Consider the following 57671-nt stretch of genomic DNA (forward strand, 5'->3'; position numbering starts at 1 on the left):
AGGTGCCCGAGGGCAGATGAAAAGTGTGCAGAATGTATGCCACAGTTGACGGAAGCAGTACCGGGACATTATGTGGCATGCCATCATGTATAAGGTGAGAGGAGAGAAGAAATGCAGACTTGGAGATATATGCTTAAACGAATTCTTCTGGCTGTTATCAGCATATTTGCAATTATAACCATTACATATTTTCTGATGAATCTGATGCCGGGAGATCCATTTATGTCAGAAAAAGCATCAGAAGAGAATCGTGCGATCCTGATTGCCAAATATGGACTGGATCAGCCGGTGTATGTACAGTATGGAAGATATCTGGAGAATCTGTTTCATGGGGATATGGGAACCAGTTATGTATTACAGAAAGGAAGGGCAGTAAAGGATATCATTGCAGAATCCTTTAAAGTATCCATGGGACTTGGTGTAAGAGCACTGATCCTTGCTGTGATCTGCGGTATTATTTTGGGATGTATTGCAGGACTTTGCAAAGACAAATTGCCGGATGCCATTATCCGTGTATTATCATCTGTCGGTATATCCATGCCGGGATATGTCATCGCATCCGCACTGATGATGCTGTTGGCAGTCAATCTGAAAATTTTACCGGTAAATTATAACAAACCTGGAGGATGGATTATGCCAATGATTACGCTGGCAATCTATCCGACATCTTATCTGACCAGGCTGACAAGGGCCAGCATTCTGGAAGTTATGAATCAGGATTACTTAAGAACAGAGCGGGCAAAGGGAATGTCTGAATTTGTGGTGGTATTTATTCATGCATTAAAGAATTCTCTGATTCCGGTTATTACTTATCTGGGACCACTGACTGCATCTATTCTGACTGGAGGATTTGTAGCAGAGAGTGTATTCAGTGTACCTGGACTGGGACGTTATTTTGTAAGTTCCATCAGCAGCCGGGATTACACTATGATTATGGGCGTCACCATTTTCTATTCGTCGCTGATTGTTATAATGAATCTGGTATGCGATATTCTGTATAAAATCGTAGACCCGAGAATACAGTTGGATTAAAGGAAGAAGTCATGAAGAATATATTAACCTTACAAAATAAAATTTTACCGGAAGATTTTGCACCGCTGGATGCAGATTATTTCAAGGAAGAAAGTCTGGATACTGAAGAAATCGGATACTGGAAGGCAAGCTGGATCCGTCTGAAATCCAATAAGATTGCCATGGCAGCACTGGTGGTCATTGTACTTATGTTTGTCTTTGCTTTTATCGGACCGATGTTGTCTCCTTATTCCTATGACCAGCAGGTTAGAGGAGACGAAGCACTCTGGCCGTGTATGTCACATCCTTTTGGTACAGACCGTCTGGGAAGGGATATTCTGGTTCGGTGTATGATTGGAACCCGTATTTCCATGATAGTAGGTTTGGTATCTGCAGTCATTGTTATGATAGTAGGAAGCATTTACGGAGCAATATCTGGTCTGGTCGGTGGAAAAACAGATATTATTATGATGCGTGTGGTCGATATTATCTATTCCGTACCGGAGATTTTGTTGATCGTAGTAATTAAGATGGTCATAAGTGAACCATTGCAGACATTGATTGACACTGTACCGATGTTTCATGGGCTGCAGAAGATTGGATCGGGTCTGATTGCGATCTTTATTGTATACGGATGTCTTTACTGGGTCGGCATGGCGCGTATAGTCCGTGGCCAGATCCTGCAGTTGAAGACACTGGATTTTGTAACAGCGGCAGAAGCACTTGGATGTGGAAAGGCAACCATGATCCGGGAACACCTCCTGCCAAACTGTATCGGGCAGCTGATTGCGACAGTGATGCTTCAGATTCCGTCAGCGATTTTTACCGAAGCATTTTTAAGCTATCTGGGAATCGGTGTTTCTGCTCCGATGGCAAGTCTTGGATCATTAACATCCGAGGCTTTGAACGGAATCACGACTTATCCGTACCGTGTCATTTTTCCGGCAGTACTGATCAGCCTGATCATTTTATCATTTAATCTGTTCGGAGACGGTCTGAGAGATGCACTGGATCCGAAGATGAAAAAGTAGATATATATCCGGAAACGGATTTATATAGTTTTGCAGAATTCTGCATGAAAAAAGGAGGAAGAATTGTGAGAAGAAGAAACAAAATGGCTCTGGCCGCAGCAGTAATTGGACTTACAACGATGGCATTTTCATCAGGAGTGTTTGCTGAAGATGCGGAAAAACTGGAGATTTCCGTAACCGGCGGCGGTGAGGATTCCATGCAGTTAAATACAGCAACCAGTGGCTTTTTAAATGGTCTGTCAGCACTGCGCCATTTGTATGAGGGCCTTTATAAACTGGATGCTAACGGAGAAGTTGTACTTGGCCAGGCTGCTTCTGTAGAGGAAAGTGATGATAAGCTGACTTGGACCTTTACGTTAAGAGATGATATTACCTGGTCAGACGGACAGGCAGTAACAGCAGGAGATTTCGTTTTTGCTTTTGACAATCTGGCAGCACAGGGTGGTGATTACTGTTCTCTGCTTTCCGATGTTGCAGAAAGCTATGAAGCACCGGATGATAAGACTCTGATTATTCATCTGAAGCAGCCATGTGGATACCTTCCATCGATTCTGGCATTCCCGTCTACCTATCCGGCAAGACAGGATTATGTGGAAGAATACGGTGATGCCTATGCAACCGATCCGGATAAGGCTGTTTATAATGGTCCTTATGAGATGACAGACTGGGCTCATGAGTCTGAAGTGGTCATGAAACTGAGAGATGACTATTATGATGCAGATAATATTGATGTGGGAACTATTAACTGGGAACTGATTACAGAAGAAAGTTCTGCACTGGCTTCTTTTGAAAGCGGTGAATATGTATATTCAGATCTTTGCCCAGATGAAGAAAAACCTCGTATGGAAGGAAATGGACTGACCTATACAGCAGGCAATAACAATTACTGCGTTATGTTTAATCTGGGTGATAAAGGCAATGATGTTCTGAAAGATGAAAAAGTCAGAGAGGCACTGTCCCTGACCATTGACCGTGAACGAATCATCAATATTCGTGGTTTAAATGATGAAGTTGGTGTGACACTGATTGGCCGTGGCTATACCAATGAAGAAGGTACAGATTTTGTAGATTACTGTGATCCATGGGAAGATGTAGATGCATATGAAGACAACTGTGAGACAGCAAAACAGCTTCTGGCAGAAGCCGGATATGAAAACGGAGAAGGATTCCCGGCGCTGACTTATATTGTCAACAACGACAGCCGTAAAGAGATTGCAGAATCCATCGTTAATGACTGGAAAGAAATCCTTGGTATTGATTCCATTACAGTGGAAAAAGTAGAGAACTTCTCTGCTGCAAGAAGATCCGGTGATTATGATATTGCATATTATGGATGGTTTATGGATTACACTGATCTGTCCAATATGTATGGAACCTTTATCAATACCGGTGATGCCAACTCTTTCTATCAGAGTGATGAATATGATGCAGCATACCAGAAAGCCATCAGCACAGATACACAGGATGCACAGTGGGAAGCATACAAAGAATGTGATGCCATTCTTGCAAAAGATCTGCCGGTATCTGTAATTCTCCATTCAATGAGTTCTTATCTGTTTGATGATAACAATTATGACGGACTGGTATATTCCTGCGGAAACTTTGTGTTCACTTATCTGAAAGCATTATAACAGAGACATCTCCCACCTCTAAACAAAGTGCAGGTGGTGGGTCAGAAGTGAGTCTTGAAAAAGACAGTTAATTGCCCCTGTGTGGGACATCGAAATAATAAATATGTGCAGCAAGCCATGACTGCGGGATCACCGTGGCCATGGCTTCACTGCATTCCTGAACTAATAGAAAAGAGGAATAAATTCATGAGAATACAGAAAATAGCCGTCGGATACATCAGTATCCCTCTGGTAACCCCATTTAAGACAGCGCTGCGTACTGTGGACAATGTCAATGACCTGATTGTGAGAATTACTGCAGATGACGGAACAGAAGGATTTGGCGAGGCACCGCCTACAGCTGTAATCACCGGGGATACCAAAGAGTCCATTGAAGCGGCAATCCGCTATTATATAGCACCGGCCATTCGGAACATGGATCTGGAAGATCTGCCGTCTATTATGGAAAAACTGGAACATTGCCTTGCAAAGAATACCAGTGCCAAAGCAGCAGTAGATATTGCATTGTATGATTTATATGCAAAAATGCAGAAAAAACCATTATTTCGCTTGCTGGGAGAGAAAAAATCAGATAAAGTAAAGACAGAACTGGAGACGGATCTGACCATCAGTGTGAATGATACGGAAGAAATGGTGCGGGACAGCCTGGCAGCTGTGGAGCAGGGATTCCGTATTCTGAAGATAAAGGTAGGAAAAGGTGGCAGCAAGGATGTAGAACGTATCCGTGAGATCCGGAATGCAGTTGGAAAAGATGTGGTAATCCGAGTAGATGCCAATCAGGGATGGACAAGAGAAGAAGCTGTATCTACTATCCGTGCTATGGAAAGGGAAGATCTGGGAATTGAACTGGTGGAACAACCGGTATCCTATCATGATTTCAAAGGTATGCAGTATGTAACTGCTAATGTAGAGACAAAGATACTGGCAGATGAGAGTGTTTTCTCTTATGAAGATGCAGTGCGTATTATGGAAGAGCGGGGAGCAGACCTGATCAATATTAAGCTGATGAAGACAGGTGGTATCCATGAAGCGGTCCGCATCTGTGATGCAGCAGAAGAACATGGTGTAAAATGTATGATCGGATGTATGCTGGAGAGCAAAGTATCTGTCAGTGCCGGAGTACACCTGGCAGCAGCCCGTTCCTGTGTTACCATGGCAGATCTGGACGGTCCTTCTCTTTGCAAGACAGATCCGTATGAGGGGGGACCCCAATTCATGGGTCCGAAGATTTATCTGCCGGAAGATCCGGGCATTGGCATTACAAAGGTTCCGGTAAGATTTGAGACAATTAAGTGACAGATAACCGGGGATAGCAGATAAGGCAGAAGCCTGAACAGGAGATCAGATATGGAAAAACAGTTTGGAATAATAACTGCGGAACATGCATGGATCCGGGGAGCGGCAGAAGGAGAAGATGGAAGAAACACCAGTGGTATTGAAGATGAAATCTTTTCCGGATGGGCAGTGAGGATGCTGGAAGAAGAAAATACAAAACAGTATGTCAAAGTGGAGACTCACTATGGATATACCGGCTATGTGAACCGCAGAGAACTGAAGAATATAACCAGAAAGGAACTGGTACAGTATCAGGATACAGAACGCTTCTGGCGTATTGGCATCAGTGAAGCAGATCTGTTGGATCAGCCCAGGGTGCAGGGGCTTCCGCTGGAACTGCTTCTGAAAAACAGTATCGTGGAACTTATGGACAGGGATGTAACGGAAGGATGGAGCCGTGTGCGAAGTGCGTCAGGCAAGACAGGCTATATTCATACAGAGAACCTGAAAAAAAGAAGGGACAGCGATGAATATCTGTTTCAGGAAGAGACAGAAAAAACAAATTATTTTCAGAAGTGGAAGAATTTATATGGAGAAGAAGAGGTATTACGCGAAAAACTGACAGACAGTGCCAGAGAGTTCCTCGGAACCCAGTATCGCTGGGGTGGAAAGTCTTCCCAGGGAATCGACTGTTCCGGCCTTGTTTTTATGAGTTACCTCGATCACGGTATTTTACTTTACCGGGACGCACAGATTCTGACAGAATATCCGGTAAAAGAAATTAGCAGAGAGCGACTGAAAAAAGGGGATCTGCTTTTTTTCCCGGGGCATGTGGCCATGTATCTTGGTGCAGAAAAATATATCCATGCAACCGGATATGTAAAAACACCTTATGTAACGATCAACAGCCTGCAAGAGACAGACCCGGATTACCGGCCAGATCTGGCAGAGAAAATAACAGGATATGGGAGTATATTTGCATGAGACAGTTTGAAACAAAAGAATTAGAATCTCTGGCAATGGAATTGCCGGAAGAGATACAGCAGTATAAGCTGGCAGGAGAATTTACAAAAGCACAGAAAGCCATCAAGAGATGGATGGAAAAACCGATAGCAGAAAGTTTAAAAGTCCGGCTCAGATATGAGCAGTATATTCTGGAGGAACTGCCGAAGGAATTTCCTTACACAAAAGAAGAGATCATAGAACTGTTTCAGGAAAAGATCCCTAATTTCTCAGACAAAGATTTGAAACGTATCGAGGAAGAGAACCTCGCCGAATGGATTTATCTAAATGGAGAGAAACACTATATACACAACCTTCTGCGCAATATCTGTGACAAAGACGAAGAAATACAGGAACGTCTGGGAATTTATGGAAAACTGACAGAAGATAAGAGACTGCTTCTGGCAAAAGTAAGAGAATTGCAGGAGAAAAAGACAGTGACAGAGAAGATTCATCTGCGCACTTCCATCCGGTTAAAGGATGAAGTTTTTCAGCCTGGTATGAAGATAAAAGTGCATTTGCCCCTTCCTGCACAGTGGTATCAGACATCGGAGATCGAGATTCTGGATCATGCAGCCGGAAAGGTTACCATAGATGATGAGAGATCCAGATACCGTTCCATCTGCTTTGAGGATACCCTGAAAGAAAACCGGACTTTTTATGTGGAATATCAGTATAAAGTACAGGCAGATTATATCGATCTGTGGGAGAAAAACAGTGAAATTCCGAAAAGAAAAGGCGAAGACTGGAAGCTGACAACAGAGGAACAGCAGGAGTACCTGTGTGAGCAGTATCCACATATCCGTTTTACCCCTTATCTGAAAGTGCTGGCAGAAGAGATTGTTGGCGATGAAAAACGGCCACTGGAGATTGCACGGAAGATTTATAATTATATTACTGAAAAGGTACAGTACTCCTATATGAAAGCATATTCCCTGATTCTGGATATTCCACAGTATTGTGCCAGAAATTTACGGGGAGACTGTGGGGTGCAGGCATTATTGTTCATTACCCTGTGCCGTATTTGCGGTGTTCCGGCAGGCTGGCAGTCAGGACTGTATGCCAATTCTGGATATGTAGGTCCTCATGACTGGGCCATGTTCTATGTGGAACCCTACGGATGGCTGTATGCAGACCCGTCGTTTGGTGGATCGGCATATGCGGTCGGGGACGAGAACCGGCGAAGATTCTATTTCGGTAATCTGGATCCATACCGCATGACAGCCAACCATGCATTCCAGCAGGAATTTGCAGTGAAAAAGCAATTTATGCCAATAGATCCATATGATAACCAGTCAGGGGAAATCGAGTCAGAGACAAGGGGATTTGCTTCTTACGAGATGGAAACGGAAAAAATATTTTTGAACTAAAAAGCAATCGTTACCAAAGACAGTGACTTCATGTAATTATGAAATCACTGTCTTTTTGACTGCACGAAAGTCTTTGGTCAGGGATGCTGATATATTTCAGGAAAATGACCGGAGGTATGATATCCCAGAACATAGCGGTCTCTGCCGCCATATTTGGTCATACGTTTCAGAATCTGGAAGCCTTCGCTTTGTACATTGCGAAGACTATATGTATTTGCAGGAGAAACTGTGGTGAGTACGAAACAGTCTGGATCCGGGGCTTTTGCATAAGACAGGCAGTGGGAGATCAGGGTGCGCTGTAGCCCATAACCACGGTAAGCGGAATCTACCACAATGGTGTCCAGTTTGGCACATCTTCGTACCGTATCTTCGTCCCAGCCAAGATCCCAGCCAAGATTATCGGAAGCTTTTTCAGGAAAGGCAAGGGATGCATAGGCAATGAGTCTGTCATGGTCATATGTACCGAAGATGACATTAGGTTCAGCCAGATAGGAAGCGTTTTCCTCACGGCAGGTGGCAACGAACAAGTCAGGACGCGGCATGGAGGCGCAGATCCGTTCCTGAAGATCCATGATATCGTCCAGATCTTCAGGGGTACACAGACGGATATGCGGTGTAAAATCAGATTTTTTCATAAACAAAAGCTCCTTTCAGTCAGTAATCTGTAACCAGTATAAAAAGAGAACGTAAAAAATGCAAATGATTATTTAAAATGAGTTTAATGAAAGAAATCGCGTGTTTGCATGACTTTTGGGCATCGAGAAATGTGTTGCCAGTCACGGAGTGAACAGTAACTCTTGAATTTTGATCTATAAGATAGTAATATAAAAAATAAAAACGATACGAGGTATTTACCATGAAAAAGAAGGTTGTCATCGCACTGGGACACAGCGCACTGGGAACAACATTCCCGGAACAGCAGGTGGCTGTTAAAGCTTCTGCAAAGGTACTTGCCGATCTGGTAGAAGAGGGCTGTCAGCTTATTATCACACACAGTAATGCCCCACAGGTTGGAATGATTCACACAGCTATGAATGAATTTGCACATTTTCACAGTGATTTTACCGGTGCACCGATGTCTGTCTGCTCTGCCATGAGTCAGGGATATATCGGATACGATCTGCAGAATGCACTTCGCAGTGAACTGGTAAAGAGAGGTATTTACAAGACAGTCAGCACCATTCTGACACAGGTCCTGGTAGATCCTTATGATGAAGCATTCTATCATCCGGTGAAAGTGATTGGACGTTATATGACAAAGGAAGAAGCCCAGAAGGAAGAAGCAAAGGGCAATTATGTAGTAGAAGAAAGCGGTGGACGTTACCGCCGTATTGTATCTGCACCACGTCCGAAGGATATTATAGAGATTGATGCCATTAATGCACTGGTAGATGCGGGACAGCTCGTGATCGCCTGCGGTGGCGGCGGTATTCCTGTTATGGCACAGGGTAATACCTTAAAAGGAGCCAGTGCGATCATTGAAAAAGATTATGCGGCAGGAAAGCTGGCAGAACTGACAGATGCAGATGTGCTGATGTTCATTACAGCGGACAAGCAGGTGGATATTGATATTGATACCGATCACCCAACCCTTCTTGGTTCCATTTCTGTAGCAGAAGCACAGAAGCATGTGGCACAGAACCAGTTTGGAGAAGTTGCCATGCTTCCGAAGATTCAGGCATCTATTGATTTCCTGACTCAGAAAGAAGGAAGAGAAGCCATTATTACCAACCTGGAACATGCGGCTGCAGCAGTAGCAGGAAAAGGCGGTACACATATCTCATAAAAATGTCCTATATGACACATAAAAGCCCGTTCAGAGGATAAGCTGAACGGGCTTTTTGCATAGTTTTGAAACGAATTACTCATTATAAATCAGTGCGATGAATACCAGATTTTCGTCAGTAGGATTCTCAAGAGAATGGGACTGTCCTACTTCGATATAACATACATCACCAGGTCCGACTTCGGTTCTGCTTCCGTCGTTATCTACGAAGATACCTTTTCCTTCCAGAATATAGTAAGGTTCTGTATTACCAACATGCTGGTGCCATCCGATGGTGCTGTGCGGATGAAGCACGATCTTGGCGAACATCTTTCCGTGACCGTTTAATTCTTCAGTGGATACAATATGATATTTTTCCAGACTGCCAGTTCCACCGGCAGGATTTTCAGCATATTCTACTGTTGTTTTTCTTACCATGATAGATCTCCTTTTCTGTTAATTAGTAATTCAAAATAGCCGTTCAGTACCTTTATACATACAGCTTTGAAGTGTAATTATCATATACTTTTTTCGAAAAAATAGCAAGTAACTTCAAAGGGGTTTTCAGTCATAAATCCTGACAGACCTCATATATTAACATAAGAGGTGGTGAGGATGGGAAACAGACAGGCACTGTTACATATTTTCCCGGGAAGTATCAGGGAAGTACTGGGAAGACTGAATCTGAATTATGAAAAATTACAGGAGATCCGGCTGAGATCGGAGAGGCCGATTGCCGTGCTGTGGGACGGAAAAGAATATTTTGTGAAGAAAAGCGGGGAAGCCACTGTGTACAGCGAGGATGGGTATTGCCCCGGCAGTCAGGAGATGGTACAGATCATGGAATATGTATCTGGCTATTCCATGTATGCTTTTGAAGAAGAACTGAGACAGGGATTTCTGACTATTCAGGGAGGACACCGGGTAGGAATTGCCGGAAAAGTCCTGCTGGAGAATGGAAAGGTAAAAAATATTCGCCATATCGCATTTATCCATATCCGTCTGTGTCACCAGATACCGGGCTGTGCAGATGCGCTGATGCCTTATCTGACGGAAAAAGAAAATGTATATCATACACTGATTATTTCGCCACCGGGTGCAGGAAAAACGACGCTGCTCCGTGATGTGATCCGCCAGATATCCAATGGAATACAGGGATGTGCAGGAAAGAACGTGGCTGTGGTGGATGAACGCAGTGAGCTGGCGGGCAGCTATTACGGAGTTCCCCAGAATGACCTGGGAATACGCTCCGATATTCTGGACGGATGTCCCAAGGCAGAAGGCATGATGATGATGATTCGTTCTATGGCACCGGAAGTGATTGCTGTGGATGAAATCGGGACAGAGGAAGACAGAAGTGCCATAGAGACAGCCAGCTGCTGTGGATGTAAGGTTCTTGCAACAGTACATGGCAGTTCGGTGGAAGATATTCAGAGGAATCCATGTATACAGAGACTATGCGAGGAAAAAACTTTTGAACGGTACGTGGTTCTGAACAGGGAGTATGGCAAAGGACACATTCAGGCTATATATGACGGTACATTCCGTAGACTCCTGTGAAGATTCTGGGTATGCTGCTGATTATTACAGCAGGGACTGCGCTGGGAAACAGTGCCGGAAATGATCTGAGAAAAAGATACCGGTCTTTGATGGAACTGAATCTGCTGATGGGATTTTTAAAAGGAGAACTCTGTTACGGAGCAGATCCGCTGGAAAAGGTATTTGAGCGGCTGTCCCAAAGAAGTGAAAGCTGTCTTGGTGTTTTTTTCAGAAGAGTATCGGAAAACATGAAGAGGCAGGAGAATATATCATTAAAGGAGATTCTTCAAGAAGAACAGGAATGGTGCCTGAGGGAGTCAGGCCTGACAGAGAGAGAACAGGAACAGCTGGTAAAGATCTGCTGTATTCTGGGACAGGCAGACCGGACGACTCAGAACGTGACACTGGAAGAATATCAGTACGAACTGCATCAGGAAGGGAACGATGCAGGAGAACAGATGAAACAGAAAGAGCATATGTACCGATGTCTTGGATTCATGGGCGGACTGTTTTTTGCGGTACTGTTGTATTAACGCCACTTTAGATGGAGGAACCGATGAGCGTTAATCTGATATTTAAAATAGCTTCGGTGGGAATTCTGGTATCTGTGATCTGCCAGGTTTTAAAACACGGCGGAAGAGAGGACCTGGCATCCCTGACATCCCTGACCGGGCTCATACTGGTACTGCTTTGGATTCTGCCTTATATCAATGAACTGTTTGATACCATAAAAAATCTTTTTGCACTGTAGCGGACAAAAACGTATCTGGAAAGGAGCGGTCATGAACATCATAAAAACGGGAATTCTGGGTCTGGCAGCAGTGATCTGTGCCATGACAGTAAAAGAACAGAAACCACAGTTTGCTGCGTTGGTCAGTCTGGCGGCGGGAATTCTGATCAGTTATAATGCTGTTTTCCGGCTGAAGACGATTTCTCAGCTTTTTGAGAACCTGACAGAATATACGGCAATCCGCAGTTCCTGGTTTCTGATTTTGATGAAGATTGTGGGCATCTCTTATGTGTCAGAGTTTTCATCCGGAATCTGCAAGGATGCAGGATATCATGCAATTGCAGGGCAGATAGAGGTCTTTGGGAAAGTTGCAATCCTGACAGTCAGTACACCGGTGATTCTGGCTCTGTTTCAGACAGTATCAGAATTCCTTGCCTGATATGAGAAGATATAGAATGAGGATGGGGCTGTTGTGCATCATTTTGTATGTCATGGCTGGCAGAGTGTATGCCCAGGATACACAGATGGAAACGTACATGGAAGAACTGAATATTCAGTCTGTGCAGCAAAGTGTGGATGAGATGCTGCCACAGGATCATCTGGATATTCGGAATATGATCTTGCAGCTTTGTCAGGGAAAGCTGCCGTTTTCGCTGGATAATATATGGAAAATAATGGAAAATACACTGTTTTCGGAAATGAAGAAACAGAGGACAAGAATTGTGCAGATTCTGATTCTGGCAATTACGGCCTCTGTTTTTTCAAGTCTTATGGGAGCATTTTCTGAGAGCAAAATACAGGAAATTGCCTTTTATATGGTGTATCTGCTGCTTTTGACGCTTTTACTGGAAAGCTTTGGGGAACTGAGCCGGGTATCGGAAAAGACTATGGGGAATATTCTGGAATTTATGCGGCTTCTTCTGCCTGTGTATCTGCTGGCAGCGTCACTGGCAGCCAGGCAGCTTACGGCAGTGGGATTCTATGAGGTAACGTTATTTTTGATTACCATGGTACAGAGTCTGATCCGGTATGTACTGCTTCCGGGCATCAACTGCTATGTAATGTTTGCCATGTTAAACAATGTGACCAGGGAATCTTATCTGTCCAGAATGACAGATTTGTTGAAGGATGTGGTAAGCTGGACGTTAAGATCTCTGTTTGCCTTGGTAATCGGTGTACAGACCATACAGAAACTGATTTTCCCGGCACTGGATACCATGAAAAATTCTATCTGGATCAAGGCAGGAGGTGCCATCCCGGTAGTGGGAAATACCTTAAGCGGTGTAACAGAAACGATTTTAAGTACGGCAGCGGTATTGAAAAATGCAGTGGGAGCAGGAGGTATGCTGGTGCTGTTGTATATCTGTATCCGTCCGGTGCTGCGGCTTACGATCTGCCTGCTTCTGTATAAACTGGTCAGTGCGGTGATACAGCCGTTGGCAGATCCCAGATTTGCAGAGTGTATTGACAAAATGGCAGATGCAGTAGCACTTTTGCTGATGGCAGTGGCAGTGACCGGAGTCATGTTTTTCCTCACCATTGCCATTGTGACAACTGCGGGAGGCGTAGTATGAGTGACTGGCGAGAATGGCTGAAACAGATGGTATTCTGTATCTGTTTTCTGGAACTTCTGTATCAGATTCTTCCTGGAAAAAACTGGCAGAAATATCTGAAATTTACCGGTGGGCTGGTCTTTGTACTGGTACTGTTTCAGCCGGTGTTACAGATCTTTTCTTTTGAAGGCAAGCTGGAACAGGCAGTCTGGAAGTGGCAGATCAAAGAAGAGAGTATGCAGCTTCAGGAAGCCCGGAAAGAACTGGAGGAACTTCAGAATGAGCAGATCCGTCAAAGCTATTGCAGAGAACTGGAGAGACAGATACAGGAAAGAACGGAATACTATGGAGGAAAAGTGCAGAGGGTACAGGTTACTCTCAGCCAGGGGGAGAACATGCAGATGGAAAAGATGGAAGTATATCTGCTGGAGAATCCAAAAGGGAAAAACAGACTGAGAGAAAATCTTGCGGCGTCCTATGACTTGCGTCTTTCACAGGTACAGATTAGTGTGGCAGGGAATAAATAACAGAATAGAACAATCGTGAAAAAGGAGGAAGGAGGCAGAAAATCAAGTGATACCGGTAAACTGGAGGGAAATCAGGAAAGAACACTGGATCGTTTTGCTTCTGGCGGGCATACTGATTATGACCGTAGTTTTTCCATCGAAGAAAGACACTGACATACCGATAATGACAGAGTCGGATACGACGGATTCAGAAAGCCCGGCGCAGGAAATACAGCGGTATGAAGAAAAACTGGAGACATTACTGGGACAGATGGAAGGTGCAGGGCAGGTAAAAGTGATGATCACCGAATCGGTCAGCCGGGAAAATGTGGTGGAAAAGGACACACCTTATACGATTCAGATGAGCCAGAACGGCAGCGATGATGAGAATGGAACAAAAAGCCAACAGGAAAACAGGGAAGAAACTACGGTATATGAAAGAGATGACCAGGGGAATGAATCTCCCTATGTGAAGAAGTCACTGGCACCTCAAATCGAAGGGGTACTGGTTCTGGCCCAGGGCGGTGACAATGCGGTAGTAGCCGCGAATATAACCGAGGCAGTTATGGCATTATTTGGTATTGAAGCGCATAAAATCAAAGTAATGAAGATGATGTATTAAAGGAGGAAAAAAGGTGAAACATATGGTAAAGAAGAACCAGATGATTATCACCGCTCTGGCAGTGATGATTGCGGTGGCGGGGTACTTGAACTATTCGGGAACACAACTGGAAGAGGCTGTATCCAGACAGACATCCCAGGAAGAACAGGTACTGGTGGAAAATGGTTATGACGTGACGCAGGAAGGGGAAGTAACGGACACACCAGGAGAAGCGGTACTGACCAGTGTAACCGGTTCAGAGTTTTCCGCATCCGCAAAACTGACAAGAGAACAGCTTCGTGCCCAGAATAAAGAGGCCTTGATGGAAGTGATCAACAATGACACCATTGCCGAGGAGCAGAAACAGACTGCAATCGACAGCATCACGTCTCTTACCGACATAGCGGAGCGCGAAGCGGCAGCGGAACTCTTGTTAGATGCAAAAGGGTTTGAAGACAGTGTGGTAAGCATTACGGATAACAGTGCCGATGTGGTGATCAACATGGCTGAGATATCCGACAGTCAGAGAGCCCAGATAGAAGACATTGTGAAGAGAAAAGCAGAAATACCGGGAGAAAACATTATTATCACTCCGGTGAGTGCGGAATAAGAGAATACAGGAAAACGTGGAGCCGCCTTGACAGCGGCTCTTTCCTCTGGTAGAATTTACGGGTTAAGATGATTATAGAGTGAATTGCCGGACAGGATTGCAGAGATGCGCAGAAGAAGTATGTCATGCATTGCATGACGCGCATCTCGCAGCAAGAATGCCGAGGTATTCTTGAATATGGAGGAGAAGAAAGTGGCAGATATTACAAGTGAGATAAAAAAACGAAGAACCTTTGCGATTATATCCCACCCGGATGCAGGTAAAACAACATTAACAGAGAAATTTCTGCTTTATGGAGGAGCCATCAACCTTGCAGGATCTGTAAAGGGAAAGGCAACTGCCCGTCATGCAGTATCAGACTGGATGGAGATTGAGAAAGAAAGAGGTATTTCTGTCACATCTTCTGTTCTTCAATTTAATTACGATGGCTATTGTATCAACATTCTGGATACGCCGGGACATCAGGACTTCTCAGAGGATACCTACCGTACCCTGATGGCGGCTGACTCCGCAGTTATGGTTATCGATGCTTCCAAGGGTGTAGAGGCACAGACCAGAAAGTTATTCAAGGTATGTGTCATGCGTCATATCCCGATTTTTACCTTTATCAACAAAATGGACCGCGATGCCAATGATACCTTTGAACTGTTGGATGACATTGAGAAGGAACTGGGCATTGCCACCTGTCCGATTAACTGGCCGATTGGTTCCGGTAAGGAATTCAAGGGCGTATATGAACGTGGAAGCAGAAAAGTAACGATATTTAAGGATACCGAAAAAGGAACAAAAGAAGGTATGGCAGAAGAGATCTCTGTGGATTCACCGGAACTGAAGGAATTCGTGGGAGAAGACCATTACGGACAGCTTATGGATGAGATTGAACTGCTGGACGGAGCCAGTGCAGAATTCGATCAGGAGCTGGTGGACAAGGGAGAACTTTCTCCTGTATTTTTCGGATCTGCTTTGACCAACTTTGGTGTGGAGATCTTCCTGAAGCACTTCCTTCAGATGACTACATCACCACTTCCGCGTGTGGCAGATATCGGTGTGATTGATCCGATTAAGGAAGATTTTTCTGCTTTTGTATTTAAGATTCAGGCGAATATGAATAAGGCGCACAGAGACCGTATTGCCTTTATGCGTATCTGTTCAGGAAGATTCGATGCAGGCATGGAAGTATATCATGTACAGGGCGACAAGAAGCAGCGTCTTTCCCAGCCACAGCAGATGATGGCACAGGAACGCCATGTGGTAGATGAAGCCTATGCGGGAGATATTATCGGTGTGTTTGATCCAGGCATCTATTCTATTGGTGATACCATCTGTATGCCAGGCAAGAAGTTCTGTTATGAGGGAATCCCGACATTTGCACCTGAACATTTTGCAAGAGTGCGTCAGGTGGACACCATGAAGAGAAAGCAGTTCGTAAAGGGTATTACCCAGATTGCCCAGGAAGGTGCTATTCAGATTTTCCAGGAGTACAATACCGGACTGGAAGAGATCATCGTTGGGGTAGTTGGTGTACTGCAGTTTGAAGTACTGAAGTACCGTCTGGAAAATGAATACAACGTAGAGATCCGTCTGGAAAATCTGCCTTACGAGCATATCCGCTGGATCGAAAATGAAGATTTTGACCTGAATAAGCTGGTAGGTACTTCCGATATGAAGAAGGTGAAAGATATGAAGGGCAATCCATTGCTGATCTGGGTAAATTCCTGGAGCATCGGCATGACACTGGACCGTAACCCGGGATTAAAACTGGCTGAATTCGGACGCCAGTAGTTCTCACGTTCGACTTGAAAAAGACAGGAAAGTTTGTTATACTGAGTGTTAGAATTGATTAGGAGTGCCTGATTCGATTTGTGAAGATACAAAAACAGGTACGATCAGGAAACACCGCGAAGGAGGTCTCCGGTATGGGAAAAGAAGAAGTTCAGAAGAATTATACAGTGAGCAGCATTGACGGAATGGGTCAGGTTCAGATATCCAATGAAGTAGTGACAATTATTGCAGGACTGGCAGCCACAGAAGTAAAGGGTGTGGCAAGCATGGTTGGCAATATCACCAACGAACTGGTGAGCAAGCTTGGTATCAAGAATCTTTCCAAGGGAGTGAAGATTGCCATTGAGAATGATGCGGTGAGTGTAGATCTTGCGCTGAATCTTGATTATGGCTACAGTATTCCAAAGACCTGCGAAAAGGTTCAGGAAAGAGTGAAGACCGCCATTGAGAGCATGACAGGTCTTACAGTGGAGAATGTAAACATTAAGATTGCCAATGTGACAATGGAGAACGGAAAATAAATACGTTGCGGTGGCAACCCACCGCAGGTGGAGAATCCTGCATGCAGGATTCTTTTTCTTATCAGAGAATTAAAGGAGTGTAAGATGAGCAGAAGAGAAATTCGGGAACATATCTTTAAGTTATTATTTTTACTGGAATTTTATAAGGGAGAAGAACTGAACGAGCAGGCAGAACGTTATCTGGATGAAGTAGAAGAAGCAGTGCCTACTGAGGAAGAAGCAGCTTATATCCGTGACAGGTTCCACAAGATCGAGGAAAAGATTGAGGACCTGGATAAGATGCTGAATGAAGCATCCAAAGGATGGAAGGTAAACCGTATGTCCAAAGTGGATCTTGCTATTATGAGACTGGCTGTTTATGAGATGAAGATGGATGAAGACATTCCGGTTAAAGTTGCAATCAATGAAGCAGTGGAACTGGCGAAGAAGTTCGGCGGAGATGATTCACCGGCATTTGTAAACGGTGTACTGGCAAAACTGGCAGATTAGTCAGAAGAATTTATGGGAAACATATATACCATCAGGCAGGTAAACCGCTATATCAGCAACATGTTTACCCAGGATTTTATGTTGAACCGGATCTATGTGAAGGGAGAAGTGTCCAACTGTAAGTACCATACATCCGGTCATATTTATTTTTCACTGAAGGATGATTCAGGAAGTCTGGCATGTGTCATGTTTGCGGGCAGCAGGAACGGATTGAAGTTCCGCATGCAGAACGGACAGAGCGTGATTGTACTGGGAAGCATCAGTGTGTATGAGCGGGACGGCAAATATCAGTTATATGCAAAAGAGATCGTGCTGGATGGCATCGGTCTGTTATATGAGAAGTTTCAGGCACTGAAGCAGGAACTGGAGGATATGGGGATGTTTGCCCCGGAATATAAGCAGCCGATTCCTGCTTTTTCCAGACGTGTGGGGATTGTAACAGCACCGACTGGTGCGGCAATTCGGGATATCATGAATATTTCCTATCGTCGTAACCCTTTTGTGCAGCTCATATTATATCCTGCGCTGGTACAGGGTGAAGGCGCAGCAGACAGTATTGTGCGCGGCATCGAGATCCTGGATCAGAGTGATGTGGATGTAATTATCGTAGGAAGAGGCGGCGGTTCCATGGAGGATCTGTGGGCATTTAACGAGGAAAAAGTGGCAAGAGCCATTTTTCAGTGTAACACGCCTGTCATATCAGCGGTAGGGCATGAGACAGATTTTACCATAGCGGACTATGTGGCGGATCTGCGGGCACCTACACCATCTGCTGCGGCAGAACTTGCGGTGACAGATATGTTTGGGATTCAGGAACAGTTACAGAAATGGGAAGAACGATTCCAGACACGTATGCGAGACCGTATCGAGGACGGAAGAAGAGAAGTACGTCATCTTCAGGCAAGGATGAATGGCTTGAGTCCACAGAACCAGATCAGGGAAAAGTACCAGATTCTGACGGAAAAAGAGGAGAAGCTGCAGTATCTTATGAGCCAGGTGCTGAAGAATAAGCGGCATCAGATGCTGTTGTATGCAGAACGTATGAAGGGACTCTCTCCGCTGGACAAGCTGAGTCAGGGATATTCCTATACTGCAGATGAGAAGGGACACAAAGTGACCGAAGTGGATCAGGTGCGGGAGGGAGATCTGCTTCAGATCTATGTCTCGGACGGACAGATTCAGGCAGAAGTAAAAGGCACTAAGAAAGCAGATAAGTGAGGCTGATGATGGAACAGGACAAGAAAAAAGAAGATCTCACACTGGAAGAATCTTTTGAAAAACTGGAAGAATTACTTTCCATTCTGGAAAACAGAGATACAACACTGGAGACGTCTTTTCAGACATACCAGGAAGGAATGAAACTGATTAAAAGCTGCAATGAGAAGCTGGATACAGTGGAAAAGAAGATGCAGATCATAAATGAGGAAGGTGAGTACAGTGACTTTCAGGGATGAGTTAACAAAAAGAACAGAAGAAGTACAGAAAACGGTATATCAGTATCTTCCGGAAGAGAACGGATATCAGAAAACCCTGCTGGAGGCAATGAATTACAGTATGATGGCCGGAGGAAAGCGTCTGCGTCCCCTTCTGATGCAGGAGACATATCGGCTGTTTGGGGGCAATTCACAGGTGGTTGAGCCGTTTATGGCGGCAATGGAGATGATTCATACACATTCGCTGATTCATGATGATCTTCCGGCAATGGATGATGACGAATATCGCCGTGGAAGAAAGACCACACATATTGTGTACGGAGAAGCAATGGCGATTCTTGCCGGGGATGGTCTGCTGAATCTGGCATATGAGACTGCCAGCAAAGGTTTTGAGATGGAACCGTGTAATCCAGCAGTGGGAAAGGCCATGGCAGTGCTGGCAAAGAAGACAGGAATTACCGGAATGATCGGAGGACAGTCTGTGGATGTGCAGCAGTCAGGCAATCCATTGGATCGAGGAATGCTGGATTTTATCTATCGTCTGAAGACCAGTGCACTGATTGAGGGTTCTATGATGATAGGAGCTATTCTTGCAGGAGCAAGTGAGGAAGAGACTGCACAGATCGAGCAGGTTGCTTCTGATGTGGGACTGGCATTCCAGATTCAGGATGATATTCTGGATATAACCAGCTCCAGCCAGGTGCTTGGCAAGCCGGTAAACAGTGATGAGAAGAATCATAAGACAACGTACGTGACCATGGAAGGACTGGAGAAAGCCAGAAGAGATGTGGAAGAGATCTCAGAGAGAGCAATTCATACGCTGGATCAGTTGAACAGAGAGAATCCATTTTTGCGCAGACTGATCCTGGAACTGGTCACCAGGGAGAAATAATATGATTTTGGACAGTATTCAAAGGGAAAATGATATACAGAAGATAGATAAAAAGGATTTGCCGAATCTTGCACAGGAGATCCGTGCTTTTCTCATTGAAAAGATCAGTGAAAATGGTGGACATCTGGGATCTAATCTGGGTGTAGTGGAATTAACGATGGCAATGCATCTGTCCTTTCATCTGCCGGAAGATAAGATGATCTGGGATGTGGGACACCAGTCTTATACCCACAAGATTCTGACCGGAAGAAGAGATGGATTTGATACTTTACGTAAGTATGGCGGTATGAGCGGTTTCCCGAAACGGAAAGAAAGTGCCTGTGATGCCTTTGATACCGGGCACAGCTCCACATCAATTTCTGCAGGATTAGGCTATGCCATGGCAAGCCAGCTTAAGGGAGATAACAATTATGTAGTTTCTGTTATCGGAGATGGGTCTCTGACAGGAGGCATGGCATGGGAGGCATTGAACAATGCATCCCGGCTGAAACGAAATTTTATTATTGTATTGAATGATAACAATATGTCCATCGCAGAAAATGTAGGAGGTTTTTCTGAGTATCTGAATCAGGTACGCACAAGAGAAAGATACCAGAATCTGAAAGCAGGAGTGGAAAATACTTTATCCAGACTGCCTGGCCGCGGAGAGCAGTTAATACGTGGTATTCGTAAGACGAAAAACAGCATCAAGCAGTTTTTTGTACCCGGCATGCTGTTTGAAGAGATGGGACTGACCTATCTGGGACCGTATGACGGACATGATATTGATCAGCTGTTGAGGGCATTTAAAGAAGCAAAGCAGGTAAACGGTGCAGTTTTGCTGCATGTCTGTACCCAGAAGGGACAGGGCTATGAACCGGCGATGCGTCATCCGGCCAGATTCCATGGAGCAGAGCCATTTGTGATTGAGACCGGTCTGCCAAAGAAAAAGAGAATCAAAGCCAATTATACAGATATTTTTTCTACCGTTATGCGGAAGATGGGAGACCGTGAGCCGGATGTAGTGGCTGTTACAGCAGCAATGCCGGACGGAACCGGATTGAAGCGGTTTCACAATATGTTCCCGGATCGTTTTTTTGATGTGGGCATTGCCGAACAGCATGCGGTGACCTTTGCCGCAGGACTGGCAGCTGCAGGACTGAAGCCTGTGGTTGCAGTTTATTCCTCTTTTTTGCAGCGGGCTTATGATCAGGTGATACATGATGTCTGCATTCAGAATCTGCATGTGATTTTTGCCATAGACCGTGCCGGTCTGGTAGGAAGTGACGGAGAAACACATCAGGGAATATTTGACCTGTCTTATCTGTCTTCGATTCCGAATATGACAGTAATGGCACCGAAAAATAAATGGGAACTTTCCGATATGATGAAGTTTGCAGTGCGTTATGACGGACCGATTGCCCTGCGTTATCCGAGAGGAGAAGCCTATGACGGACTGTCTAGGTTCCGTCTGCCGATTGAATATGGCAAATGGGAAACGATCTACGATGAGAATGAGATTGCGCTGCTGGCAGTGGGAAGTATGGTAAAGACTGCTGTAGAAGTGCGTGACCGTTTAAGACAGATGGGATATGGCTGTACGCTGGTGAACGCCAGATTTGTAAAACCACTGGATCAGGAAGCAATCCGTACCCTTCAGGCAGAGCATCAATTGCTTGTGACGATGGAGGAAAATGTAAAAGCCGGCGGATTTGGGGAGGCAGTGCTGGATTATCTCAATGAGATAAAGAGCCAGACCAGAGCTATGGTAATTGCCCTGCCGGATGATTATGTAGAGCACGGAAATGTGGATCTGCTCAAACAGGAATGTGGAATTGATGCAGAGTCCATCATAAAGAAGATTGTAATAGAATATATAGGACTGACAAAATGAAAGAGAGATTAGATGTAATGATGGTACAGCGTCAGCTTGCACCATCCAGAGAAAAGGCAAAAGCCCTGATTATGGCAGGCTGCGTGCTGGTGGACGGAGAACGGGAAGACAAGGCCGGTACCATGTTTGCTGATACCGTAGAGATTACAGTAAAGGGCAATACCTTGAAATACGTCAGCCGTGGCGGCCTGAAGCTGGAAAAAGCCATGGCGAAGTTTGATATTACATTAAATGGAAAAGTCTGCATGGATGTTGGGGCTTCCACAGGCGGTTTTACAGACTGTATGCTGCAAAATGGAGCCGTTAAGGTGTATTCTGTAGATGTGGGATACGGACAGCTTGACTGGAAGCTGAGACAGGATCCAAGAGTCATCTGCATGGAAAAGACCAACATCCGTTATGTGGTTCCGGAAGATATACAGGAGCCGGTGGAATTTTCTTCTATCGATGTTTCCTTTATCTCTCTGACCAAGGTACTTTTACCGGTAAGAAATCTGCTGACAGAGAACGGACAGATCGCGTGCCTGATCAAGCCACAGTTTGAAGCCGGACGGGAAAAGGTGGGCAAAAAAGGTGTAGTCAGAGATCCGGCAGTGCACAGGGAAGTCATTGAGATGGTAACAGCTTACGCTAAGAGTATTTTCTTCCAGCCACTGAATCTGGAGTATTCTCCGATCAAGGGACCGGAGGGAAATATTGAATATCTCTTGCATTTACAGAAAAAACCAGAGGGCAGTGCCATAGAAGAACCGTTATTTGATATCAGTGAGACGGTGCGGCTGGCGCATGAATCCCTGGACAAGAAGGAAAAAGAATGAAGCATTTTTACGTCATAACGAATGTGCAGAAGGATCCGGAACAGAAAGTAGCACAGTGGATTCAGAAGTATCTTCAGGGCAGAGATGTGGCATGTACCATTCAGGGAGAAGAAGAGTGTCCATTGGGAAGCTATAAGTCTACGAATCCGGAAAAAGTACCGGCAGATGTGGATTGTGTGCTGGTGCTGGGAGGAGATGGTACGGTACTTCGTGCAGCCAGAGATCTGGTTGACCGGCATCTTCCGTTGTTTGGAGTGAATCTTGGAACCCTTGGCTATCTTGCAGAGGTGGACCAGGAACATATCGAAGAAGCATTGAATCATCTGATTCTGGATGAATATATCAAAGAAGAACATATGATGCTGAAGGGTGGGGTCTGGCAGGGAGGCAGGGAGATCCTCTCTGATGTTTCACTGAATGATATTGTGATTGCGCGAAGCGGCAGGATTCATGTCATGGATTTCCAGATCTATGTTAACGACCGCTTCCTGAATGATTACAGCGCAGACGGAATCATTATCTCTACGCCGACCGGATCTACCGGGTATAATCTGTCAGCGGGAGGACCGATTGTATCGCCGTCAGCATCACTGATTCTGATCACACCGATTGCACCGCACACACTGAATGCCAGAAGTGTCATTCTTCCGGATACAGCCAATGTAAAAGTGGTCATTGGCAGGAGAAAGGAATCAGAAGAAGCGGCAGAAGTATCTTTTGACGGAGATACCACTGTAGAGATGACCTGCGGGGATGCAGTCGAGATAGAGAAGGCACAGAGCACCGTACAGTTTGTAAAAGTAGATCAGATCAGTTTTCTGGAGACACTGAGAAGGAAAATGAGCGGCACTTGATCGGGAGGGCATATGAAGATTCAGCGACATGCAAAAATAGTAGAGTTAATCAATCAATATGATATTGATACACAGGAAGAACTGGCCAGACGCCTGAATGAAGCAGGTTTCCGTGTTACGCAGGCTACCGTGTCCAGAGATATCCGTGAACTGCGGCTGACCAAGGTGGCAGTGGATGGTGGAAGGCAGCGTTATGTGGTAATGAATACGCCAAGCAGTGAACTGGATGAAAAATATCTTCGTATTTTGCGGGATGGTTTTGTATCCATGGATATGGCACAGAACATTCTGGTGATCCGCACGGTGTCAGGAATGGCAATGGCTGTGGCAGCGGCCATGGATGCGCTGAACTGGAAGGAAATCGCCGGATGTATTGCCGGAGATGACACGATTATGTGTGCAATACGCAGTGCAGATGACACACTGCTGGTTATGGATAAGATCCAGAAAATACTGGATTTTAAATAAAGGAGCTCCCCGCCGGGAGTATGGGAAATTGTATGCTGTTAAATTTACATGTAAAAAATATGGCACTGATCCGGGAACTGGATATTGATTTTGGAAAAGGGCTGAATATCTTAACAGGAGAGACCGGAGCCGGTAAATCTATATTGATCGGCTCTATTAATGTGGCTCTGGGCATGCAGAGTTTTAAAGGATTTGCCAGAGAAGATGAGACATCCGCGCTGGTGGAACTGGTATTTTCTGTGGAAGATCCCAGCATAAGGGAGAAGATCGAACAGATGGAACTGTCTGTAGAAGACAGACAGGTAATTCTGTCCCGTCGTCTGACAGGAGGAAGAAGTATCAGCAAGGTCAATGGAGAGACGGTGACACTGTCTCAGGTACGGGAGCTTGCATCCCTGTTGATTGATATTCATGGACAGCATGAACATCAGTCACTTCTTCATAAAAAGAATCATTTACAGATTCTGGATGAATATGCAAAAGAAGAACTGGCACCTTATAAAGAAAAAGGCAGTGAGATTTACAGCAGTTATGCGGCACTTAAGAAGAAACTGGAAGCATCTGCTCTGGATGAAAGTACCAGAAAAAAAGAGACGGACTTTCTACAGTTTGAGATAGAAGAGATTGATCAGGCTGAATTGAAAAATGGAGAGGATGAAGAACTGGAGCAGCAGTATAAAAAGCTGTTCAATGCCAGAAAAATTGCAGGAAGTGCAGGGGAAGCTTATGCGCTTACCGGAGATAACGGTGGCGGTGCAGCGGCTGCAGATCTGATCTCCACTGCATTGCAGCGTATTCAGACCGTGCAGGAATATGATGAACCGCTGCAGAGTCTGGGAAGTCAGTTGGCAGAGATTGAGAATTTGCTGTCTGATTTCAACCGGGAGATGTCCGGGTATCTGGATGATCTGACATTTGACGAATATGAATTTGAGAAGCTGGAAAAGCGTCTGGATCTCATCAATCATTTAAAGGTAAAATATGGAAATTCCGTTGAAGAAATTCAGCAATACCGGGACGAGAAAGAAAAACGTCTGGAAGAACTGCAGAATTATGATGTATATCTGGATGATCTGCGGAAAGACTATGAAGAGCAGGAGCAGCATTTGCGGGAAAATGCAGAAGCTATGTCCCAGATTCGAAAAAAATATGCACAGAGACTGGCAGAACAGATTCGAATACAGCTTGCAGACCTGAATTTTCTGGAAACAGGATTTGATCTAGAAGTATCTTCGAGTGCACCTTTATCTGCAAATGGATTTGACGAAGCCTGCTTTATGATCTCCATGAATCCAGGTTCCCCGATGCGTCCACTGGGTGATGTGGCATCCGGTGGTGAATTGTCACGAATCATGCTGGCAATCAAGACCGTGTTGGCAGACAAGGATCAGACCGAGACATTGATTTTCGATGAAATCGACGTGGGAATCAGTGGCAGGACGGCGCAGAAGGTATCAGAGAAGATGGCTGTTATAGCAAGAAGCCGTCAGGTTCTCTGCATCACCCATCTGGCGCAGATCGCATCCATGGCAGACCATCATTATTATATTGAAAAAAATGTCAGAGATGGAGTGACAGAGACCGGTATTCGGGAACTGTCCCACACTGAAAGTGAAGAAGAGCTGGCAAGAATCCTGGGCGGCGCACAAATTACCGAGACTACACTGAAGAGTGCCCGTGAGATGAAGGAAATGGCAGACGCAACAAAAAAATACTAGAGTACAAAAATGCATAGCTCACATACTAAGAAGGATATCGAATCACAAAACGGTATCCTTCTTTTTATAATGCCAGGGTCAAAAGGCTGAAACAAGGATGGACCTGTAAAAAAATGATCCATAAAGCATTTTTAGGATAAATTCCAAAAAAGGGAAAGGATGTGAGCAGATGGGAAAAACTACGCAGAAGCGTGTCAGAAGAAAAATGGCACTGGATCTTACCCTGATTGCCGGGCTGTCCGGTGTCTTATTCTGGCTGGATCTATATACAAAAATTCCGGATCGTCTGACGGCAGCATCGGATGATCCGAAAACAGAGATTTTCCAGAATACATTTCCAGACTGGCTGGAAGAAGTGGTGGTGGCTGACAGTCAGGGAAAATCAGATATACCGTCCGAAAACCTGACAATGACAGGAACTGCGGATGGAGATATGAATGATAGTTATACAGTGCAGTGTAGTCTGTTTGGAACCATTCCTGTAAAACAAGTCGAAGTAGATGTTGTGGAGCGGCAGAAGATTGTTCCCTGTGGTATACCAATCGGTATCTATATGAAAACGCAAGGTGTGCTAATAGTGGGAACGGGAGAAGTATGTGATATCAACGGAGAACCGAAAAATCCGGGCGGAGATCTGGTGCATTCCGGGGATTATATTCTGGCTGTGAATGATATTCCTGTGTCAGAAAAAGAAGAGGTAGTGCAGCAGATCAGTCAGGCAGTGGATGGGGAAGTGAAACTGACGGTACTGCGGGACTCGGATATCATAGAACTGCAGGCTCCGGTGGTACAGACAGGAAAAAAAGAATATAAAGCAGGAATCTGGATCAGGGATGATACGCAGGGAATCGGAACTTTGACTTACGTAGCAGAAGATGGAACCTTCGGCGCTCTGGGACACGGCATCAATGACATCGATACCAGTACATTACTCACATTGGAAGGCGGGAACATATACAATGCGAAAGTTTGCTCCATTGTAAAAGGAATGGACGGCAGCCCGGGAGAAGTGGGGGGAATCATCGATTACCAGCCAGAAAACATGCTGGGAACCATTACAGAGAATTCAGAGATCGGAATATTCGGCAAGATGATCAGTGAAGCAGATACAACTGGATCGGGCATATCAGGAGCTGATGGAGTGAGAGCGGAAATAGAGGGGATAGAAGAACTGGAAGTCGCTTACCGCCAGGAAATTCAGACTGGTCCGGCAGCCATCCTGAGTGAGATCACAGGTGAACGAAAAGAATATCAGATCGAGATAGAGAAGATCAACCTGAATAACAGCGATGCCAACAAGAGCATGGTTATCAAAGTGACAGATCCGGAGCTTCTGGAAATCACCGGCGGAATTGTAAGAGGTATGTCAGGCAGCCCCATCCTGCAAAATGGAAAAATTGTAGGTGCAGTGACCCATGTATTTGTCAAAGATCCCACCAGAGGATATGGAATCTTTATAGAAAATATGATTTCGCATGAGAAATAAATAATCGAAAAGAGTACGCTGCTCACAGGACGCTAACATATGTCAGCATTATGAGCAGCGTTTTGTACGAATATGTTTAGATAGCTGAAAATGAATTTCTGTGATATGATAGGAGAAAAAGATTGAGTGGGAGGAAAATTTAAGATTATAACATATGAATCAATTAAAAAATAAGAATATAAAACTATTAAGAAAACTATTTTTTTCCACATTATACCTGAGTGCTCTTACTTTCGGCGGTGGTTATGTGATCGTCACCCTGATGAAGAAGCAGTTTGTGGATGAACTTCACTGGATTGACGAGGAGGAGATGCTGGATCTGGTGGCAATTGCCCAGTCTTCACCGGGAGCGATTGCAGTGAACGGGGCAATTGTGGTGGGCTATAAGCTGGCTGGAATAGCCGGTGTACTGACTGCGGTTCTTGGAACGGTGATACCGCCGTTCCTGATCATAGCCGCAGTCTCTGTCTGTTATCAGGCATTTCGAAGTAATCAACTGGTGGCATGGATGCTGGAAGGTATGCAGTCAGGCGTGGGAGCTGTGATTGCTTCAGTGACTTTCGAGATGGCATCCGGAATTGTAAAAGAGAGAAATACAATATCACTTCTGATCATGGCAGCAGCGTTTGCAGCATCTGTGATCTGGCAGATCAATACAGTATATATCATTCTGGCCTGTGGCTTACTGGGAATACTGATTACATTCTCAAAAAGGAGGATGAAGTCATGATCTATCTACAATTATTCTTAAGCTTCCTGCAGATCGGAATGTTCAGCTTTGGCGGCGGTTATGCAGCCATGCCACTGATTCAGGGACAAGTGGTACAGACACATCAGTGGATGACCATGTCAGAATTCACAGATCTGATCACGATTTCCCAGATGACGCCGGGACCGATAGCAGTGAATTCTGCAACTTTTGTGGGAATTAAGATTGCTGGGATACCTGGTGCACTGGTAGCCACATTTGGATGTATTCTGCCATCCTGTTTGATCGTAACGGTATTGGCAAGACTGTATCTGCGCTACCGGAAGATGGATATGCTGCAGGGGGTGCTGGGCACACTGCGCCCTGCGGTGGTAGCGTTGATAGCGTCGGCAGGTGTATCCATACTGATTGCGACATTCTGGGGTTCAGAAGGAATCATACAGCCTGTAACTGTCAGATGGCATCTGGTGGCAATTTTTCTGATTTGCTTTTGGCTGGTCTGGAAGAAAAAGAAGAATCCTATTCTGGCGATGATACTGGCAGGTATCATGAACGTGGTATGGAATCTGCTGAGTCCACTTTTACCAATCTCATAAAAAGTTTGCTGTTATTACTTGAAAGTAAATCAGGATGTACCTATAATAGACAGGATATGTACTTCAGATAAAGTTCGATTTAATGCGGAAAGGAAGGACTTAAGTATGACACTGAAGGAGTTACAGATAGGACAAAGTGCAGTAATCTGCACGGTTGGCGGGGAAGGTGCCCTGCGGCAGCATTTCCTGGACATGGGCGTGATACCGGGGGCAGAGGTGACTGTGGTGAAGCTGGCACCGATGGGAGACCCGATGGAATTGCAGATCCATGGATATGAACTGACTCTGCGGTTGGCAGATGCGGATCAGATCGGGATCCGGCCAATCGAACAGAGAACAAGAAAGCATGAAGGAGCAAGCGACATTAATCAGTCGATACACCCGGGGCTGGGAGAAGATGGAAAGTATCATGCCAAAGGAGACGGCAATCCGCTCCCGGAAGGAACGACACTGACCTATGCCTTGGTAGGTAATCAGAATTGCGGAAAGACCACATTGTTTAATCAGTTGACCGGAGCCAATCAGCATGTGGGTAATTTCCCAGGTGTGACGGTAGATCGGAAGGATGGATCCATTCGGGGATATGAAAATACACGGATTACCGATCTCCCTGGAATTTATTCTATGTCCCCGTATACCAGTGAAGAGATTGTGTCTCGTAATTTTGTACTGGAAGACAAACCAAAAGCAATTATTAATATCGTAGATGCCACCAATATTCAGAGAAATCTGTATCTGACTATGCAGCTTCTTGAGATGAATGTACCGATGGTGGTGGCGTTGAATATGATGGATGAGCTGATCGGCAATGGCGGTTCTATTGATGTAAATGCCATGGAAGCCATGCTGGGCGTACCGGTTGTGCCTATTTCCGCAGCAAAGAATGAGGGCGTGGATGAACTGGTGAAGCATGCTATACACATTGCAAAATATCAGGAACGTCCGGGCAGACAGGACTTCTGCGATGAAAACGATTTTAACGGAGCAGTACACCGCTGCATTCATTCAGTCTGTCATCTGATACAGGATCATGCAGAGCATGCCGGGATCCCCATCCGGTTTGCGGCATCTAAGTTGATTGAAGGTGATCATCTGATCGAGAAGCAGCTGGAACTGGATCAAAATGAAATTGAGACTATCGAACATCTGATTCTTCAGATGGAAAAAGAACGGGGACTGGACCGCAGTGCAGCAATGGCTGATATGCGTTTTTCTTTTATTGAAAAAGTCTGTGAACAGACGGTAGTGAAGCCAAAGGAAAGCAAAGAACGAATCCGCAGTGAAAAAATAGACAGGCTCCTCACTGGAAAATATACAGCCATACCATGTTTTGTCGGAATTATGCTGGCTGTTTTCTATCTGACATTTAATGTCATCGGAGCATGGCTGCAAAGTCTCCTGGAGATGGGAGTGACGGCTCTGACAGAAGTGGTAGATTCTGCACTGACAGCGGCGCAGGTAAACAGTGCGTTGCATGGCTTGATTATTGACGGTATTTTTACCGGAGTAGGATCTGTGTTATCCTTCCTTCCAATTATTGTGACACTGTTCTTATTCCTGTCATTGATGGAGGACAGTGGGTACATAGCGAGAGTCGCATTTTTCATGGACAAGCTGTTACGAAAGATCGGGCTTTCCGGAAGAAGTATCGTACCCCTCCTGATAGGGTTTGGCTGTACGGTTCCGGCTGTTATGGCGACCAGAACCCTGCCAAGTGAGCGTGACCGTAAAATGACCATCTTATTGACACCATTTATGAGTTGTACGGCGAAGCTGCCAATCTATGCATTCTTTGTCAATGCATTTTTCCCTGGAAAAGGCGGATTCATTATGACTGGGCTGTATGTACTGGATATCTGCATTGGCATACTGGCTGCATTTTTATTCAAAGGAACATTGTTTAAAGGGGAAGCAGTACCATTTGTTATGGAGCTCCCGAATTACAGGCTCCCAGGAGTGAAAAATGTGGGACAGCTCCTGTGGGAAAAGGCTAAGGATTTCCTTCAGAGAGCGTTTACGGTGATTCTTCTGGCAACCATTGTGGTATGGTTCCTTCAGAGTTTTGATCTGACCTTTAATCTGGTGACAGATTCTTCAAAGAGTATTCTGGCTATGGTAGCCGGATGGATTGCACCACTGTTTGTTCCTCTTGGATTGGGAGACTGGAGAATTATAGTATCTCTGATCAGTGGCTTTATGGCAAAAGAAAGTGTAGTATCCACACTGGGAATTCTGTTCGCCGGTGGTGTGGGAAATGCGCTGACCACTTTATCAGCAGCATCTCTTCTGGTGTTCAGTCTGCTGTACACGCCATGTGTGGCGGCAATCAGCACAATTAAGAGAGAACTTGGAGGAAAATGGGCAATTGCCGTAGTGATCTGGCAGTGTGCGATTGCCTGGGTGGCAGCCTTTGGGGTGAGAGTAATTGGAATGGTGTTGTAAAGAAGATATATGTATAGATGTTCAGAGCCACGCACTTTGTGAACATTCTGTGAAATTATCAGAAAACTATTGCAAAATAAGAAAAATAGGACTACAATGCGAAGCGAAACAAGAGAAAACGAATCGTCACTCAGTAATGACTCTTTCGCAAAACATCCCTGTTTACTATTTGTATCAATGGAGGAAAAGATAAATGAATACTTACAAAGTGCAAAAAAGAGACATGGAAACTAAGGCAAAAAAACTGAGAAGAGAAGGTTTTGTTACAGGAAATCTTTTTGGAAAAGAGATTAAGGAATCTATTCCACTGAAGATTGAACGCAAAGAAGCTGAACGTCTTTTACGTGAATGTATGAAGGGCAGTCAGGTATTACTGGATCTGGAAGGCACCACATACGATGTACTGGTCAAAGAGATGGATTACAACTCTATGAAGAATGAGATTATGGAGATGGATTTCCAGGCACTGGTCAAAGGTGAAAAAGTACATTCCGTAGCAGAAATCGTATTACACAATAAAGAAATGGTAGTTGGCGGAGTGGTTGACCAGCTTCTGACAGAGATCGCTTACAAGGCAGAACCATCGGCACTGGTTGAAAAAGTCATTGTAGACTGTAGCACCTTGAAGCTTGGTGACACACTGAAAGTTGCAGATCTGGATATCGCGAAAGACAAAGATATCGATATTACAACACATATGGATGCACCGGTTGTCAGCGTCATTGCACCACGTAATGCAGAGATACCGGAGACAGAAGAAGAAGAGACAGCAGAATAAGATTTTTGAAACAGGAACCTCTGGCCATCAATTCGATGACCGGAGGTTTTTTTTCTATCTTTTTTGGCAATTGACGCACCGGAGAAATCACATTAAAATAAGAGAAAAAGGCAAGGGGGATCGGAATATGGAATTGAAACAAATGATGAAAAAAAGTGCTGAGATCATTGGCGGGACAGCCCAGCTGGTTACAGACAGGGTCATGGATAAGGACTTCCGGGAAAAGGTAGTGGGAACTGTGGCGGAAGCTTCTCTGAGTCTGGCAGATACTACGGTAAAGACACTGAAAAAGACCAAAAACTACGCACAGGAGAAACATCTGATGCTTGGTTCCAAGGATCAGTATATTGAACAGCTGGAAGCAGAACTGGAAGCAAAGAACCGGGAGATTCGTATATTGAAGAAAAAGCTTCAGAAGAAAAACTGGAACGGAAGATAGAGGGGCAGCAGCATGAAGCGAACATCTATTTTGCAGTTTCGTACTGCCAACTGTAAAAACTGCTATAAGTGTATCCGAAACTGTCCGGTGAAAGCAATCCGTGTGGAAAACCAGCAGGCGCAGATTATCGAAGATCAGTGTATTCTCTGTGAAAAATGTACATCGGTCTGTCCACAGCATGCCAAGGTGGAACATGATGATATTCCGGATATTCAGAAGGAGATTGCTGCTGGAAAGAAAGTAATTGCTTCCGTGCATCCAGCGTACCTTGTCAGATATGGGTGGAACAGTGTGCATCTTCTGGAAGAGAAGCTTCAGAAGATGGGGTTCTGGAAAGTTTTTGATGCAGCTCAGGGTGCAGCTATGATGAAGCAGGAATATACCCGAATTCTGGAAGCACAGTATCAGCAGAAAATGATGATTTCTTCCAACTGTCCGGTAGTGGTACGACTGATTGAAAAGAAGTATCCACATCTGACAGAGTATCTGGCCCCAGTCTGTTCCGCCATGCAGATGCATGCACAGTATTTAAGGAAACAGTATCCTGATGCTGTGCTGGTCTATGTCAGTCCATGTATTTCGGTGATGTCAGAATTAAAGGAGCGGCAGGCACAGATGGATTATGTTATTACGTTCCGGGAACTGAGCAACTGGATGGATGACATGCCACAGCAGCAGGAACAGGGCAAACTGCCAGAAGAAGTATATCTGTCCAGAATGACGGCGGTCAGCGGCGGTCTGATACAGGCGATGCAGCCGGTGGAAGGGCAGAAGTATCTGTCTGTGGATGGGATGGATCAGTGCAGGGAGATTCTCAAAGAGCTACAGACAGGGGAATATCAGGACTATTTTATTGAGATGAATGCCTGTGCCAATGGATGTATTGGCGGTCCGTATTCTCAGAAGAGAGAAAAGAAACTTTTGGATGCTCTGATTGCCATTCGACAGATATCCATGCCGGAAGGCCGGCCGGATTATCAGAAAGATTACCATATGGAGATGCCGGATATTACAACTAGAAGATTTATACCGGAGGAATCTTATCCGGAAAAAGCTATTACCAGAGAGCAGGTTACGCATGTATTACAGGAGATGGGTAAATACACCAGAGAAGATGAACTGAACTGCGGCGCCTGTGGATATGATACCTGCCGTGCCAAGGCAGTAGCGGTTATCCAGGGAAAGGCAGAAGTGTCTATGTGTATTCCATATATGAGGGAAAAACAGGAAGATTATGCTAATATTATTATCAATGCCATGCCGGGACTTCTTGTGACAGTGGACTATCAGCTGAATATTGTGCAGTTAAATAAAGCAGCAAAAGATCTCTTTGATATTTCAAGGAAAAAGCATCTCCTTGGAAAACAGTTGAATGAGATTATGGATGATTATGCCATGGTGAATATGATTGCTTTTGACCGCGAGATCGAGCAGGACTGTGTTTATCTGGAAGAACAGAGACGTTATATAGAACGGGTTATTACCAATGACCGGAAAAATAAGCTGATTCTGTGTATTATGAAAGATGTAACCAAAGAAAAAGAAAGGCAGAAAAAGCAGAGACGTGCCCAGGCGGATGCGGTTCAGATGGCAGATAAGCTGGCAGAGGAACAGCTTAAGATTGTCCATGAGATCGCCAGTCTGTTAGGTGAAACTGCGGCAGATACCAAGGTGGCAATCGAAGAATTGAAACAGACAATTCAGCAGGATGTGGAGTAAAAATGGAGAATAAAAAAAGTAAGACCATACAGATGATCGGAGAGATTCCCATTGATTTTGGAAAAGTCAGTCTTAATAAAAAGAAAGAAAAAATCTGTGGGGATTATTATACTATAATAACAGAACCGGAGTCTTCTGTATTGGTGCTTTCAGATGGTCTGGGAAGCGGAGTAAAAGCAAATATTCTGGCTACGTTGACTGCCAAAATGCTCAGTATCATGATTGCCGGAAAGGTTGCTATCCGTACAGCTGTAAAAGCAGTAGCAGATACGCTTCCGGTATGCAGTGTACGAAATCTTGCTTATGCTACTTTTACGGTAATGGTTGCACAGGAAAACGAAATTTGTCTGTTGCAGTATGATAATCCGGATGCTATTTTGCTGCGAAACGGAAAAAGTATAGACTATCGTCGGGATATCCAGATGTTTGGAGAAAAAGAAATACATCAGAGTTATTTTCAGTTTCAGGAAGGCGATATGCTGATCCTCATGAGCGATGGCGTGACCAATGCTGGTATGGGGAAGACAACATACGGAGGCTGGGGAAGAGAAGAAGTTGTTAAATTCTGTGAACAGCGCTGGCGCGAAGAAATCAGTGCACAGGAAATAGCTTCCGCAATAGGCAACGCAGGACTGGATCTTAATCTGGATGAAACGGATGATGATCTGACGGTTCTTGTTATGAAGGGTATGAAGAAAAAAACGGTTAATATTATGGTAGGACCACCGGCGGATCGGGAAGATGACAGAAGTTATTTTGAAACATTTTTCCAGAAAGAAGGAATGCATGTAGTATGCGGTGGTACGACAGCAAAATTGGTTGCAGACTATCTTCATACAAAAGTGATCAATATTCCTGATTCCGGAAGCGAAGATGTCCCTGCAATGTCAGAAATCAAAGGGATTGATCTGGTAACAGAAGGACTGCTGACATTACAGAAGCTGATGGAATATTATGAGGATTTCAGTGAAGACCGCCTCTATTTTAATCGTCTTATAAAAAAGAAGGATGGAGCAGCGGAACTATTTCGTATTCTTTTTACAGAAGCGACAGAAATTAATTTTTTCTTTGGCAATGCATTAAATGAAAATTATACAGCACTTCATATTGACCGGGAAAAGAAGAAAGAACTGGCATTAGAGTTAATTGATAATCTGGAGGCAGAGGGAAAGAAAGTTAAGATCTGTTTCTGGTGTGTGTGAAAAGAATAAGCCATGAGGAGCTTCTGAGAAACAGAGGCAGTTATTACCGGTTATGTAATCAACTGACCGGAGAAGACGGAGAGAAGAGCAATGATTCGGATTGCAGTGGTGGAAGATGAAGAATTATATGCAGGGCAGCTTCAGAATTACATCAGTAAATATGCAGAAGAACGAAAAAAACAGATAAAGGTAACATGGTTTCAGGACGGAGAAGATATTGTGTCCGGTTATAAGGGGGAGTATGATATCATTCTTCTGGATATCCAGATGCGTTTTATGGATGGTATGACAGCTGCAGAGAAAATACGAGAACTGGATTCTGAAGTGGTGCTGATGTTTATTACCAATATGATTCAATATGCAGTGCGCGGGTACGAAGTGGATGCAATGGATTATGTGGTGAAACCGGTGGAATATTTTGCCTTTTCACAAAAGCTGGATAAGGCAATTGGAAGAATACAGAAAAAGACAGAGGTATTTCTTAAAGTCCCGGTAGAAGATGGGGTTAAGAAGCTGAATGTGGCAGAGATTCTTTACATTGAAAGTGTAGGGCACAATGTGATCTATCGGATGGAATCCGGAAAGTATTTATCCAGAACGGCTCTGAAAGAACTGGAGGCGACAATGAAACCTTATGGATTTTTTCGGTGTGGAAAAGGCTTTCTTGTAAATATGAAGCGGGTAGATGGGATCAGCGGCAGTGATTGTATCATTGAAGGTGAGCGGGTTCCTGTCAGTCGGAGTCGGAAAAAGGAATTTATGGAACTGTTAATACAGTATATGGATGAGGGATAGCAATGAATGTAGTACAGGATATTCCAAGATATTATACAGCACTTGCAGAATGGTCAGCCTGTCTGTTGTATGTGAATCTGATCGGAGGGATCAAAAAAGAAACGAAGAACATTCTTTTGGCAGGAGTTTTTCTGATTGTCCAGACTGGATTTCTTGTAAGCACCGATAATGTGGCGGTGTATCTGTGGATTCCCTGTATGATAATGGCAGTAGGGCTCATGTTTGGCTATATTTGTCTTGCAGGACAGCTTACGATCCGGGAAACCGGGTATTGCTGTGCCAGAGCATTTATTTTGGCAGAATTTATGGCTTCATTGGAATGGCAGTTATGTTCCTTTGGGTGGAAATGGCTGTTTGGGCAGAATATACTGGCAAGAGGTTTGTTGCTGACTGCTGTTTATGTGCTCTGTATTCTGGTGATGTATTATCTGGAAAAACCATTGATAACAGCTGGTATACTGAAGCAGGTGACATGGAAAGAAACGGGATTTGCAGTGGGAATTGCAGCATTGATTTTTGCATTCAGCAATCTCAGCTATCTGTCAGTGGAATCACCGTTTTCCGCATCTATTTTACGGGATATTTTTAATATCCGAACATTGGTGGATCTGGTTGGAATAGCAGTACTGCATGCCTATCAGAGCAGAATTTGTGAATATACGGCTGAAAAAGAGCTGGCATCCATCAATTTGCTATTGCGCAGCCAGTACGATCAGTACCGCAATTATCAGGACAGTCTGGATCTGATTCATATGAAGTATCATGATCTGAAACATCAAATTGCAGGACTCCGCGCAGAAACTGATGAGCAGAAGCGAAAAGACTGGCTGGACGTCATGGAAGAAGAGATCAGTGCATTTGAAAGCTTGAATAAGACCGGCAACCAGGTACTGGATACGATTCTTGCAGCTAAAATTTTTCATTGCCGAAGAAATAAGATACAGATATCCTGCGTAGCAGACGGAAAACTGCTGGATTTTATGCATGTCACAGATATCTGTTCTATTTTTGGCAATGCGTTGGATAATGCGATTGAGAGTGTTATTTTGCTTCCGGAAGAAGAAAAACGTCTGATTCATCTTACGGTATCAGCAAAGAAAAATTTTGTATTTATTAAAGTTGAGAATTATTGTGAAGAAAAAGTGGAAGTGAATGAACACGGAATTTTGCCAACCAGTAAAGCGGATAAGGATAATCATGGATTTGGAATCAAAAGTATTTGTTATGCAGTACAGAAGTACGACGGAAGTGTGAATTTTGGTGTAAAGAACAATTGGTTTGAATTGAGTATTCTCATTCCGCTGACATAGAAAAGACAGATATTTTTAAATAGAAGAGACATTTTCCAGACAGAACAATGCAGGACTGGAAAAGTCTCTTTTTTAGTTTTGTTTGCATTTCATGCAAAAATCATGCATTTCATGCCCCAAACGGCACAAAATAAAAAAATATGATACAGTTCTATGCATAAAAAAGAAGAGAAATCTCTAAGAAGGAGGAAAATGAATGTTAGCTATTAACATCGATGACGTGATCAATGTCCTTAATTCCTGTAAGAATTATCTGATTGCACTTGGAATAATTTTTGCAGTGATAATTATAGCGATGATCGCTGTCAGCAAACTGAATAAACCATTAAAGAAAATGATCCGCGCGCAGGGCTGGATCGCAATTTTACTGTCTGTTGTAGTTATTGTGAATCTGATCTGTACAGGACCAATGTACAGCATGATTTCGCTGGCGATGGGAGAAGGTTCCATCAGTGAAGAAACTTCGGCTGCAGCGACAGAACTGTGTGAAGATATCGCAGAAGAAGGGATTGTGCTTCTGCAGAATCATGACAATACACTGCCTCTGGCACAGGGAACAAAGCTGAATGTATTTGGCTGGTCATCCACGAATCCAATTTATGGAGGTACAGGTTCCGGTGGACTTTCCGATGCTTATCCGACAGTTCCACTTTTGGAAGGACTGAAAAATGCAGGCTTTGACGTAAATCAGGATTTGGTAAAGTTTTATGAAGAGTATCGTTCCACACGTCCTACGGTAGGTATGTGGGGACAGGACTGGACAATTCCGGAGCCTTCTATGGAAGAATACGATAATGCAGGTATATTTGAATCAGCAAAAGAGTATTCAGATACAGCAATGGTAGTGATTGCACGTTCAGGCGGTGAAGGTGCCGATCTTCCAACCAGCCTGGATCCAAATGTGGAAGATAATTTCCAGGATGGCGGAACATTTGGTTCTTCAGGACTTCGTTATAGCGAAAATAAAGATGATCTGGATGCATCCAAGCATTATCTGGAACTCTCAAACAGAGAACAGGCTATGCTGGATCGTGTAGCAGAAGATTATGATAATATTATTCTGGTTGTAAATGCGGCAAATACTATGGAACTGGGATTTGTATCAGATTATGAACAGATTAAGAGTGTGGTATGGTGTCCTGGAACAGGTCAGTCCGGTTTTAATTCTCTTGGAAAAATTTTAAACGGTGAAGTAAATCCATCCGGAAAAACCAGTGACACGTTTGTGGCAGATTTGACAAAAACACCTACATTTAACAATTTTGGGGATTTTGAGTATGACAATATGAATGAATTCGCCGTGGATGGTGTGAATCCAAAATTTGTGAACTACACGGATGGAATTTATGTAGGATACCGTTTCTGGGAAACAGCAGCAGAAGAAGGTCTGATTGATTATGATGAGATGGTGACCTATCCGTTTGGATACGGACTTTCTTATACAACTTTTGCGCAGACACTGGATAGTGTAACAGAAGAAAATGGTAAAATTACTGTAAAAGTAACGGTTACAAATACAGGAGATACAGCCGGCAAAGATGTGGCAGAAGTGTACTATAATCCACCATACACCAATGGCGGAATTGAAAAAGCATCTTGTAATCTGATCGGATTTGCCAAGACTCAGGTGTTGGAACCGGGAGCAAGTGAAACTCTGACCATTGATTTTGATGTAGAAGATATGGCATCCTATGACGATCAGAATGCAAAAGCATATGTGCTGGAAGAAGGAGAATACAAGATCTCACTTCGCAGTGATTCACATACCATGATTGATGAAAAGTCTTATAAAGTAGAGAAAACAACGGTATACGATGAAAATGCCCGCAGTACAGATCAGATAGTAGCAACAAACCAGCTGGATGCAGCAAGGGGAGAAATTACTTATCTTTCACGTGCAGATCATTTTGCAAATTATGAAGATGCAACAGCAGCACCGACGAATTATACAATGTCTGAGGAAGACAAAGCAACATTTTTTAACAACAGTAATTATGATCCGGAAGCAGAAAACAATGATGCGGATGAGATGCCGACAACCGGAGCCAAAAATGGCGTGAAGCTGGCTGATCTTCGTGGTCTGGATTATGAGGATGCCAAATGGGATGAACTGTTGGATGAATTGACTGTAAGTGATATGGATATGCTGATTGCACTTGGCGGATATCAGACAGCACCTGTAAAAGAGATCGGAAAGGTACAGACAGTAGACTGTGACGGACCGGCATCTATAAATAATAACTTTACCGGAAAAGGATCCATTGGATTCCCGGCAGGAGTAATGATTGCCAACACATGGAATGTGGACCTTGCCACTGCATTTGGAACCAGTATCGGTGAAATGGCAGATCAGATGGGAGTATCCGGATGGTATGCACCGGCTATGAATATTCACAGAAGCGCATTTGCCGGACGTAATTTTGAATATTATTCTGAAGATCCACTGCTTTCCGGTGCCATTGCAGAAAATGCAGTAGCAGGTGCAGCAACAAAAGGAGTCTATGCTTATATCAAACATTTTGCATTAAATGATCAGGAAACCAACCGTACCAATCAGTTGTGTACCTGGTTTGATGAACAGTCAGCCCGTGAAATTTATCTGAAACCGTTTGAAATGTGTGTAAAAGACAGTGATGCAAAAGCTGTGATGACGGCATTTAATTTCTATGGCACGACACCGGCACAGGCAGACAGTACAGTGCTTAACAATATCCTTCGTGATGAATGGGGCTTCAGAGGTTTTGTACTGACTGATTATTATGGAGTATACGGTTATCAGGATTCAGATCGTTTTATCAGAAATGGTAATGACTGTATGTTAGTGGCATATGATACAGAAACTAATCATGTAAGTGATACTACAAGTGCCACTTCAGTAAAAGCAATGCGTCAGGCAGCAAAGAATATTTTGTACACTACTGTAAACAGCAGAGCGTATGACGCAGAAAACTTAAATACCGGTATGCCAGACTGGCAGAAGCTGATGATCGGTATCGATGTAGTTCTTGGCGTGTGTCTGATTGCGCTGGAGGTACTGACATTAAAGAAATATAAGAAAAGAAAAGCAGCAAATACAACGGTAACAGAATAAAGAAAGGCAGGATAATGAAACATCAGGATCTGACATCAAAGATGACACTGGAAGAAAAAGCAGCTATCCTGAGTGGGAAAACAGTCTGGCAGACCATGGAGATTCCAAGACTGCAGATACCGGCAATCTTCTGCTCAGACGGTCCTCACGGACTGCGCAGACAGGCGGGCGAAGGAGACCATCTTGGTCTCAATGCTTCGCTGCCGGCAACCTGTTTTCCGACCGCAGCAACAATTGCAAATAGCTGGAATACGGAACTGGGAGAAAAGTTGGGATCTGCGCTGGGAGAAGAAGCAGCAGCGCAGAAGGTAGATGTTCTTTTGGGACCGGGACTGAATATTAAGAGAAGTCCTTTATGTGGAAGGAATTTTGAGTATTTTTCTGAGGATCCTTATCTGGCGGGAAAAATGGCAGCGTCCTACGTCAGAGGTATACAAAGTCAGGGCGTTTATGCCTGCCCAAAACATTTTGCGGTAAACAGTCAGGAATTACGCCGCATGGCTATGGATTCTGTACTGGATGAGAGAACATTAAGAGAAATTTATCTGACAGGATTTGAAATTGCCATAAAAGAAGGAAAAGCAAAAGCGATTATGTCCAGTTATAATGAGGTCAACGGAACCTATGCGAATGAGAATCCGCATTTGCTTTTGGATATTCTGCGAAAAGAATGGGGATTTGAAGGTATTGTGGTTACAGACTGGGGTGCAAGCAATGATCATGCAAAAGGTGTAGCCTGTCGTTCGAACCTGGAAATGCCTGCACCGGGGTTGGATTCAGCCAGAGAACTTCTGGAAGCTGTTGAGTCAAAAAAACTTTCGATGGACGAACTGGATCAATGTGTGGACGATCTTCTGGAGGCGATTCTGGAACTTTCCGTTCAGAAGCGGGGAGCAGAATTTGATCAGAAAAAGCATCATGAAATTGCCAGAGAAGCAGCAGAAGAGAGTATTGTACTTTTGAAAAATGAGAAACAGGTTCTTCCTTTAAAAGCAGGAACAAAAGTTGCGTTGATCGGAGATTTTGCCTTTGAACCAAGATATCAGGGAGCCGGTTCATCTATGGTGAATCCAACCAGGCTGGAGACCATGGAAAACGAGATCATGCACTATGATTTGCAGCTGGCAGGAAAGTGTCGTGGTTACCGGCGTACCGGTGAAAATGATACAGCACTGGAACAGGAAGCACTTCATGTGGCCAGTCAGAGTGATGTGATTTTGTATTGTTTCGGACTGGACGAACTGAGCGAATCAGAAGGACTGGATCGTGCACATATGAAGATCCCGCAGAATCAGATTGATTTGCTGGAAAAACTTTTTCAGTGCGGCAAACCGGTGATTGGAATCTTAAGTGCCGGTTCTGCAACGGAGATGACATGGGAAAAGAATCTGACTGCAATTGTGCATGGATATTTGGGAGGACAGGCCAGTGCATCTGCAATGCTCAATGTACTGACCGGGCGTGTCAATCCATCCGGTCATTTGAATGAAACTTACCCTCTTGATTATGAAGATACACCGGCTTATCATTATTTCCCAAGTGAAGAGAGAACCGCGCAGTACCGGGAAGGAATCTATGTGGGATATCGTTATTACGATACGGCAAAAAAACCAGTGAGATATCCATTTGGTTATGGATTGTCATATACAACGTTTGCTTTTTCGGATTTGAAAGAAGAAGAAAATGGAATTTCTGTAAAAGTGACAAACACAGGAGATACAGATGGCGCAGCTGTAGTACAGATGTACGTATCGCTTCCAAAGGCAAGGGTATTCCGTCCGGAAAAGGAACTGAAAGGCTTTACAAAAGTATTTTTGAAAGTAGGAGAAAGCAGAACCGTATCCATTGCATTTGATGATAAAACATTCCGCTATTGGAATAACAAGACCGGAGGCTGGGAAATCGAAGAAGGGGAATATCTGGTGGCAGTTGGAGAAAACTGTGAAGCAATTCATGAAACCATGACTGTGCATCGTGCAGGAAGTACAGTAGAAATCCCGGATGTTTATCAGAAAGAGATGCTTCCATCCTACTATAATGCTGATATACAGAATGTAACAGACAGTGAATTTGCAAAACTTCTGGGACATGAAATTCCTTCCGGCAAGTGGAGCGGAAGTCTGAATAAGAATGATGCGATCTGTCAGCTTTATTATGCAAAAAGCCCGATTGCCCGTCTGATCTATCGTATTTTAACAAGTATGAAGAATAAAAGCGAAGCAAAGGGAAAACCGGATCTGAATATTCTGTTTATTTATAATATGCCATTTCGCGGAATTGCGAAAATGACTGCAGGAGCAGTCAGCCGGGATATGGTAGATGGTATGGTGACAGCAGTGAATGGTCATTTCTTCAGAGGGCTTGGACAGATTATAAAAGGATATTTTGTCAATGCTAAGGCAAACAAAGCCTATGAGAAAAAACTGGAACAGACAGGAGCAGAAAAATAACATGAACAGATTAGCGAAATGGTGGCAGAGTTTTGACGGGAAGCATCCGATAGCTGCTCGATGGATTCGGGAAGGTGGGTTGTTTGTGATTGTCAGCAATCTGATCACAGTATTTAAATACGTTTTATTACAGTTTCTGCCAAAGGCATTTGCAGGACTTCCTGTAGTAGATTTTGGATGGCCGGGTATTCCGGTGACACTCTTTGGAGAAACTTTTAAATGGAATATTCTGGGGTATGATGCAGCTCATGGTGGACTTCCGTATTTCTGCGCTTATATGATTGCTATGTTAGTTGGGGAATGTCTGAATTTTCCGTTACAGAGAAATGTGGTATTTCGCAGCAAAGGCAATCTGGCAAAACAGATCGGAGCTTATTTTCTGGCATTTTGTATCATCACCTGTATTGTAAATTCTATCAATTGTGTATGGGTGGCCATAGCAGGAATGTTTGTACCGGATTTTATCTACAATATCGGAACTACAGTGTTAAACGGAGGAGTATCCATGGTGATTTTCTTCTTTGTAAACAAAGCAATTTTTCCTTCGGAAGAAAATAAATAAAAATATGAAACAGCTTTTCACGATATGTGGAAAGCTGTTTTTTGGTTAGCAAAGGAAAACCGACTTGTTTTGCAAAAATAACAAAAAATATACAAAGGAACAGTGATAAATTGTTAAAAAATGACATGAAGTATTGCTCAGAAAAAAAAAATCATGTATAATATAGAAAAATGCGGTAAAAGAACACTAAAAGGAGGTAAAAGAATGTTAGACCAGTCATACTATGAAAAGGCAGATGAGATCATCGCTTTGTACGGTCCAAAGTCCGCTTCACTGATTCCAATTATGCAGGATATTCAGGCGGAATACCGTTATCTGCCGGGAGAACTGCTGAACTATGTCGCAGACAAGATTGGAGTAACAAGAGCAAGAGCATACAGTGTTGCAACCTTTTATGAGAACTTTTCTTTTGATGCAAAAGGAAAATATGTCATCAAAGTTTGTGACGGTACAGCCTGTCATGTTCGTAAATCTCAGCCGGTAAAGGATGCAATCATGAAAGAACTGGGGCTTGAGGGAAAGAAGTGCACTACAGATGATATGCTCTTTACAGTAGAGACAGTATCTTGTCTTGGTGCCTGTGGACTTGCTCCGACCATGATGGTAAATGAGGACGTTCATCCGAAGATGACACCGGACAAAGCGGTAAAATTAATCAGAGAATTAAGAGAGGAGAATAAGGCATGAGTATTACAAGCAAAGAAGATCTGTTAAAGAAACAGACAGAAGCTCAGGAAAAAATAGATTCCTATACCTGCCGTATTCTTGTCTGTTGCGGTACCGGATGTGTTGCTTCCGGTTCTATGAAGATTTATGAAGAGATGAAAAGACTCTGTGCGGATCTGGACGGAGTGGAGGTTGTAGCCCAGAAAGATGTTCCGCATATCGGTATTGCAAAAACCGGATGTCAGGGACTTTGTGAACTGGGACCTCTGGTTCGTATCGAACCACAGCATCTTCAGTACGTACATGTACAGATAGAAGACTGTAAAGAAATCATAGAAAAAACGGTATTAAAGGGTGAGCCAATTGAGAGATTGTTCTACAAGCATGATGAAAAACCATGTGAACATCCGGAAGATATCCCTTTCTTAAATCAGCAGACCAGAATCGTTCTGGAACACTGTGGCAATATCGATGCAGAATCTATCGATGAATATATTGCAGCAGGTGGATTCCAGGCAGTTGTGAAGGCATTTTTTGAGATGACACCGGAAGAAGTTGTAGAAGAGATTACCAAATCCGGTATTCGAGGACGAGGCGGTGCCGGTTTCCCAATGGGAAAGAAATGGAGCCAGGTAGCCCGTATACAGTCTGATATAAAATATGTAGTATGTAACGGTGATGAAGGTGACCCAGGTGCATTCATGGATGGTTCCGTAATGGAAGGTGACCCATATAAGCTGATGGAAGGTATGATCATCGCTGCTTATGCAGTAGGTGCCAAAGATGGTTACATTTATGTGCGTGCAGAGTACCCGTTATCTGTAGCAAGATTAAAACTGGCCATTACACAGGCAGAAGAATATGGATTGTTAGGTGATAATATTCTTGGTTCCGGTGTGGATTTCCACTTACATATCAACCGCGGTGCAGGAGCTTTCGTATGTGGTGAAGGTTCCGCTCTGACAGCATCCATTGAAGGTAAACGTGGTATGCCTCGTGTAAAACCACCTCGTACCGTTGAAAAAGGTCTGTGGGAGAAACCTACGGTATTGAATAACGTAGAGACTTATGCGAATGTAGCAAGAATTATTCTGGACGGAGCAGACTGGTACCGTACAATTGGTACAGAAGGAAGTACCGGAACGAAGACTTTCTCACTGACAGGTGCCATTGAAAATACCGGACTGATCGAGGTTCCGATGGGAACGACTCTTCGTCATATTATTTATGATATCGGCGGCGGTATTAAGAAAGGTGCAGCATTTAAAGCGGTACAGATCGGCGGACCATCCGGTGGATGTCTGGTAGAAAAGCATCTGGACGAACCGTTGGATTTTGACTCTGTTAAGAAGTTTAATGCCATCATCGGTTCCGGTGGACTGGTAGTTATGGATGAGAATACCTGTATGGTAGACGTAGCCAAGTTCTTCATGGGATTCACGCAGAGAGAATCCTGCGGTAAATGTGGTCCTTGCCGTATCGGTACGAAGCGTATGCTGGAGCTTTTGAATAAGATCACCAGAGGAGAAGGCAAGATGGAGGATCTGGATAAGCTGGAAGAGACAGCGAAATTTATTCAGTCTCGTTCACTTTGTGGTCTTGGCAAGAGTGCACCGCTTCCGGTTATCAGTACGATGCAGAACTTCCGTCATGAATATGAAGAACATATTCTGGAAAACAAATGTCGCGCACATGTCTGCGAAGCTATGAAAGTATATACGATTGATCCGGATAAGTGTAAGGGATGTACTAAGTGTGCAAGAAACTGTCCGGTTAATGCCATCACGGGAGAAAAGAAAGAACCACATACCATTGATCAGACCAAGTGTATCAAGTGTGGTACCTGTATGGATAACTGCTCATTTGGAGCAATTTCTATTAAATAATGATACCAGGGTCAAAAGATCGGAATTCACTTAAGCCTGTGCATGGGTGAAAGATCTGGTGACCCTGTGTCAATAAAAGAAAAAGAAGGAGGCACGTATGGTTCGATTAACAATTGACGGCTTTCCCGTTGAAGTCGAAAAAGGAACGACCATACTTCATGCGGCAGAGAAGTTAGGAATCAAGATCCCGACATTATGTTATATAGAGGATCTTCTTCCGGACGGCTCATGTCGTATGTGTGTGGTAGAAGTAAAAAACAACGGCAGAACAAAAATTGATACGGCCTGTACGCTTCAGGTATCAGAGGGTGACGAAGTACTGACTATGTCTGAAAAAGTAATTGAATCCAGAAGAATGACACTGGATCTTCTTTTATCAGATCATAATGTACATTGTTTCTCCTGTGAAGCAAACGGCAACTGTAAGCTGCAGGACTACGCTTATGAATATGGCGTATCAGAGACTAGCTATGAAGGCGCAAAAAGCGGTGGAGAAATTGATGACAGTAATAAGTTTTTCCGCTATGATCCAAATCTTTGTATTCTCTGTCATAGATGTGTCAACACATGTACTCAGCTGGTAGGACGTGGTGCTATTGATACAATGGAACGTGGATTCCAGTCCATTATCGGAAATGGAGAGGGTCTCTGGGCAGACGGAACCTGTGAATCCTGCGGTAACTGTGTACAGGCATGTCCGACCGGTGCATTGGTAATGAAACGCACAAACAAGTATCGTCCTTATCAGGCACAGAAGAGAGTGCGTACAACCTGTCCGCATTGTGCAACAGGATGTCAGATGGATCTGATTGTAAAAGATGGAAAGATCGTGGATGTGGAAGGTGCAGATGGACCATCCAACCATGGATTACTTTGTGTAAAGGGCAGAAGCGGATCTTTTGACTTTGTAGATCATAAGACAAGAATCCGTCAGCCATTAATTAAGAATCATGAGACCGGAGAATTCGAGGAAGCATCCTGGGATGACGCTCTGGATCTGGTAGCAAATAAGTTCACAGAACTGAAAAATCAATACGGAGGTGACGCGCTGGCCGGTTTTGCCTGCTCACGTTCTACCAATGAAGATATTTATATGCTTCAGAAAATGGTAAGAACAGTGTTTGAAAGCAACAATACCGATAACTGCGCGCGCGTTTGACACGCTCCTACTGTTGCCGGTTTGGCAACCACTTTAGGCTCAGGAGCCATGACAAATACGATTTACGATATCACCCGTGAATCGGATGCTATTTTATTAGTAGGATCCAATCCGGAAGAAGCTCATCCGGTACTTGGAATGCAGCTGCGTCAGGCAGTGCAGCGCGGAGCAAGACTGATTGTAGTAGATCCGCGTGATATTGATATTGCAAAGAAGGCAGAAATTCATTTGAAATTGAAGCCTGGAACAAATGTGGCATTTGCCAATGGCATGATGCACATATTTATTGAAGAAAATCTGATTGACCAGAAGTTTATCGAGGAACGTACAGAGAACTTTGAGGCTATGAAGGAAATGGTGAAAGATTATACACCGGAACGAGTAGCTGAGATCTGTAACATTGATGCTGATGACCTGCGTAGAGCCGCAAGAATCTATGCGACAGCAGAGCGTGCACCGATTATGTATTGTCTGGGCGTTACGGAACATCATACCGGTACAGAAGGCGTTATGTCTATGGCGAACATGGCTATGATGGTAGGAAAGCTTGGAAAACGCGGATGTGGTGTGAACCCGATTCGTGGTCAGAACAATGTACAGGGTGCCTGTGATATGGGTGCTTCACCAAATCAGTTCCCTGGTTACCAGAATATTGATAAACCTGGTATACTTGAAAAATTTGAAAAGGCATGGGGCGTGAAACTGAATCCGAAGATCGGAACCAAAGCTACCGATTGTTTCCCGAAGATGGTTACCGGTGAGATCAAAGGTCTGTTTATTTTCGGAGAAGATCCGGTTCGTACCGATCCGAATACTCATCATGTCATCAAATGTCTGTCTTCCCTGGATTTCCTTGTTGTGGATGAATTGTTCATGACAGAGACTGCGAAACTTGCAGATGTAATTTTACCGGGAAGATCTTATGCAGAAAAAGAAGGAACCTTTACAAATACCGAACGTCGTGTACAGCGTGTGCGTAAGGCAGTAGAGATTAAAGGTAATACCAAACCGGATACCTGGATCTTTACAGAGATTATGAGAAGAATGGGATATCCACAGCCATATCTTACTCCTGCACAGATTATGGATGAGATTGCATCCGTGACACCATCCTTTGCAGGAATCAGCCATGAAAGACTGGATAGTGAAGAAGTGGCCGGAAAAGGACTGCAGTGGCCATGTACCGCGAAGGATCATCCTGGTACAGAAATCATGCATGTGGGCAAGTTCGCAAGAGGACTGGGATATTTCCGTCCGGCAGCTTATACACCGTCCATGGAACTTCCGGATGAAGAGTATCCGCTGATCATGATGACCGGACGTATTTTGTATCATTATAATGCCTGTGCGATGACGGATAAGACAGAGGAGATCAATGAGATTGCTCATACCTCTTTTATCGAGATCAATACAGAAGATGCCGAGCGTCTTGGTATTGCAGACAGAGAAGTGGTATCTGTTGCTTCCAGAAGAGGAGAAATTCAGGCAGAAGCCCGTGTATCCGAAAAGACGAATCCGGGTGAATGCTGGATGCCATTCCACTATCTTGGCGGTGCAAACTGGATTACCAGTGATGCGCTGGATTCTATTTCCAGTACACCGGAATATAAAGTCTGTGCTGTAAAGGTGAAGAAAATAAATGAATGCGCAGGATGCTCAGAGTGTTGCTGCGAATAAAAAGAAAAAGTAACTGATCAGTTACGATAAAAGTACATAACTGCCGCATTGAGAAGAGTTCGGATGGAAGATCATCCTGAAAGTATCGATACGGCAGTTTGTCTTAATTGGAGAAGACTTTTAAAATTGGAAAAGTAAAGTTTCCTCCAATTAGGACAAAGGAAAGAAGAAAACGGAGAAAAAAGATGGATAAAAGAGCGATTCTTCGAAGTATCCCAAATATGAATGAATTACTGGAAGATAAAAAGATCCGTGAATTTCAGGAACGGATTGGAAGTGAGCAGTTAAAAAAAGCAATTCGAAATATTTTGGAACAGGTACGTTCTGAGATCATAGAAGGAAAAACAGAAAATGCGATAAATGAGAATCACTTAAAAGAGAGGATCGGAAAGCAGCTGGAAAAACTGACAGAGCCTGATATGAAAAAAGTAATCAATGCCACTGGAACGATTCTGCACACGAATTTGGGACGCGCACCGATCAGTAAAGAACACATACAGCAGATTCTTTGTATGGCATCCGGTTATTCGAATCTGGAGTATGATCTGGATAAGGGACACAGAGGAGAGCGATATTCACATTTTGACGAATTATTATGCAGGTTAACAGGTGCAGAGGCGGCGATGGCAGTCAATAACAATGCAGCGGCAGTTTTGTTAATGCTCAGTGCCCTTGGAAAAGAAAAAGAAGCCATTGTATCCCGTGGTGAACTGGTGGAAATCGGAGGAAAGTTCCGAATCCCGGATGTGATGGAGCAAAGCGGGACTATTTTAAAAGAAGTGGGAACCACCAATAAGACACATCTGGAAGACTATGAAAAGGCGATTACCGAAGAAACAGGTATGATTTTGAAAGTACATACCAGCAATTATCAGATTGTAGGTTTTACGGAATCAGTAGAGATCCAGCGTCTGGCAGCATTGGGAAGAGAGCATGGGATACCGGTTCTGGCAGATCTTGGAAGCGGTGTATTACTTTCAATGGAAAAATATGGACTGCCACACGAACCTACCGTTCAGGAAATGATTCAGGCAGGTGCAGATCTGGTATCTTTCAGCGGAGATAAACTGCTTGGGGGGCCTCAGGCAGGCATTATCGTTGGCAAGAAAAAATATATGGATATATTAAAAAAGCATCCATTGACGAGAGCGCTGCGGATTGATAAATTTACAGCAGCGGCACTGGAATTAACACTGCGGGAATATCTGAATCCGAAAAATGCGTTAAGCAATCTTCCGGCACTGAAAATGATTGCAAAGACAGCAGAAGATATCAGAAAGGATGCAAATGAGCTGTGTCAGATGATGCAGGAGAAAGAACTGCCCTTTGAAATCGGTGTAGAACCATGTGAATCTCAGATTGGGGGAGGTGCATTCCCAACTGCGAACTTAAGTGGATATGCGGTAGTTTTGACTTGTAAGCAGAAAAAATGCCAGGATATCGTAGATGCGATGGAACAGCTGCCGGTTCCTGTTATATGCAGATGCCAGAAAGATCAGATCATTCTGGATGTGAGGACATTAGAAAAAGAAGACATGGAAATCATTGTGAGAGAATTGGAGCTTTTATGAAACATATCATCATTGGAACAGCAGGTCATATCGACCACGGAAAGACAACATTAATCAAAGCATTAACCGGATGCAATACGGACCGTTGGAAGGAAGAGCAGGAACGCGGGATTACCATTGACCTGGGATTTGCGTTTTTTGATCTTCCAAATGGAGATCGGGCGGGGATCGTAGATGTGCCTGGACATGAGAAGTTTATACACAATATGGTTGCCGGAGTAGTTGGCATGGATATGGTGCTTCTGGTTATCGCTGCGGATGAGGGAATTATGCCTCAGACGAAGGAGCATATGGATATTTTACATCTTCTGGGCATTCAGAAGTGTATCGTCGTTTTAAATAAGATGGATCTGGTGGATGAGGAATGGCTGGAACTGATGGAAGAAGAAGTGAGAGACCAGCTGCAGGATACGTTTTTAAAGGATGCACCTGTTGTAAAGGTATCTTCTGTAACAGGAGAAGGATTAAAAGAACTGACAGATGCGATTGTAAAAATGGAAACATCTGAGGTACAGGAAAAAGAGATTCATACGATTCCAAGACTTCCGATTGACCGGGTTTTTACCATTTCGGGATTTGGGACAATTGTCACCGGAACTTTGATTTCCGGCATAATCCGTAAAGATGATACTTTGCAGCTTTACCCGTGGAATGCCCCATGCAAAGTACGGAATATCCAGGTACATGGAAAAAATGTAGATGAATGCAGTGCAGGACAGCGTGTAGCTGTGAATCTGACTGGTATAAAAAAGGAAGATATCAGCCGGGGAGATGTACTGGCTTCACCGAACAGCATGAAGGGTACGACCTTGCTGGATGTAAAGCTGAAGATTTTAAAAGACAGTAATCGAATTGTAAAGAATCGGAGCAGGCTGCATTTATTTACCGGAACCAGCGAAGTGCTCTGTCGTGCAATTTTATTGGATCGTGATGAATTAAAGGCAGGAGAGGAGTGTTTTGCACAGCTTCGTCTGGAACAGGAACTGGCACTTCGAAAAGGAGACAGATTTGTGGTTCGTTTTTATTCTCCGATGGAGACAATTGGGGGTGGAGAAGTGCTGGAGCCAAATCCAAAGGCCAAGAGAAGGTTCAAGGAAGCAGCGTTGGAAGAACTGCGGCGTAAAGAAGCAGGTTCTTCTGTGGATGTGGTACAGATGCATGTGAAATCACACAGAGATACGCTGATTACCATAACGGAACTGGCAAAATTAACTGCTCTGTCGGAAGAGGAAATACGTCAGGACGTATCGGAACTGGAAGATGGATCAGAAGCTTTGGTATTCCCAATGAAAAAGGATACCTATGTCTGGATGCGGGACGATGAGTTATATCTTCAGGATCAGATTAAGGCAGAACTGAAAAAATACCATCATAAATTCCCATATCGTCATGGTATAAAAAAGGCTGAGATTCAGACAAAATACATGAAAAAAATCAAACCTGTGGTTGCAGCTAAAATATTTGAACACTGGGAGACAGAAGAGAGTATTATTTCCAGCGGCGAGTATTTACACTTGCCGGAATTTGAAATTTTGAAAGATGCGAGATATGAGGGATGCAGAAAACTTTTGCTGAATTCTTTCGAAAAAGCAGAATATCAATTTATAAAACTCTCAGAAACAGATGTCGAGAAAGAGTATGCTGATATGGGAGAAGATATTCTTTTACTCCTGCGAGAAGAGAATCAGGTTGTTCGTTTAAGTGAAGATGCATATACGGTAAAATCATTGTTGGAAACGGCAGCAGAGAAAATACGGGAAGTGGTTCAGCAACAGCCGGTGATTACCATCTCAGAAGTGCGAGATCTGTTCTCGACCAGCCGAAAAAATGCAAAACTGATACTGGAATATACGGATGGTCAGAGAATCACCAGGAATACAGGAGCAGAGAGTGAGTGGAAGGCATACTGAGTAAGTAAGAAATAAGTTGCTATTTTAAGATACTTGTGATAAAATGAAATGATAAAAATGGGAGTAGATAGGTGCTGGTGTGCCTCCTGGTCTTCAAAACCTGTGATAGCGGTTAACTCCCGCTTAGGTGGGTTCGATTCCCACATACTTCCGCCAGAAAGTGATCGGTCTCTTGTAAAAGAGACCGTTTTTTGAACGCAGATAAGCATTCCCCCCCGCTTCAAGTGCGCGGAGCACTAAGCGGCGGGTGAGGGGGATGCTTCTGTCAGTGAGAGCCTTCAGCTCCCACTGACAGATCGCGAAGCGACTGCGTTCATGAGCAAGCAGCGAAGCGGATTGCGAATATCCGTTTGACTAGAAAGAAGGTGGCAGTTATGAATCATCAGTATAAATTGACAGCGATGACAGCAAAGGGTGGTTGAGCGTCCAAACAGGGACCTGAGGTACTCAGGCAAATATTGGGAAAGCTTCCGGAACAGCATTGTGAACCACTTTTGGTTGGTTTTGGTTCCAGTGATGATGCGGCTGTTTATCAGATGAATAAGGATCAGGCTCTAATTCAGACCATTGATTTTTTCCCGCCACCAGTAGATGATCCGTATCTTTTTGGACAGATTGCAGCAGCGAATGCTTTGAGTGATGTCTATGCCATGGGCGGAAGACCGGTACTGGCACTAAACCTTCTTGCATTTCCATCTTGTTTGGATCCAAAATGTATACAGGAAATTTTGAGAGGTGGCTATGAAAAAGTAGCTGAGTCCGGAGCTGTGGTGGCAGGAGGGCATACTATTGAGGATAATGAACCAAAGTACGGACTGTCAGTATCCGGTGTAGTACATCCGGCAAAAATCTGGAGAAACGATACAGCTCAGGAAGACGATGTACTGATCTTGACCAAGCCAATAGGAACAGGAATCTATGCACTGGCATCTAGAGGAGGTCTGTTGAATGAAGCAGAAGAATCAGAAATGCTGAAATGGATGACTTTGCTAAATCGTCAGGCATGTGAGGTGTTTAGCCAGTTTACCGTTCACGCCTGTACTGATGTTACAGGGTTTGGACTTCTCGGACATGTCTGTGAGATGGCAGAAGGAAGTAAAAAAGTGATTCATATTTATGCAGATCAGATCCCGTTTCTTCCAAAGACGGAAGAGATGGCTGTTATGGGAATATTACCATCTGGAGTGTACCAGAATCTGGAATATCTGAATTCTAAAGTGCGTTTTTCATCTACGGTATCACAATGGAAACGAGATGCATTGATGGATCCGCAGACGTCTGGGGGACTGTTAGCGGCAATTCCGGCAGATGAAAAAGAAGAATGTCTGCGGATGATGGAAGAAAGAGGCTGTTTTGCCAGAGTAGTAGGAAACATAACAGGGGAATTAGATACTGTTTTGACAGAAGTAGGATAGGAGGATAAGATTACAATGAAGGGTCTGGTAATTTGGAAAGATGGACATGCAAGTCTGGAAGAAATGAAGAAACCGGAGATTGGAGAGTATCAGGCGCTGGTACGAATGACCGCCGGTGCATTATGTGGTACGGATAAAGAAATTATTTATGATAAACTAAAAGGATTTCATAATTATCCTACTGTCCTTGGTCATGAGGGAATTGGCCGTGTGGAAGCAATCGGAAGTAAAGTGAAAAATTTCACCGTAGGAGATAAAATTGTACTTCCATTTCTGGATGATGGAGAAGAATTCTATTCAACCTGGGGCGCCTTTGCAGAGTATGCGGTTATTGGTGATGCTGAGGCAATGCTGGAGGATGGACACACTGTGGGAGACGGTGTGCTGACAGAGGGCAATCTGGGACAGAAGAAGATCCCTGAGGGATTGGATGATGTGGAAGCAGCTATGATTGTCACATATCGTGAAGTGTATTCTACGATGAAGCGTCTTGGTTTCCAGAAGGGAAAAAGCCTGATACTTTATGGCGCAGGTCCGGTAGGTCTTGTATTTATTACTCTGGCAAAATACATGGGACTTTCCCCTGTTATTTGTGTGGATCACACGGAGAAAAAGCTGGAGTCAGCAAGAAAATGTGGTGCGGACTATACACTGAATTTTGACCAGTGTGATGTAACAGAAGAAGTGTTAAAAATCCTTCCAGAAAAAGCAGACATGATTCTGGATGCGGCGGGGGTGCCGGCATTGATCAATCAGAATCTGAAACTGGTGAAGAATTTTGGCGATGTATGTATCTATGGAGAAACAGCCAAAAGCGAATATCTGATTAACTGGGAAGAAGCTCCGTTTTGCTTTAATCTGCGATTTGCCCAGTGGCCGTCGAAGGCAGAAGAAGCAGAGGTGCATGATGAAATCATAGCACTTATAAAGCAGGGCATATTAAAGGGTTCTAATTATATATCGGATGTGTTTGATTTTAAAGACAGTGTAGAGGCAATCGAATACTTCAAAGCTAAGAAAAATATTGGAAAGATTGCAATTCGGTTTTAGGACAGTTTGAAATGCCAGTTATTTCTAATGAAAACAGAGGGCAGGGAATCCATATCCGCTGCTGTATATGTAAAAAACTTGAGGAGAGCAGCTATGAGTATAAGAAGCGCACAGACTAAAGATTTATCAAGAATTGCTGAAATTTTTGTATTCAATAACAGAATCAATTATCTGCCAATATTCAAAGATGAATCCTATTCCTTTGGAGAATTGCAGGTAGTATCGTTCATAGACCAGTATCTGAAAAAGAAAGAAGTATACCAGAACCTTTTTGTATATGATGACGGACTAATCAAAGGATTCCTGCAAATGAAGGGAACAGAAATCTATAAGTTGTATATAGAGCCGTGTTTTCAGAGGGAAGGAATAGGTCATGAACTGATCGAATTTGCCATAAAAGAATTTGGAGCAGATCATCTGTGGGTATTGGAAAAGAATGTAAAAGCAATTGCATTTTACAACAGACATGGATTTTGCTTTACAGGTCAAAAGCAATTTGAGGAAGGCACCACAGAATATGTGATGGAATTGAAGAGAGAAATATTTTAAGATAACGGAAAAATGTGTGGAGGAGAATTCACTGATGAACTGGTCCATTGGACACCAACACGGAGTGCCATCAGGGACAGTAAAAAAGCCATAAACACCGTCCCCATCATCCCACAGGAATATGTACCTTTGGTGAAGTTCGTGGATGTTCCGGTTTTGGACCGTATTTTTCACGGATCACTTCAACAAAAGATCTGGCAGCCGGTGTCAGTACCCGGTTTTTATGATAAACCAGATAGATGGAACGCTTCAGCAGTTCAGAATCCAGATCGAAACTCAAAAGGTATCCGAATTTTTCATAATCTTTTGCAGCAATTTTACTGATAATCGATACACCCAGACCGTGACAGACAGCCTGTTTGATGCTTTCGGTAGAAGGCAGTTCTGTCAGAATATGAAGCTTTTGATCGTCTAGGCCGATGCTTTGAAAAAAAGCGTCGGCTTCTTTGCGTGTTCCGCTTCCCTTCTCACGGAAAATAAATGGGAGATAGCGAAGCTGGCTGACAGGAAGCTTTCCTTTATAGATCTGATAAGCAGGAGTGTTGGGGGTGATCAGAACCAGTTGATCATCCAATAAAGATTCGAAAATACATTTGGAATCAGGGATCTGCATACCGGTAAATCCCAATTCTGCATCGTAATTTTCAATCTGACTTATAACTGCAGAGCTGTCTGCCTGGCGGACAGAAATTTTCAGATCCGGATAACGCACATACATTTCAGTCAATAGCTGCGGCAGCAGATACTGAGAGGGAACTGTGGAGGCAGCTACCGGAAGTTCTCCCTTAATTTCGGTGGCATAAGACTGCATCATCAAGGAGGCCACATCTCTGGTATGCAAAAGTTCTTTGGCATAATCATAGAAAATCTGTCCGGCCTCAGAAAGCAACACTTCTTTGGTGGTACGTAAAATAAGCGGGACACCAAGTTCTGATTCCAGACTTTTGATATGTGCACTGACAGTAGGCTGAGACAGATACATGGCTTTGGCGGCTTTAGAAAAACTCTTATTCTCTGCTACCTGGACAAAAGCTTCCAATTGATGAAAATACATAGGACACCTCTTTTTCGTGCAGGCATAACAGAAGAAAAGACCTGACACTTTATAAATTTGTACATATCATACCATAATTCATAGAAAAAAGCGAGACTATTTATAGATGTAATCTATAAATGCAAAGAAATCATCAGGCATTTGAATTAGACAAAAATACGGTAGATGTTATACTTTTCTTAGAGAAATGACAGTAATGAGGTGAAAAGATGGTGACATTAGGACTGGATTCCGGTTCTGCAACGACGAAAGCAGCAGTATTTGACGGAGAGAAGATCCAGAAAATTTATTTAGAAAAAACATCTGATCGTCCTGGTAAAGTGATCCGTGATATGTACAACCAGTTATATTCCCCGGAGATTGCGATGACGGTAACGACTGGGTATGGCAGAGGGCTTCTTGAACAGGCAGACAGGAAGATTACAGAGATTACCTGTCATGGCGCAGGAGCAGCATACCTGATGCCACAGTGCAGAGCGGTGATTGATATCGGAGGACAGGATTGTAAGGTAATGCTTCTGGATGAACAGGGAAAAGTGACAGATTTTCTGATGAACGATAAATGTGCTGCAGGAACAGGAAGATTCATCGAGATGACACTGGGACGGGTTGGAGCCAGGGTAGAAGATCTGGATGAATTTGTCAGGGGTGCCACACCGGAGAAGATCAACAGCATGTGTGCGGTATTTGCGGAAAGTGAGATCGTAGGTCTCCTGGCGCAGGAGAAAAAGGCAGGAGACATTTTACTTGGGTGCCTTCATTCGATTTGTAAGAGAACTGCCATTTTTGCACAGAAGCTGATCCGGGAAAATGAATTGATTTTCTTTTCCGGGGGTCTGTCACAGTCTAAAGTAATCAGAGAAATACTGGAATCCTATATGAAACCGGCGCATATTGTGACACATGAACTGGCTCAGTATACAGGAGCCATTGGTGCAGCAGTATTAGCTTATGAAAAAGCAGGGGGAAAGAAAACATGGAGTTAAGAAAAGAATTACCAGAAGTATTTGAAGAATTTGCAGATGCAAGAAAAAATTCATTCCTGGCAATTAAGAAAATTAAGGATGCAGGAACACCGATCGTAGGTGTGTTCTGTACCTATCTGCCAAGAGAGATCGCCAATGCCATGGGTGCAGCAGTGGTTGGACTTTGTTCCGTATCTGATGAGACCATTCCGGATGCAGAGAAGGATCTGCCAAGAAACCTCTGTCCACTGATCAAATCCAGCTATGGATTTGCGAAGACAGATAAATGCCCGTTCTTCTATTTTTCCGATCTGGTTGTGGGTGAGACTACCTGTGACGGAAAAAAGAAAATGTATGAAATGCTGGCAGAGTTTAAACCGGTTCATGTGGTACAGCTGCCGAATAGCCAGACGGAAGATGGATACGAATTATACCGCAAAGAACTGATCCGTTTCAAAGAAGCACTGGAAGAAAAATTTGAAGTAAAGATTACAGAAGAAGCCATTGCAAAAGAAATCAAAAAGAGAAACGGCATCAATCGTGCGCTGACCAGACTGCAGTATACAATGGCACAGGATCCGGCTCCGGTTATGGGCCTGGATATTATCAATACGGTATATGGTTCTGGTTTTCAGATGAACTTGGATACACTGGAAGAGACCATTGATGCGGTAACGGATAAGATTGAAAAAGAATATCAGGAAGGTAAGAACGTTGG

At 43.8% G+C, this 57671-nt stretch carries 53 protein-coding genes and 1 tRNA gene (2 of these 54 cut by a window edge); 51 read left to right on the forward strand and 3 right to left on the reverse strand.

Features of this window, described 5'->3' with window-relative positions; genetic code table 11:
• The 7 genes from H8716_RS09860 to H8716_RS09890 form a co-directional block, all read left to right on the forward strand.
• Positions 1–93 carry the 3' end of an ABC transporter ATP-binding protein gene (locus H8716_RS09860; protein ID WP_249308540.1) on the forward strand. Its footprint begins 873 nt before the window's first position, so 93 of the gene's 966 nt are visible here — the last part of the coding sequence; its start codon lies beyond the left edge, outside the window; the stop codon is at positions 91–93.
• An 18-nt stretch (positions 94–111) separates the two neighbouring features.
• A complete protein-coding gene (locus H8716_RS09865; protein WP_249308541.1) occupies positions 112–1032 on the forward strand; it encodes an ABC transporter permease in 921 nt (306 codons plus the stop codon).
• 11 nt (positions 1033–1043) lie between these two features.
• Positions 1044–2042: an ABC transporter permease gene (locus H8716_RS09870; protein WP_249308542.1), complete on the forward strand. Its 999-nt coding sequence runs from the start codon at positions 1044–1046 to the stop codon at positions 2040–2042.
• A 65-nt stretch (positions 2043–2107) separates the two neighbouring features.
• Positions 2108–3673, forward strand: a complete 1566-nt coding sequence (locus H8716_RS09875; RefSeq protein ID WP_249308543.1) for a peptide ABC transporter substrate-binding protein — start codon at positions 2108–2110, stop codon at positions 3671–3673.
• A 186-nt stretch (positions 3674–3859) separates the two neighbouring features.
• Positions 3860–4969, forward strand: coding sequence for a dipeptide epimerase (locus tag H8716_RS09880; RefSeq protein WP_249308545.1), 1110 nt, complete (start codon positions 3860–3862; stop codon positions 4967–4969).
• 51 nt (positions 4970–5020) lie between these two features.
• Positions 5021–5932, forward strand: coding sequence for a C40 family peptidase (locus H8716_RS09885; RefSeq protein WP_249308546.1), 912 nt, complete (start codon positions 5021–5023; stop codon positions 5930–5932).
• Positions 5929–7320, forward strand: a complete 1392-nt coding sequence (locus H8716_RS09890) for a transglutaminase-like domain-containing protein (RefSeq protein ID WP_249308547.1) — start codon at positions 5929–5931, stop codon at positions 7318–7320. The genes H8716_RS09885 and H8716_RS09890 overlap by 4 nt, the downstream gene beginning before the upstream one ends.
• Before the next feature lie 77 nt (positions 7321–7397).
• Here H8716_RS09890 and H8716_RS09895 read toward each other — a convergent pair whose 3' ends face one another.
• Complete coding sequence (locus H8716_RS09895; protein WP_249308548.1) at positions 7398–7955, reverse strand: GNAT family N-acetyltransferase; 558 nt, start codon at positions 7953–7955, stop codon at positions 7398–7400.
• A 221-nt stretch (positions 7956–8176) separates the two neighbouring features.
• On the opposite strand from H8716_RS09895, the gene arcC reads away from it, so the two are divergent.
• Positions 8177–9106, forward strand: a complete 930-nt coding sequence (arcC, locus tag H8716_RS09900; protein ID WP_249308549.1) for a carbamate kinase — start codon at positions 8177–8179, stop codon at positions 9104–9106.
• Positions 9107–9181: 75 nt separating this feature from the next.
• On the opposite strand, the gene H8716_RS09905 is transcribed toward arcC, so the two are convergent.
• The gene (locus tag H8716_RS09905) at positions 9182–9523 is read right to left on the reverse strand and encodes a cupin domain-containing protein (protein WP_249308550.1); all 342 of its coding nucleotides are present in this window, start codon (positions 9521–9523) and stop codon (positions 9182–9184) included.
• A gap of 177 nt (positions 9524–9700) precedes the next feature.
• Here H8716_RS09905 and spoIIIAA point away from each other — a divergent pair, with 177 nt between their 5' ends.
• The 41 genes from spoIIIAA to H8716_RS10110 all read left to right on the forward strand — a co-directional run bounded on the left by spoIIIAA (position 9701) and on the right by H8716_RS10110 (position 54934).
• The gene (gene spoIIIAA / locus H8716_RS09910) at positions 9701–10645 is read left to right on the forward strand and encodes a stage III sporulation protein AA (RefSeq protein WP_249308551.1); all 945 of its coding nucleotides are present in this window, start codon (positions 9701–9703) and stop codon (positions 10643–10645) included.
• Positions 10646–10656: 11 nt separating this feature from the next.
• Positions 10657–11157 (forward strand): stage III sporulation protein AB, encoded by a 501-nt coding sequence (locus H8716_RS09915; protein WP_249308553.1) that lies wholly within the window; start codon positions 10657–10659, stop codon positions 11155–11157.
• Between the two features lie 23 nt (positions 11158–11180).
• Complete coding sequence (spoIIIAC, locus tag H8716_RS09920; RefSeq protein WP_249308555.1) at positions 11181–11375, forward strand: stage III sporulation protein AC; 195 nt, start codon at positions 11181–11183, stop codon at positions 11373–11375.
• A gap of 31 nt (positions 11376–11406) precedes the next feature.
• Positions 11407–11793 carry a SpoIIIAC/SpoIIIAD family protein gene (locus H8716_RS09925; protein ID WP_249308557.1) on the forward strand — a complete coding sequence of 129 codons (387 nt, stop codon included), beginning with the start codon at positions 11407–11409 and terminating at the stop codon, positions 11791–11793.
• Positions 11794–11878: 85 nt separating this feature from the next.
• Positions 11879–12928 (forward strand): stage III sporulation protein AE, encoded by a 1050-nt coding sequence (locus tag H8716_RS09930; RefSeq protein ID WP_249308558.1) that lies wholly within the window; start codon positions 11879–11881, stop codon positions 12926–12928.
• Entirely contained in the window at positions 12925–13434 is a 510-nt protein-coding gene (locus H8716_RS09935) for a stage III sporulation protein AF (protein ID WP_249308560.1), read from the forward strand. Before H8716_RS09930 ends, H8716_RS09935 begins: the two co-directional genes overlap by 4 nt.
• A 46-nt stretch (positions 13435–13480) precedes the next feature.
• On the forward strand, positions 13481–14035 hold the full coding sequence (locus tag H8716_RS09940; protein ID WP_249308562.1) for a stage III sporulation protein AG: 555 nt from the start codon (positions 13481–13483) through the stop codon (positions 14033–14035).
• A gap of 22 nt (positions 14036–14057) precedes the next feature.
• Entirely contained in the window at positions 14058–14624 is a 567-nt protein-coding gene (locus H8716_RS09945) for a SpoIIIAH-like family protein (protein ID WP_283243088.1), read from the forward strand.
• 192 nt (positions 14625–14816) lie between these two features.
• Positions 14817–16406 carry a peptide chain release factor 3 gene (locus H8716_RS09950; RefSeq protein ID WP_249308567.1) on the forward strand — a complete coding sequence of 530 codons (1590 nt, stop codon included), beginning with the start codon at positions 14817–14819 and terminating at the stop codon, positions 16404–16406.
• 134 nt (positions 16407–16540) lie between these two features.
• Entirely contained in the window at positions 16541–16927 is a 387-nt protein-coding gene (locus tag H8716_RS09955) for an Asp23/Gls24 family envelope stress response protein (protein WP_249308569.1), read from the forward strand.
• A gap of 84 nt (positions 16928–17011) precedes the next feature.
• A complete protein-coding gene (gene nusB / locus H8716_RS09960) occupies positions 17012–17416 on the forward strand; it encodes a transcription antitermination factor NusB (protein ID WP_249308571.1) in 405 nt (134 codons plus the stop codon).
• Between the two features lie 12 nt (positions 17417–17428).
• Entirely contained in the window at positions 17429–18634 is a 1206-nt protein-coding gene (gene xseA / locus H8716_RS09965; protein ID WP_249308572.1) for an exodeoxyribonuclease VII large subunit, read from the forward strand.
• 5 nt (positions 18635–18639) lie between these two features.
• Positions 18640–18870, forward strand: coding sequence for an exodeoxyribonuclease VII small subunit (xseB, locus tag H8716_RS09970; RefSeq protein WP_249308575.1), 231 nt, complete (start codon positions 18640–18642; stop codon positions 18868–18870).
• On the forward strand, positions 18854–19741 hold the full coding sequence (locus H8716_RS09975) for a polyprenyl synthetase family protein (RefSeq protein WP_249308577.1): 888 nt from the start codon (positions 18854–18856) through the stop codon (positions 19739–19741). The genes xseB and H8716_RS09975 overlap by 17 nt, the downstream gene beginning before the upstream one ends.
• Position 19742: 1 nt before the next feature.
• On the forward strand, positions 19743–21614 hold the full coding sequence (gene dxs, locus H8716_RS09980) for a 1-deoxy-D-xylulose-5-phosphate synthase (protein ID WP_249308579.1): 1872 nt from the start codon (positions 19743–19745) through the stop codon (positions 21612–21614).
• Positions 21611–22432 carry a TlyA family RNA methyltransferase gene (locus H8716_RS09985; protein WP_249308581.1) on the forward strand — a complete coding sequence of 274 codons (822 nt, stop codon included), beginning with the start codon at positions 21611–21613 and terminating at the stop codon, positions 22430–22432. Before dxs ends, H8716_RS09985 begins: the two co-directional genes overlap by 4 nt.
• Positions 22429–23286 (forward strand): NAD(+)/NADH kinase, encoded by an 858-nt coding sequence (locus H8716_RS09990; protein ID WP_249308583.1) that lies wholly within the window; start codon positions 22429–22431, stop codon positions 23284–23286. Before H8716_RS09985 ends, H8716_RS09990 begins: the two co-directional genes overlap by 4 nt.
• A 12-nt stretch (positions 23287–23298) precedes the next feature.
• Positions 23299–23754, forward strand: a complete 456-nt coding sequence (gene argR, locus H8716_RS09995; protein ID WP_249308584.1) for an arginine repressor — start codon at positions 23299–23301, stop codon at positions 23752–23754.
• A 32-nt stretch (positions 23755–23786) separates the two neighbouring features.
• Positions 23787–25472, forward strand: coding sequence for a DNA repair protein RecN (gene recN, locus H8716_RS10000; RefSeq protein ID WP_249308586.1), 1686 nt, complete (start codon positions 23787–23789; stop codon positions 25470–25472).
• Positions 25473–25641: 169 nt separating this feature from the next.
• Entirely contained in the window at positions 25642–26958 is a 1317-nt protein-coding gene (spoIVB, locus tag H8716_RS10005) for a SpoIVB peptidase (protein ID WP_249308588.1), read from the forward strand.
• A 154-nt stretch (positions 26959–27112) separates the two neighbouring features.
• The gene (locus H8716_RS10010; protein ID WP_249308589.1) at positions 27113–27688 is read left to right on the forward strand and encodes a chromate transporter; all 576 of its coding nucleotides are present in this window, start codon (positions 27113–27115) and stop codon (positions 27686–27688) included.
• Complete coding sequence (locus tag H8716_RS10015; protein ID WP_249308590.1) at positions 27685–28263, forward strand: chromate transporter; 579 nt, start codon at positions 27685–27687, stop codon at positions 28261–28263. The genes H8716_RS10010 and H8716_RS10015 overlap by 4 nt, the downstream gene beginning before the upstream one ends.
• A 105-nt stretch (positions 28264–28368) precedes the next feature.
• The gene (feoB, locus tag H8716_RS10020; protein ID WP_249308591.1) at positions 28369–30705 is read left to right on the forward strand and encodes a ferrous iron transport protein B; all 2337 of its coding nucleotides are present in this window, start codon (positions 28369–28371) and stop codon (positions 30703–30705) included.
• A gap of 193 nt (positions 30706–30898) precedes the next feature.
• A complete protein-coding gene (locus H8716_RS10025) occupies positions 30899–31483 on the forward strand; it encodes a 50S ribosomal protein L25 (protein ID WP_249308592.1) in 585 nt (194 codons plus the stop codon).
• A gap of 127 nt (positions 31484–31610) precedes the next feature.
• On the forward strand, positions 31611–31922 hold the full coding sequence (locus tag H8716_RS10030; RefSeq protein WP_249308594.1) for a hypothetical protein: 312 nt from the start codon (positions 31611–31613) through the stop codon (positions 31920–31922).
• A gap of 12 nt (positions 31923–31934) precedes the next feature.
• Positions 31935–33641, forward strand: coding sequence for a [Fe-Fe] hydrogenase large subunit C-terminal domain-containing protein (locus H8716_RS10035; protein ID WP_249308596.1), 1707 nt, complete (start codon positions 31935–31937; stop codon positions 33639–33641).
• Between the two features lie 2 nt (positions 33642–33643).
• Positions 33644–34843, forward strand: a complete 1200-nt coding sequence (locus tag H8716_RS10040) for a SpoIIE family protein phosphatase (protein ID WP_249308598.1) — start codon at positions 33644–33646, stop codon at positions 34841–34843.
• A gap of 90 nt (positions 34844–34933) precedes the next feature.
• Positions 34934–35638, forward strand: coding sequence for a LytR/AlgR family response regulator transcription factor (locus H8716_RS10045; RefSeq protein WP_249308600.1), 705 nt, complete (start codon positions 34934–34936; stop codon positions 35636–35638).
• A gap of 2 nt (positions 35639–35640) precedes the next feature.
• Positions 35641–36948, forward strand: a complete 1308-nt coding sequence (locus H8716_RS10050) for an ATP-binding protein (RefSeq protein ID WP_249308602.1) — start codon at positions 35641–35643, stop codon at positions 36946–36948.
• Positions 36949–37144: 196 nt separating this feature from the next.
• Positions 37145–40039, forward strand: coding sequence for a glycoside hydrolase family 3 N-terminal domain-containing protein (locus H8716_RS10055; RefSeq protein WP_249308605.1), 2895 nt, complete (start codon positions 37145–37147; stop codon positions 40037–40039).
• 14 nt (positions 40040–40053) lie between these two features.
• The gene (locus tag H8716_RS10060; RefSeq protein ID WP_249308606.1) at positions 40054–42489 is read left to right on the forward strand and encodes a glycoside hydrolase family 3 C-terminal domain-containing protein; all 2436 of its coding nucleotides are present in this window, start codon (positions 40054–40056) and stop codon (positions 42487–42489) included.
• 1 nt (position 42490) lies between these two features.
• Positions 42491–43051, forward strand: coding sequence for a GtrA family protein (locus H8716_RS10065; protein ID WP_249308609.1), 561 nt, complete (start codon positions 42491–42493; stop codon positions 43049–43051).
• Positions 43052–43255: 204 nt separating this feature from the next.
• Positions 43256–43738, forward strand: a complete 483-nt coding sequence (locus H8716_RS10070) for a complex I 24 kDa subunit family protein (RefSeq protein ID WP_117447506.1) — start codon at positions 43256–43258, stop codon at positions 43736–43738.
• Entirely contained in the window at positions 43735–45603 is a 1869-nt protein-coding gene (locus H8716_RS10075) for an NADH-quinone oxidoreductase subunit NuoF (protein ID WP_249308611.1), read from the forward strand. The genes H8716_RS10070 and H8716_RS10075 overlap by 4 nt, the downstream gene beginning before the upstream one ends.
• Before the next feature lie 97 nt (positions 45604–45700).
• Entirely contained in the window at positions 45701–48439 is a 2739-nt protein-coding gene (gene fdhF / locus H8716_RS10080; protein WP_249308614.1) for a formate dehydrogenase subunit alpha, read from the forward strand.
• 185 nt (positions 48440–48624) lie between these two features.
• Positions 48625–50010, forward strand: a complete 1386-nt coding sequence (gene selA, locus H8716_RS10085) for an L-seryl-tRNA(Sec) selenium transferase (protein WP_249308616.1) — start codon at positions 48625–48627, stop codon at positions 50008–50010.
• Positions 50007–51920, forward strand: coding sequence for a selenocysteine-specific translation elongation factor (selB, locus tag H8716_RS10090; protein WP_249308619.1), 1914 nt, complete (start codon positions 50007–50009; stop codon positions 51918–51920). The genes selA and selB overlap by 4 nt, the downstream gene beginning before the upstream one ends.
• A 59-nt stretch (positions 51921–51979) precedes the next feature.
• Positions 51980–52076 (forward strand) — tRNA-Sec (locus tag H8716_RS10095).
• A 218-nt stretch (positions 52077–52294) separates the two neighbouring features.
• The gene (gene selD / locus H8716_RS10100) at positions 52295–53335 is read left to right on the forward strand and encodes a selenide, water dikinase SelD (RefSeq protein WP_408610890.1); all 1041 of its coding nucleotides are present in this window, start codon (positions 52295–52297) and stop codon (positions 53333–53335) included.
• 15 nt (positions 53336–53350) lie between these two features.
• A complete protein-coding gene (locus H8716_RS10105) occupies positions 53351–54385 on the forward strand; it encodes a zinc-dependent alcohol dehydrogenase (RefSeq protein ID WP_249308621.1) in 1035 nt (344 codons plus the stop codon).
• Positions 54386–54478: 93 nt separating this feature from the next.
• The gene (locus H8716_RS10110) at positions 54479–54934 is read left to right on the forward strand and encodes a GNAT family N-acetyltransferase (RefSeq protein ID WP_249308622.1); all 456 of its coding nucleotides are present in this window, start codon (positions 54479–54481) and stop codon (positions 54932–54934) included.
• A gap of 106 nt (positions 54935–55040) precedes the next feature.
• Here the strand turns inward: H8716_RS10110 and H8716_RS10115 are convergent, their stop codons facing one another.
• Positions 55041–55988, reverse strand: a complete 948-nt coding sequence (locus H8716_RS10115) for a selenium metabolism-associated LysR family transcriptional regulator (RefSeq protein ID WP_249308624.1) — start codon at positions 55986–55988, stop codon at positions 55041–55043.
• Between the two features lie 209 nt (positions 55989–56197).
• Here H8716_RS10115 and H8716_RS10120 point away from each other — a divergent pair, with 209 nt between their 5' ends.
• Together H8716_RS10120 and H8716_RS10125 are read left to right on the forward strand one after the other, a co-directional pair.
• On the forward strand, positions 56198–56974 hold the full coding sequence (locus tag H8716_RS10120; RefSeq protein ID WP_249308626.1) for an acyl-CoA dehydratase activase: 777 nt from the start codon (positions 56198–56200) through the stop codon (positions 56972–56974).
• On the forward strand, positions 56965–57671 hold the 5' portion of the coding sequence (locus H8716_RS10125) for a double-cubane-cluster-containing anaerobic reductase (RefSeq protein WP_249308628.1). It continues 442 nt past the right edge of the window; the window shows 707 of its 1149 coding nt (coding positions 1–707); the start codon lies at positions 56965–56967; its stop codon lies off the right edge, out of view. The genes H8716_RS10120 and H8716_RS10125 overlap by 10 nt, the downstream gene beginning before the upstream one ends.

Source organism: Jingyaoa shaoxingensis (assembly GCF_014385005.1).
Taxonomy (GTDB): domain Bacteria; phylum Bacillota; class Clostridia; order Lachnospirales; family Lachnospiraceae; genus Marvinbryantia; species Marvinbryantia shaoxingensis.

Bases quoted from the DNA above. Each gene is read 5' to 3' on its own strand.
- H8716_RS09865 (WP_249308541.1), top strand. From the start codon at position 112: ATGCAGACTTGGAGATATATGCTTAAACGAATTCTTCTGGCTGTTATC.
- H8716_RS09870 (WP_249308542.1), top strand. From the start codon at position 1,044: ATGAAGAATATATTAACCTTACAAAATAAAATTTTACCGGAAGATTTT.
- H8716_RS09880 (WP_249308545.1), top strand. From the start codon at position 3,860: ATGAGAATACAGAAAATAGCCGTCGGATACATCAGTATCCCTCTGGTA.
- H8716_RS09885 (WP_249308546.1), top strand. From the start codon at position 5,021: ATGGAAAAACAGTTTGGAATAATAACTGCGGAACATGCATGGATCCGG.
- H8716_RS09890 (WP_249308547.1), top strand. From the start codon at position 5,929: ATGAGACAGTTTGAAACAAAAGAATTAGAATCTCTGGCAATGGAATTG.
- H8716_RS09895 (WP_249308548.1), bottom strand. From the start codon at position 7,955: ATGAAAAAATCTGATTTTACACCGCATATCCGTCTGTGTACCCCTGAA.
- arcC (WP_249308549.1), top strand. From the start codon at position 8,177: ATGAAAAAGAAGGTTGTCATCGCACTGGGACACAGCGCACTGGGAACA.
- H8716_RS09905 (WP_249308550.1), bottom strand. From the start codon at position 9,523: ATGGTAAGAAAAACAACAGTAGAATATGCTGAAAATCCTGCCGGTGGA.
- spoIIIAA (WP_249308551.1), top strand. From the start codon at position 9,701: ATGGGAAACAGACAGGCACTGTTACATATTTTCCCGGGAAGTATCAGG.
- H8716_RS09915 (WP_249308553.1), top strand. From the start codon at position 10,657: ATGCTGCTGATTATTACAGCAGGGACTGCGCTGGGAAACAGTGCCGGA.
- spoIIIAC (WP_249308555.1), top strand. From the start codon at position 11,181: ATGAGCGTTAATCTGATATTTAAAATAGCTTCGGTGGGAATTCTGGTA.
- H8716_RS09925 (WP_249308557.1), top strand. From the start codon at position 11,407: ATGAACATCATAAAAACGGGAATTCTGGGTCTGGCAGCAGTGATCTGT.
- H8716_RS09930 (WP_249308558.1), top strand. From the start codon at position 11,879: ATGGAAACGTACATGGAAGAACTGAATATTCAGTCTGTGCAGCAAAGT.
- H8716_RS09935 (WP_249308560.1), top strand. From the start codon at position 12,925: ATGAGTGACTGGCGAGAATGGCTGAAACAGATGGTATTCTGTATCTGT.
- H8716_RS09945 (WP_283243088.1), top strand. From the start codon at position 14,058: ATGGTAAAGAAGAACCAGATGATTATCACCGCTCTGGCAGTGATGATT.
- H8716_RS09955 (WP_249308569.1), top strand. From the start codon at position 16,541: ATGGGAAAAGAAGAAGTTCAGAAGAATTATACAGTGAGCAGCATTGAC.
- nusB (WP_249308571.1), top strand. From the start codon at position 17,012: ATGAGCAGAAGAGAAATTCGGGAACATATCTTTAAGTTATTATTTTTA.
- xseA (WP_249308572.1), top strand. From the start codon at position 17,429: ATGGGAAACATATATACCATCAGGCAGGTAAACCGCTATATCAGCAAC.
- xseB (WP_249308575.1), top strand. From the start codon at position 18,640: ATGATGGAACAGGACAAGAAAAAAGAAGATCTCACACTGGAAGAATCT.
- dxs (WP_249308579.1), top strand. From the start codon at position 19,743: ATGATTTTGGACAGTATTCAAAGGGAAAATGATATACAGAAGATAGAT.
- H8716_RS09985 (WP_249308581.1), top strand. From the start codon at position 21,611: ATGAAAGAGAGATTAGATGTAATGATGGTACAGCGTCAGCTTGCACCA.
- H8716_RS09990 (WP_249308583.1), top strand. From the start codon at position 22,429: ATGAAGCATTTTTACGTCATAACGAATGTGCAGAAGGATCCGGAACAG.
- argR (WP_249308584.1), top strand. From the start codon at position 23,299: ATGAAGATTCAGCGACATGCAAAAATAGTAGAGTTAATCAATCAATAT.
- recN (WP_249308586.1), top strand. From the start codon at position 23,787: ATGCTGTTAAATTTACATGTAAAAAATATGGCACTGATCCGGGAACTG.
- spoIVB (WP_249308588.1), top strand. From the start codon at position 25,642: ATGGGAAAAACTACGCAGAAGCGTGTCAGAAGAAAAATGGCACTGGAT.
- H8716_RS10010 (WP_249308589.1), top strand. From the start codon at position 27,113: ATGAATCAATTAAAAAATAAGAATATAAAACTATTAAGAAAACTATTT.
- H8716_RS10015 (WP_249308590.1), top strand. From the start codon at position 27,685: ATGATCTATCTACAATTATTCTTAAGCTTCCTGCAGATCGGAATGTTC.
- feoB (WP_249308591.1), top strand. From the start codon at position 28,369: ATGACACTGAAGGAGTTACAGATAGGACAAAGTGCAGTAATCTGCACG.
- H8716_RS10025 (WP_249308592.1), top strand. From the start codon at position 30,899: ATGAATACTTACAAAGTGCAAAAAAGAGACATGGAAACTAAGGCAAAA.
- H8716_RS10030 (WP_249308594.1), top strand. From the start codon at position 31,611: ATGGAATTGAAACAAATGATGAAAAAAAGTGCTGAGATCATTGGCGGG.
- H8716_RS10035 (WP_249308596.1), top strand. From the start codon at position 31,935: ATGAAGCGAACATCTATTTTGCAGTTTCGTACTGCCAACTGTAAAAAC.
- H8716_RS10040 (WP_249308598.1), top strand. From the start codon at position 33,644: ATGGAGAATAAAAAAAGTAAGACCATACAGATGATCGGAGAGATTCCC.
- H8716_RS10045 (WP_249308600.1), top strand. From the start codon at position 34,934: ATGATTCGGATTGCAGTGGTGGAAGATGAAGAATTATATGCAGGGCAG.
- H8716_RS10050 (WP_249308602.1), top strand. From the start codon at position 35,641: ATGAATGTAGTACAGGATATTCCAAGATATTATACAGCACTTGCAGAA.
- H8716_RS10055 (WP_249308605.1), top strand. From the start codon at position 37,145: ATGTTAGCTATTAACATCGATGACGTGATCAATGTCCTTAATTCCTGT.
- H8716_RS10060 (WP_249308606.1), top strand. From the start codon at position 40,054: ATGAAACATCAGGATCTGACATCAAAGATGACACTGGAAGAAAAAGCA.
- H8716_RS10065 (WP_249308609.1), top strand. From the start codon at position 42,491: ATGAACAGATTAGCGAAATGGTGGCAGAGTTTTGACGGGAAGCATCCG.
- H8716_RS10070 (WP_117447506.1), top strand. From the start codon at position 43,256: ATGTTAGACCAGTCATACTATGAAAAGGCAGATGAGATCATCGCTTTG.
- H8716_RS10075 (WP_249308611.1), top strand. From the start codon at position 43,735: ATGAGTATTACAAGCAAAGAAGATCTGTTAAAGAAACAGACAGAAGCT.
- selA (WP_249308616.1), top strand. From the start codon at position 48,625: ATGGATAAAAGAGCGATTCTTCGAAGTATCCCAAATATGAATGAATTA.
- selB (WP_249308619.1), top strand. From the start codon at position 50,007: ATGAAACATATCATCATTGGAACAGCAGGTCATATCGACCACGGAAAG.
- H8716_RS10105 (WP_249308621.1), top strand. From the start codon at position 53,351: ATGAAGGGTCTGGTAATTTGGAAAGATGGACATGCAAGTCTGGAAGAA.
- H8716_RS10110 (WP_249308622.1), top strand. From the start codon at position 54,479: ATGAGTATAAGAAGCGCACAGACTAAAGATTTATCAAGAATTGCTGAA.
- H8716_RS10115 (WP_249308624.1), bottom strand. From the start codon at position 55,988: ATGTATTTTCATCAATTGGAAGCTTTTGTCCAGGTAGCAGAGAATAAG.
- H8716_RS10120 (WP_249308626.1), top strand. From the start codon at position 56,198: ATGGTGACATTAGGACTGGATTCCGGTTCTGCAACGACGAAAGCAGCA.